Annotated in this window: 50 protein-coding genes and 1 pseudogene (1 of these 51 only partly in view); 23 read left to right on the top strand and 28 right to left on the bottom strand. The window is 71.9% G+C overall.

Annotation, left to right across the window (positions count from 1 at the left end):
- A protein-coding gene (locus LZ604_RS25045) for a WD40/YVTN/BNR-like repeat-containing protein (RefSeq protein ID WP_234517717.1) crosses the window boundary here: on the bottom strand, positions 1 to 798 show its 5' portion. 279 nt of this gene lie to the left of the window's left edge; 798 of the gene's 1,077 nt are visible here — the first part of the coding sequence; the start codon lies at positions 796 to 798; its stop codon lies beyond the left edge, outside the window.
- 266 nt (positions 799 to 1,064) lie between these two features.
- Between LZ604_RS25045 and ssgD the strand changes: the two genes are divergently transcribed.
- Complete coding sequence (ssgD, locus tag LZ604_RS25040) at positions 1,065 to 1,481, top strand: spore wall synthesis regulator SsgD (protein ID WP_234517716.1); 417 nt, start codon at positions 1,065 to 1,067, stop codon at positions 1,479 to 1,481.
- 58 nt (positions 1,482 to 1,539) lie between these two features.
- Here the strand turns inward: ssgD and LZ604_RS36580 are convergent.
- Both LZ604_RS36580 and LZ604_RS25030 read right to left on the bottom strand, forming a co-directional pair.
- Positions 1,540 to 2,377, bottom strand: a pseudogene (locus LZ604_RS36580) (isocitrate lyase/PEP mutase family protein).
- Between the two features lie 76 nt (positions 2,378 to 2,453).
- Positions 2,454 to 3,128, bottom strand: a complete 675-nt coding sequence (locus LZ604_RS25030; RefSeq protein WP_234517715.1) for a GOLPH3/VPS74 family protein — start codon at positions 3,126 to 3,128, stop codon at positions 2,454 to 2,456.
- A 373-nt stretch (positions 3,129 to 3,501) separates the two neighbouring features.
- Between LZ604_RS25030 and LZ604_RS25025 the strand changes: the two genes are divergently transcribed.
- The 4 genes from LZ604_RS25025 (at position 3,502) to LZ604_RS25010 (ending at position 9,382) form a co-directional block, all read left to right on the top strand.
- Positions 3,502 to 5,130 (top strand): ABC-F family ATP-binding cassette domain-containing protein, encoded by a 1,629-nt coding sequence (locus LZ604_RS25025; RefSeq protein WP_234517714.1) that lies wholly within the window; start codon positions 3,502 to 3,504, stop codon positions 5,128 to 5,130.
- Positions 5,131 to 6,745: 1,615 nt separating this feature from the next.
- A complete protein-coding gene (gene ddaH / locus LZ604_RS25020) occupies positions 6,746 to 7,522 on the top strand; it encodes a dimethylargininase (RefSeq protein ID WP_234517752.1) in 777 nt (258 codons plus the stop codon).
- Between the two features lie 228 nt (positions 7,523 to 7,750).
- Positions 7,751 to 8,725, top strand: a complete 975-nt coding sequence (locus LZ604_RS25015) for an acyl-ACP desaturase (protein WP_234517713.1) — start codon at positions 7,751 to 7,753, stop codon at positions 8,723 to 8,725.
- Positions 8,726 to 8,914: 189 nt separating this feature from the next.
- Positions 8,915 to 9,382, top strand: a complete 468-nt coding sequence (locus LZ604_RS25010) for a hypothetical protein (protein WP_234517712.1) — start codon at positions 8,915 to 8,917, stop codon at positions 9,380 to 9,382.
- Positions 9,383 to 9,503: 121 nt separating this feature from the next.
- Here LZ604_RS25010 and LZ604_RS25005 read toward each other — a convergent pair whose 3' ends face one another.
- Complete coding sequence (locus LZ604_RS25005; protein WP_234517711.1) at positions 9,504 to 9,719, bottom strand: hypothetical protein; 216 nt, start codon at positions 9,717 to 9,719, stop codon at positions 9,504 to 9,506.
- A 161-nt stretch (positions 9,720 to 9,880) separates the two neighbouring features.
- On the bottom strand, positions 9,881 to 10,132 hold the full coding sequence (locus LZ604_RS25000; RefSeq protein WP_234517710.1) for a WhiB family transcriptional regulator: 252 nt from the start codon (positions 10,130 to 10,132) through the stop codon (positions 9,881 to 9,883).
- Positions 10,133 to 10,438: 306 nt separating this feature from the next.
- Between LZ604_RS25000 and LZ604_RS24995 the strand changes: the two genes are divergently transcribed.
- Positions 10,439 to 11,224, top strand: a complete 786-nt coding sequence (locus LZ604_RS24995; RefSeq protein ID WP_234517709.1) for a VOC family protein — start codon at positions 10,439 to 10,441, stop codon at positions 11,222 to 11,224.
- Positions 11,225 to 11,270: 46 nt separating this feature from the next.
- Here LZ604_RS24995 and LZ604_RS24990 read toward each other — a convergent pair whose 3' ends face one another.
- From LZ604_RS24990 to ligD, 3 genes are all read right to left on the bottom strand, one after another.
- Positions 11,271 to 12,326, bottom strand: a complete 1,056-nt coding sequence (locus LZ604_RS24990; protein ID WP_234517708.1) for a LacI family DNA-binding transcriptional regulator — start codon at positions 12,324 to 12,326, stop codon at positions 11,271 to 11,273.
- Between the two features lie 154 nt (positions 12,327 to 12,480).
- A complete protein-coding gene (locus LZ604_RS24985; RefSeq protein WP_234517707.1) occupies positions 12,481 to 13,509 on the bottom strand; it encodes a multicopper oxidase domain-containing protein in 1,029 nt (342 codons plus the stop codon).
- Between the two features lie 115 nt (positions 13,510 to 13,624).
- Entirely contained in the window at positions 13,625 to 14,650 is a 1,026-nt protein-coding gene (ligD, locus tag LZ604_RS24980; protein ID WP_234517706.1) for a non-homologous end-joining DNA ligase, read from the bottom strand.
- Between the two features lie 108 nt (positions 14,651 to 14,758).
- On the opposite strand from ligD, the gene LZ604_RS24975 reads away from it, so the two are divergent.
- Positions 14,759 to 15,829, top strand: coding sequence for an ATP-dependent DNA ligase (locus LZ604_RS24975; protein WP_234517705.1), 1,071 nt, complete (start codon positions 14,759 to 14,761; stop codon positions 15,827 to 15,829).
- A gap of 49 nt (positions 15,830 to 15,878) precedes the next feature.
- Here LZ604_RS24975 and LZ604_RS24970 read toward each other — a convergent pair whose 3' ends face one another.
- The 3 genes from LZ604_RS24970 to rox all read right to left on the bottom strand — a co-directional run bounded on the left by LZ604_RS24970 (position 15,879) and on the right by rox (position 18,707).
- Positions 15,879 to 16,211 (bottom strand): hypothetical protein, encoded by a 333-nt coding sequence (locus tag LZ604_RS24970; RefSeq protein ID WP_234517704.1) that lies wholly within the window; start codon positions 16,209 to 16,211, stop codon positions 15,879 to 15,881.
- A gap of 132 nt (positions 16,212 to 16,343) precedes the next feature.
- Complete coding sequence (locus LZ604_RS24965; protein ID WP_234517703.1) at positions 16,344 to 17,075, bottom strand: IclR family transcriptional regulator; 732 nt, start codon at positions 17,073 to 17,075, stop codon at positions 16,344 to 16,346.
- Between the two features lie 204 nt (positions 17,076 to 17,279).
- Entirely contained in the window at positions 17,280 to 18,707 is a 1,428-nt protein-coding gene (gene rox, locus LZ604_RS24960) for a rifampin monooxygenase (protein WP_234517702.1), read from the bottom strand.
- Between the two features lie 360 nt (positions 18,708 to 19,067).
- Here rox and LZ604_RS24955 point away from each other — a divergent pair, with 360 nt between their 5' ends.
- Both LZ604_RS24955 and LZ604_RS24950 read left to right on the top strand, forming a co-directional pair.
- A complete protein-coding gene (locus LZ604_RS24955) occupies positions 19,068 to 19,232 on the top strand; it encodes a hypothetical protein (RefSeq protein WP_344414903.1) in 165 nt (54 codons plus the stop codon).
- On the top strand, positions 19,229 to 21,190 hold the full coding sequence (locus tag LZ604_RS24950) for a zinc ribbon domain-containing protein (protein WP_234517700.1): 1,962 nt from the start codon (positions 19,229 to 19,231) through the stop codon (positions 21,188 to 21,190). The genes LZ604_RS24955 and LZ604_RS24950 overlap by 4 nt, the downstream gene beginning before the upstream one ends.
- A 65-nt stretch (positions 21,191 to 21,255) precedes the next feature.
- Here LZ604_RS24950 and LZ604_RS24945 read toward each other — a convergent pair whose 3' ends face one another.
- Positions 21,256 to 23,943, bottom strand: coding sequence for an ATP-binding protein (locus tag LZ604_RS24945; protein ID WP_234517699.1), 2,688 nt, complete (start codon positions 23,941 to 23,943; stop codon positions 21,256 to 21,258).
- Between the two features lie 344 nt (positions 23,944 to 24,287).
- Between LZ604_RS24945 and LZ604_RS24940 the strand changes: the two genes are divergently transcribed.
- A complete protein-coding gene (locus LZ604_RS24940) occupies positions 24,288 to 25,301 on the top strand; it encodes a DUF2510 domain-containing protein (RefSeq protein WP_234517698.1) in 1,014 nt (337 codons plus the stop codon).
- A 186-nt stretch (positions 25,302 to 25,487) separates the two neighbouring features.
- On the opposite strand, the gene LZ604_RS24935 is transcribed toward LZ604_RS24940, so the two are convergent.
- A complete protein-coding gene (locus LZ604_RS24935) occupies positions 25,488 to 26,102 on the bottom strand; it encodes a TetR/AcrR family transcriptional regulator (RefSeq protein WP_234517697.1) in 615 nt (204 codons plus the stop codon).
- 205 nt (positions 26,103 to 26,307) lie between these two features.
- On the opposite strand from LZ604_RS24935, the gene LZ604_RS24930 reads away from it, so the two are divergent.
- Both LZ604_RS24930 and LZ604_RS24925 read left to right on the top strand, forming a co-directional pair.
- Positions 26,308 to 27,189 (top strand): phosphatase PAP2 family protein, encoded by an 882-nt coding sequence (locus tag LZ604_RS24930; protein WP_234517696.1) that lies wholly within the window; start codon positions 26,308 to 26,310, stop codon positions 27,187 to 27,189.
- The gene (locus LZ604_RS24925) at positions 27,186 to 28,124 is read left to right on the top strand and encodes a DMT family transporter (RefSeq protein WP_234517695.1); all 939 of its coding nucleotides are present in this window, start codon (positions 27,186 to 27,188) and stop codon (positions 28,122 to 28,124) included. The genes LZ604_RS24930 and LZ604_RS24925 overlap by 4 nt, the downstream gene beginning before the upstream one ends.
- A gap of 13 nt (positions 28,125 to 28,137) precedes the next feature.
- On the opposite strand, the gene LZ604_RS24920 is transcribed toward LZ604_RS24925, so the two are convergent.
- From LZ604_RS24920 to LZ604_RS24885, 8 genes are all read right to left on the bottom strand, one after another.
- On the bottom strand, positions 28,138 to 28,929 hold the full coding sequence (locus LZ604_RS24920; RefSeq protein WP_234517694.1) for an LURP-one-related family protein: 792 nt from the start codon (positions 28,927 to 28,929) through the stop codon (positions 28,138 to 28,140).
- 62 nt (positions 28,930 to 28,991) lie between these two features.
- Entirely contained in the window at positions 28,992 to 31,043 is a 2,052-nt protein-coding gene (locus LZ604_RS24915) for a phosphocholine-specific phospholipase C (RefSeq protein ID WP_234517693.1), read from the bottom strand.
- A gap of 221 nt (positions 31,044 to 31,264) precedes the next feature.
- Complete coding sequence (locus LZ604_RS24910) at positions 31,265 to 32,797, bottom strand: CYTH and CHAD domain-containing protein (RefSeq protein ID WP_234517692.1); 1,533 nt, start codon at positions 32,795 to 32,797, stop codon at positions 31,265 to 31,267.
- Positions 32,798 to 32,845: 48 nt separating this feature from the next.
- Positions 32,846 to 33,001 (bottom strand): DUF6131 family protein, encoded by a 156-nt coding sequence (locus LZ604_RS24905; protein ID WP_234517691.1) that lies wholly within the window; start codon positions 32,999 to 33,001, stop codon positions 32,846 to 32,848.
- Between the two features lie 177 nt (positions 33,002 to 33,178).
- Positions 33,179 to 33,994 carry an ABC transporter permease gene (locus tag LZ604_RS24900; RefSeq protein WP_234517690.1) on the bottom strand — a complete coding sequence of 272 codons (816 nt, stop codon included), beginning with the start codon at positions 33,992 to 33,994 and terminating at the stop codon, positions 33,179 to 33,181.
- 32 nt (positions 33,995 to 34,026) lie between these two features.
- Positions 34,027 to 34,917, bottom strand: coding sequence for an ABC transporter permease (locus LZ604_RS24895; RefSeq protein ID WP_234517689.1), 891 nt, complete (start codon positions 34,915 to 34,917; stop codon positions 34,027 to 34,029).
- A gap of 10 nt (positions 34,918 to 34,927) precedes the next feature.
- Complete coding sequence (locus tag LZ604_RS24890) at positions 34,928 to 36,127, bottom strand: ABC transporter substrate-binding protein (protein WP_234517688.1); 1,200 nt, start codon at positions 36,125 to 36,127, stop codon at positions 34,928 to 34,930.
- Positions 36,128 to 36,165: 38 nt separating this feature from the next.
- Positions 36,166 to 37,203: an ABC transporter ATP-binding protein gene (locus tag LZ604_RS24885; RefSeq protein WP_267971797.1), complete on the bottom strand. Its 1,038-nt coding sequence runs from the start codon at positions 37,201 to 37,203 to the stop codon at positions 36,166 to 36,168.
- A gap of 114 nt (positions 37,204 to 37,317) precedes the next feature.
- Between LZ604_RS24885 and LZ604_RS24880 the strand changes: the two genes are divergently transcribed.
- Both LZ604_RS24880 and LZ604_RS24875 read left to right on the top strand, forming a co-directional pair.
- The gene (locus LZ604_RS24880) at positions 37,318 to 38,064 is read left to right on the top strand and encodes a FadR/GntR family transcriptional regulator (protein ID WP_234517687.1); all 747 of its coding nucleotides are present in this window, start codon (positions 37,318 to 37,320) and stop codon (positions 38,062 to 38,064) included.
- 40 nt (positions 38,065 to 38,104) lie between these two features.
- On the top strand, positions 38,105 to 38,860 hold the full coding sequence (locus LZ604_RS24875; protein WP_234517686.1) for a cache domain-containing protein: 756 nt from the start codon (positions 38,105 to 38,107) through the stop codon (positions 38,858 to 38,860).
- A 73-nt stretch (positions 38,861 to 38,933) separates the two neighbouring features.
- Here LZ604_RS24875 and LZ604_RS24870 read toward each other — a convergent pair whose 3' ends face one another.
- The gene (locus LZ604_RS24870; RefSeq protein WP_234517685.1) at positions 38,934 to 39,602 is read right to left on the bottom strand and encodes an MmyB family transcriptional regulator; all 669 of its coding nucleotides are present in this window, start codon (positions 39,600 to 39,602) and stop codon (positions 38,934 to 38,936) included.
- A 222-nt stretch (positions 39,603 to 39,824) separates the two neighbouring features.
- Between LZ604_RS24870 and LZ604_RS24865 the strand changes: the two genes are divergently transcribed.
- The 4 genes from LZ604_RS24865 (at position 39,825) to LZ604_RS24850 (ending at position 43,316) form a co-directional block, all read left to right on the top strand.
- A complete protein-coding gene (locus tag LZ604_RS24865) occupies positions 39,825 to 40,481 on the top strand; it encodes a helix-turn-helix domain-containing protein (RefSeq protein ID WP_234517684.1) in 657 nt (218 codons plus the stop codon).
- Between the two features lie 32 nt (positions 40,482 to 40,513).
- Positions 40,514 to 41,047: a toxin-antitoxin system, toxin component gene (locus LZ604_RS24860; RefSeq protein ID WP_234517750.1), complete on the top strand. Its 534-nt coding sequence runs from the start codon at positions 40,514 to 40,516 to the stop codon at positions 41,045 to 41,047.
- 21 nt (positions 41,048 to 41,068) lie between these two features.
- Complete coding sequence (locus LZ604_RS24855) at positions 41,069 to 42,244, top strand: MAB_1171c family putative transporter (protein ID WP_234517683.1); 1,176 nt, start codon at positions 41,069 to 41,071, stop codon at positions 42,242 to 42,244.
- Between the two features lie 109 nt (positions 42,245 to 42,353).
- A complete protein-coding gene (locus tag LZ604_RS24850; protein WP_234517682.1) occupies positions 42,354 to 43,316 on the top strand; it encodes a polyprenyl synthetase family protein in 963 nt (320 codons plus the stop codon).
- Between the two features lie 7 nt (positions 43,317 to 43,323).
- On the opposite strand, the gene LZ604_RS24845 is transcribed toward LZ604_RS24850, so the two are convergent.
- From LZ604_RS24845 to LZ604_RS24835, 3 genes are read right to left on the bottom strand one after another with little or no spacing between them, the layout of a single operon-like run.
- The gene (locus tag LZ604_RS24845; RefSeq protein ID WP_234517681.1) at positions 43,324 to 44,517 is read right to left on the bottom strand and encodes a DUF6545 domain-containing protein; all 1,194 of its coding nucleotides are present in this window, start codon (positions 44,515 to 44,517) and stop codon (positions 43,324 to 43,326) included.
- 55 nt (positions 44,518 to 44,572) lie between these two features.
- The gene (locus LZ604_RS24840) at positions 44,573 to 45,736 is read right to left on the bottom strand and encodes an MAB_1171c family putative transporter (protein ID WP_234517680.1); all 1,164 of its coding nucleotides are present in this window, start codon (positions 45,734 to 45,736) and stop codon (positions 44,573 to 44,575) included.
- Between the two features lie 3 nt (positions 45,737 to 45,739).
- Positions 45,740 to 46,342, bottom strand: coding sequence for a toxin-antitoxin system, toxin component (locus tag LZ604_RS24835; protein WP_234517679.1), 603 nt, complete (start codon positions 46,340 to 46,342; stop codon positions 45,740 to 45,742).
- Positions 46,343 to 46,765: 423 nt separating this feature from the next.
- On the opposite strand from LZ604_RS24835, the gene LZ604_RS24830 reads away from it, so the two are divergent.
- Positions 46,766 to 46,987, top strand: coding sequence for a hypothetical protein (locus LZ604_RS24830; RefSeq protein ID WP_234517678.1), 222 nt, complete (start codon positions 46,766 to 46,768; stop codon positions 46,985 to 46,987).
- 26 nt (positions 46,988 to 47,013) lie between these two features.
- Here LZ604_RS24830 and LZ604_RS24825 read toward each other — a convergent pair whose 3' ends face one another.
- Positions 47,014 to 48,204, bottom strand: a complete 1,191-nt coding sequence (locus LZ604_RS24825; RefSeq protein WP_234517677.1) for an amidohydrolase — start codon at positions 48,202 to 48,204, stop codon at positions 47,014 to 47,016.
- A 171-nt stretch (positions 48,205 to 48,375) separates the two neighbouring features.
- On the opposite strand from LZ604_RS24825, the gene LZ604_RS24820 reads away from it, so the two are divergent.
- Together LZ604_RS24820 and LZ604_RS24815 are read left to right on the top strand one after the other, a co-directional pair.
- Positions 48,376 to 49,839: an aminotransferase class I/II-fold pyridoxal phosphate-dependent enzyme gene (locus tag LZ604_RS24820; protein ID WP_234517676.1), complete on the top strand. Its 1,464-nt coding sequence runs from the start codon at positions 48,376 to 48,378 to the stop codon at positions 49,837 to 49,839.
- Positions 49,840 to 50,001: 162 nt separating this feature from the next.
- A complete protein-coding gene (locus tag LZ604_RS24815) occupies positions 50,002 to 51,096 on the top strand; it encodes a carboxylate-amine ligase (protein WP_234517675.1) in 1,095 nt (364 codons plus the stop codon).
- A gap of 143 nt (positions 51,097 to 51,239) precedes the next feature.
- On the opposite strand, the gene LZ604_RS24810 is transcribed toward LZ604_RS24815, so the two are convergent.
- Both LZ604_RS24810 and LZ604_RS24805 read right to left on the bottom strand, forming a co-directional pair.
- The gene (locus tag LZ604_RS24810; RefSeq protein ID WP_234517674.1) at positions 51,240 to 51,941 is read right to left on the bottom strand and encodes a 4'-phosphopantetheinyl transferase family protein; all 702 of its coding nucleotides are present in this window, start codon (positions 51,939 to 51,941) and stop codon (positions 51,240 to 51,242) included.
- On the bottom strand, positions 51,886 to 52,794 hold the full coding sequence (locus LZ604_RS24805) for a metallophosphoesterase family protein (RefSeq protein WP_234517673.1): 909 nt from the start codon (positions 52,792 to 52,794) through the stop codon (positions 51,886 to 51,888). The genes LZ604_RS24810 and LZ604_RS24805 overlap by 56 nt, the downstream gene beginning before the upstream one ends.
- 338 nt (positions 52,795 to 53,132) lie before the next feature.
- On the opposite strand from LZ604_RS24805, the gene LZ604_RS24800 reads away from it, so the two are divergent.
- Entirely contained in the window at positions 53,133 to 54,260 is a 1,128-nt protein-coding gene (locus tag LZ604_RS24800) for an ATP-grasp domain-containing protein (protein ID WP_234517672.1), read from the top strand.
- Between the two features lie 145 nt (positions 54,261 to 54,405).
- Complete coding sequence (locus tag LZ604_RS24795; protein WP_234517671.1) at positions 54,406 to 56,091, top strand: carbohydrate binding domain-containing protein; 1,686 nt, start codon at positions 54,406 to 54,408, stop codon at positions 56,089 to 56,091.
- Positions 56,092 to 56,214 lie beyond the last annotated feature (123 nt).

The following is a 56,214-nucleotide window of genomic DNA, read 5'->3' as shown; positions in this document are numbered from 1 at the left end:
GGCGCGGTAGTCGCCGCCCACCGCCAGACCGTGCGTGCGGTCGCGGAAGGCGAGCGCGAAGACGCCGCGGGCCGGATCGCCCGCCGGTACCGGTGTTCCGGCGGTCGACCAGGTCGCTCCCCGGTCCGCGGAGTGCAGCACGCGCGTGTGCGCGCCGCCGCCCGTGGCGAGCCACACGTCGCGCGGCCCCGAGGCCACCAGGCACTGGCCACTGGCCGCGAAGGCGGCCTCGCCGTCCTGGGCGGCGGGCATCCCGGCGCCGGGCAGGACCGTCCAGGAGCGGCCGCCGTCGCGGGTGGACAGCAGGCGGAACCTGCCGTCGACCGGGTCGCTCACGGCGAGGCCGTGGCGCCGGTCGAAGAAGGTGAGGCAGTCGTAGAAGGCCTTGGCATCGGGGTTGCGGAACGCCTCGGTCCAGCTCCGGCCGCCGTCCTCGGTGCGGAGCAGACGGGATGCCTCCCCCTCGCCGATGGCCAGAACCACTGCATGCCGGGCGTCGAACGCCTCGATGTCACGGAACTCCGGATCGGCGCCGCCCGGCGGGGAGACGTCCCGCCAGTGGGCGCCGCCGTCCGTGGTGCGCAGCACGGTGCCCTTGGACCCGGCCAGCCAGGCGGTGTCCCGGCTGACCGCCGACAGCCCCCGGAAGCGGACGTCCGTACCTGTGTCCTTTAACTGCCAATGCGGCACCGGCCGTTGCGCCCCGTGCGCCTGCACGGGTGCCGCCGACAGGGCGGCGAGAACCGCCGCGCACACTCCCACGGCCACCGTCCGGCCCGTACGTCTCCCGTTCCCCATGCCCGTCATGGCGCGCGAAGCTAGCCCACTCCCCCGGTGCCGTCCAGACGGCCCCGCCCGGGAACCGTCCATCCGCGCCCGGTGTCCTCTCCGTTGTCCCCCAAGACCGCGGGACGGAAAACGATCCACACCGTCCGCCTCGGGGCATGGTCCCGGTGACACAGGTCACTCGCCGTTCATGTGCACGGATTGGCCGATTCCATCGTCTCTTCAGGTGCCCGGCCCATCCCCTCAAGTCCGTCCAGCCGTCACAAGGGAGCAAGGCGTTGTCCACCCTCATCGAGCAGCCCGTGGAGGCCCGTCTCGTCGCCGCCGCGCCGCGGATGCCGAGCATTCCGGCCATGCTCCACTACGACCGGCGCGATCCGTTCGCCGTCCGCATGACCTTCCCGGCCCCCGCCACCCTGGAGGGCGTCGAGGTCTGCTGGACCTTCGCCCGCGAACTCCTCACGGCCGGTCTGGAGAGCCCCGAGGGACAGGGCGACGTCCGCGTGCGGCCCTACGGCTACGACCGCACCGTCCTGGAGTTCCACGCGCCCGAGGGCACCGCCGTGGTGCACGTCCACTCGCGCGAGGTCCGGCGCTTCCTGCAGCGGACCACGGAGCTGGTGCCGGTCGGTCTCGAGCACCTCCAGGTGGACCTGGACCACGATCTGGCGGAGCTGATGCGGGACGCGTGCTGAACTCGCCACGTCGGCATGGACGCTGAGGTCCAGGGCGCCCCGGCCACCGTGATGGGCATCAACGGCCCCTGTCCGTGCACCCGTTCAGCTCTCCGCAGCCAAGTCCGCCGGTCCAGGTCTCATAGGTTCCCGCGTCCGGCAGCTCCCTTGCGGCGCGGTGGACCAGTCCGTTGGCGGCCTGCGCGATGCCCGGCCCGGCACTGACCCGGGCGACGCCGAGTGCGGCGAGTTCGGCAACCGGGGGCGCGCCGGGCCCGACCATCACGTTCAGCGGCCCCTCGGCCCCCTCGGCGAGCACCTTCACGGTCACCGGGTCGACGACCCCGGGCACGAAGACGCCGTCCGCTCCCGCGGCGAGGAAGGCCGCGGCCCGCTTCAGGGTCTCCCCCAGTCCGCCCGTGCCCCTCAGACGGGTGTCGACGCGCGCGTTGACGAACAGCGGCACTCCGGCCTCGTCGGCGGCCTCGCGCGCCGCCGCGATGCGCGCCGCCTGTTCCGCGACCGACCGGACGCAGCGGGGCGCCCGCGCCGTGCAGGCCGTCCTCGACGTCCACGCCGACGGCGCCCGCCGCGAGCACGGCCCTGACGGTATCGGCGACGCCCGCCGCGTCGTCCGCGTAACCGGTCTCGAGGTCCGCGCTCACGGGTACGGCCACCGCGCCCGCGATGCGCGCGAGGGCCGCGAGGGCGTCGTCGCGGGAGAGCCGGTCGCCGTCGGCGGTACCCAGTTCCCAGGCGGGACCGGCGCTGGTGGTGGCGACGGCCACCGCGCCCGCCTGTTCGCCGAGTCGTGCGCTGACGACGTCCCAGGCGTTCGGCAGGACCAGGGGCCGGCCGGGAGTGTGCAGGGCGCGGTAGGCGAGGGCCTGCGCGCGCGGGAGGATGTCGTCGGTCATGGATCGAGCCGACCAGCCGCCGGGGGCACTCGGCGGCGGGAATCCGACGGGTATGTGCGCGTACGCCTTCGGGATGTCAGCCGCGGGCACGGGTGGGTGTCGCGGCGGCGCCCGGCCCGGACACGGTCGTGCGCACCCCGCGGACGACCGTCTCCAGCGCCGGAACTGCTCCGCTGCCGCGCTCGGTCAGCGCCTCGATGCGCTCCCGGTGCCGGTCACCGTCGGCGGGACTCACCACGGTATGCAGTCCGGCCGCGGCGGTCAGGGCGGCGAGGGCCGCGTCCTGCTCCGGCACCTCGTCGACGGGCACCGGGCCCGTGAGCGTCCGCCGCACCTGCCGTTGCAGCGTCTCCACCGTCTGCGCCCGCTCCAGCTCGTACTCCACGGACCCGAAGAGCCCGAGCACCCTCCTGCCGCCGGCGCGCAGCACGCCGGCGGCGGCGAGTTGAGCACGGACGGCGTCGAGGGTGACACCGGCGTACCGCGTCACCCAGGACTCCCAGGCGCGGGGCCAGGACTCCCTGACGAGTTCGAGAAGCCCGTCGAGTACGGGATCGCCGCTGTGGGCGTCGAGATCACGCGGGGTGGCCGTGCCGGCGACGTCGATCAGCAGTCCGCGCCCCGCCAGCTCGACCAGCGCGCCCGCCCGCACCAGATGGTCGAGCCGGATGTCGCGGCCTGGCATGCGCCGGGTGGTGTCCCAGGCCAGCAGATACAGCCGGGCGGGCAGCGAGGGGAAGCTGTCGGGCACGGGGCCTCCTCGGGGAGGGCTGTGGGCTGGGGGATGCGCGCGCGGTGTACGAGTCGGGTTCGGTCCGCATACGTGTGCCCGGTCCGGACGGGAATACGGCTGTCCGGGGGCCGGCGTTAATTGCGTTGACTCCCCCCGGGCCCGTTCCTACTGTGGACCACGGTCCTGTTGCCGTCGATAGGAGAGGGACGTTGCTCGTCTGAGGTCCTGAGACACCGCGTCACACAGCGCTGTCCGCGTCTGTGTGCGTCGCGTGCGACCTTGGCGTACGAGCCGTCCTCCGGTGCGGGGCCCTTTCCGTGTCCGCGGGCCGTCGCCCCTGCGGTGTCTCACGCGCGTTGCCTTACCCACTCCGAACGCCAGCGAGGCCCGTATGTCACACATCCCTGCCATCACCTGCACGTCCCTGTCCTTCTCCTGGCCCGACGGCACCGCGGTCTGCGACGACCTTCAGCTCACGTTCGCCTCCGGCAGGACCGGGCTCGTCGGCGTCAACGGCGCGGGAAAGTCCACCCTGTTGAAGCTGATCGCCGGTGAACTCGTCCCGTCGGGCGGCACCGTGCGCGTCGCCGGAGAGGTCGGTTACCTGCCGCAGAACGTCACCCTGGACACCGGGTTGCGGGTGGACGAGGCGCTCGGTATCGCCGCGACGCGCGCCGCGCTGCACGCCATCGAGAGGGGCGAGGTGGCGGAGGAACACTTCACGGCGGTCGGCGACGACTGGGACGTGGAGGAGCGCGCCGAGGCGATGCTCGGCGAGCTCGGCCTCGGCCACATCGGCCTGGACCGCACCATCGGGGAGGTCTCCGGCGGCGAGTCCGTCCTGCTGCGGCTTGCCGCGCTGCTGCTGCGCCGCCCCGAGGTGCTCCTGCTGGACGAGCCCACCAACAACCTCGACCTGTACGCACGGCGACGGCTGTACGCGGCGGTCGAGGCGTGGTCCGGGGTGATGGTCGTGGTCAGCCACGACCGTGAACTCCTCGACCTGGTGGACCAGATCGCAGACCTGCGCTCCGGAGAGGTCTTCTGGTTCGGCGGCACGTTCTCCGCCTACGAGGAGGCACTGGTCGTCGAACAGGAGGCGGCGGAGCGCATGGTGCGCGTCGCCGAGGCGGACTTGCGCAAGCAGAAGCGGGAACTGGCCGACGCCCAGGTCAAGCTGGCCCGCCGCAGGCGGTACGGCCAGAAGATGTGGGACAGCAAACGCGAACCGAAGATCGTCATGGGGGCGCGCAAACGGGCGGCTCAGGAGTCCGCGGGCAAGCACCGCATCATGCACGAGGAGAGACTCGCCGAGGCCAGGGAGCGGCTCGACGAGGCGGCCGGTGCGGTACGGGACGACGACGAGATCCGTATCGACCTGCCGTACACGGCGGTCCCTCCAGGGCGGTCCGTGCTGACCCTCAGGGACCTGGAACCGCCGTACGGCGCACAGGTGGCGGGCAGCCTCGACCTGCACGGTCCCGAGCGGATCGCGCTGATCGGGCGCAACGGCGCGGGGAAGACCACCCTGCTGCGGACGATCGCCGGGGAACTCGAGCCGGTGGCGGGGGAGGTGAGTGCGCATGTGCCACTGCGGTTCCTGCCGCAGCGGCTGGACGTCCTCGACGACGGGCTGACGGTCGCGGAGAACGTGGCCCGGTTCGCGCCGGGCGCCACTGACAACCGGATCCGGGCGCGGCTGGCCCGCTTCCTGTTCCGCGGCGCGCGGGCCGACCAGCCGGCCGGGACTCTGTCGGGCGGCGAGCGCTTCCGTGCCGCCCTGGCCGCGCTGATGCTCGCCGAGCCGGCACCGCAGCTGCTGATGCTGGACGAGCCGACCAACAACCTCGACATGGCGAGCGTAAGGCAACTCACCACGGCCCTGGAGTCGTACGAAGGGGCGCTCATCGTGGCCGGGCACGACCTGCCGTTCCTGGAGTCGATCGGCATCACGCGCTGGCTGCTCCTCGACGGCGAACTCAGGGAGACCACACCGGAGACGGTGGGGCGCCCGGAGTAGCGGCGGGGCACGAGGGGACCGGGCCGACCGGGGGTGCGAGGTCGCCGGCGGCCGAGACCCCGCAGATCCGGGCCCGCCCTGGGATCCGGTGTCACCGGGCCGGAGGCGGTTGGGAGCCCAGGGGACACCGACGGCTCCCACCGGCCCGATCGAGCCCGCCCCGCGACCCGCTGAGGAATCCCCCCGCCGGCGGATAGCGGCGGAGGCGCTAGAGGGCCACGGCCCGACCCGGGGTGCCAGGCCACCGACGGCCAGGGACCCGAGCCCGCCCTGGGATCCCGCCGAGGTCCGGAGACGGCCCCGCGCGCCAAGGACACCCGGAACCGGAGACGGTCGGGAGCCCAGAAGACACCCACGGCTCCCACCGGCCCCATCGAGCCCGCCCCGCCATCCGCTGAGGAATCCCCCCGCCGGATAGCGGCGGAGGCGCGAGGGAGCCACGGCCCGACCCGGAGTGCCAGGCCACCGACAGCCAGGGCCCCCGGATCCAGGCCCGCCCTGAGAGCCCGGGGCGCCCAAGTCCGGAGACGGCCCCGCGCGCCAAGGACACCCGGAACCGGAGACGGTCGGGAGCCCAGAAGACACCCACGGCTCCCACCGGCCCCATCGAGCCCGCCCCGCGACCCGCTGAGGAATCCCCTGGCCGGGGCCGGGGGTCCACCGGGGGTTGAGAGCCTCCCTGGGGTCCAGAGACCACCCGACGTCCAAGCCGCGTGCGATCGGCGTCCGGTGCTGCACCCGAGGTCGCCGGGGTCCCGGCAGCCGCCCGGGTCCGGCGACCCCCGGGCGCCGGACGCCACCGGGGCGCCAGCCGAGCCGCCCGGGCTGTGAGGCGCGGAGCTCAGGGCCGCCCCCGGGGGTTCGGAGGTGCCCGGAGCCGAGGGGCCGCCCCGGGGTTCAGAAGCCCCCTACGCCACCGACGGTCCACAGACCGCGGGAAGCCCGGGGGTGAAGAGGCCGCCCGGGATCGGTCCCACGCAGGGTTCGGATTCCGGCGGGGCCCGGAGGTCCGGGGCCGCCGGGTGGTCCGGGAGCCGTCCAGCGGCCCGTGGCCCCACGCCGGAGACCCGGGAGTCACGCCGGAGGCCCGGGAGTCACGCCGGAGGCCCGGGAGTCACGCCGGAGGCCCGGGAGTCACGCCGGAGGCCCGGGAGTCACGCCGTAGCTCCCGGCGTCACGCCGTAGGGCCGGGCCCTGTTGGTCCGAAGACGCGTCACGCGCTCCGTCCCGGTGGCCCACGCGGCCGGGATCCCCGGTGCCCGGGGAACACGGGCGGCCGACGCCCTGGGCCGTCCGGGCGGACCCCGCGAGATACCGGAGACAGACCGCGGAAGCCCTCTCGCACCACCCTTCGCGACACAGGAAGCCACGGCCATCCCCTCACAACACCCGAAAGCATGAAGGCGGCGCGAAGACCTGGTAAGCCTGAAGGCCCGCCGGGGAATGCACCGGTCCTCGTGGGTATCCCTGGCACTGCGGGGGCCGCAGGCCCTCCCCCTGTGCCGCCGAGAGACGCGCGGGGCGTCGTGTGCCGCGGCGCATGCCCGGGGCTTTGTCCCCCGGGGAACGGCCCTGCATGATGGCGGGCGACATCATCACCGAGACGGAGTTCCACGTGCCCAGCAAGAAGGCCCTCGTCCGCCGACCGAGCCCCCGCCTCGCGGAGGGACTGGTCACGCACATCCAGCGGGAGAAGGTCGACGTCGACCGCGCGCTCGAGCAGTGGGAGGCGTACACGGAGGCGCTCCGCACACACGGCTGGGAGACCGTCGAGGTGGAACCCGCCGACGACTGCCCGGACTCGGTGTTCGTCGAGGACGCGGTGGTGATGTACAAGAACGTCGCACTGATCGCCCGGCCCGGCGCCGAGTCCCGGCGCGGGGAGACGGCGGGCGTCGAGGAGGCCGTGGCCCAGCTCGGCTGCTCGGTGAACTGGATCTGGGAGCCGGGCACCCTCGACGGAGGAGACGTCCTCAAGGTCGACGACACGATCTACGTGGGCCGCAGCGGCCGCACCAACACCGCCGCGGTCAAGCAGGTGCGCGCGGTGTTCGAACCGCTGGGCGCCCGGGTGGTCGCCGTGCCGGTCACCAAGGTGCTGCACCTGAAGTCGTCGGTCACCGCGCTGCCCGACGGAACCGTCATCGGTCATGTGCCGCTCGTGGACAAGCCGGCGCTGTTCCCGCGCTTCCTGCCGGTGCCCGAGGAGTCGGGCTCGCACGTCGTACTGCTCGGCGGCGGGAAGCTGCTCATGGCGGCCAGTGCCCCGAAGACCGCCGAGTTGCTCGCCGACCTCGGGCACGAACCGGTCCTGGTGGACATCAGCGAGTTCGAGAAGCTCGAGGGGTGTGTGACCTGCCTCTCGGTCCGCCTGCGCGAGCTGTACGAGTGACCGGCTCGGCGGCCTCCCCCTTCGACCCCATGATCCCCGCGCCGACGGGGTCTTCGGCCTGCCCGGAGGCATCCGCCGTCCCGGCGCGACCCCTGATGAGACCCCTGCCGGTGAACCGTTCTTACGGCGGGCTTAACCTACGGGTTCGTAACCTACGGCCTCGTAGCCTACGATCCCGTAGGTTCCCGCGCCGCTCGCCGGTTTGTTCAGCGTCCCCCTGGAGTTCCCGTGACGATCACTTCTCCCCACCTCGGCAGCCCCTCCGCCTGGACCGACGCCCGGCTGCTCTACGCCCTGGAGGAAGTGGTCGAAAAGGAGTTGAACCGCCATCTGAAGGTCGCCAAGGACTGGATGCCGCACGAGTACGTGCCCTGGAGCGACGGCCGCAACTTCCCCGGCTTCTTCGAGGACGGCACGGCCTGGGAGAAGGACCAGTCCAAGGTCACCGAGATCGGCCGGATCGCGCTGGTGGTCAACCTCCTGACGGAGGACAACCTGCCCAGCTACCACCACGAGATCGCCAGCCTCTTCGGCCGTGACGGGGCCTGGGGCACCTGGGTGCACCGCTGGACCGCCGAGGAGGGCCGGCACGGCATCGTGATGCGCGACTACCTGCTCGCCTCGCGCGCGGTCGACCCCGACCAGCTGGAGCGGTTCCGCATGGCGCACATGAGCGAGGGCTTCGAGTCGGACAACCGGCACTCGATGCTGCACTCCGTCGCGTACGTCGCCTTCCAGGAGCTGGCCACCCGCATCTCGCACCGCAACACCGGACACCAGTCCGGCGACCCGGTCTGCGACCGGATGCTCGCCCGTATCGCGACCGACGAGAACCTGCACATGGTCTTCTACCGGAACCTGCTGAAGGCCGCGTTCGAGATCGCGCCCGACCCCACCATGGAGGCGGTCCGGGACGTCGTGGTGAACTTCCGCATGCCGGGTCACGGTATCCCCGGCTTCGAGCGCGCCGCCGCGCAGATGGCGATCGGCGAGGTGTACAACCTGCGCATCCACCACGACGACGTCATCCAGCCGGTGCTTCGCCACCTCAAGGTCATGGAGATCGACGGGCTCGGCCCCGAGGGCCGCCGGGCCCAGGAGGAACTCGGCCTGTTCCTCGACGGACTCGACGCCGAAGCCCTGAAGTTCGACGAGAAGCTCGCGGCGCGCAAGGCCCGGATGGCGGCGCGCGCGGGAGCCTAGCGCGGCGTTGTCCGGGCCCGCCCGGACAACGCCGTATCGTTTCGTCAGTAAACGCCAGGCCGCGCCACCCTTTTGCCACGGAGAGCCATCCATCAGCATGCATATGCCGGTTGGTGTTCCCGCGCGGGCATTCCCCGGTCCAGTCCCCGTATGACGCCTGGTCGGGCCGGGTGGCCCCTGGAGCTGCTCATGATGAATGCGATGTGGACACACGACGTGGAGTGGCTCGCCGCCGCCACGCCGGGCCCCGAGGCGGGAAATCGGGCCTGGCACCCGGGCGACGGAACGGTGCTGGTGGAGGCCGGACGCCACTGGGACCTGGTGAGCGTCCCCCGCCAACTCGGCCTGCTCACCCTGGACATCCTGTGGTACGACCCCGTGCGCACGCCCGGACCGACGCTGGTGGACTCGGCGGCACACCGGGTGGGCTTCCTCGTACCACCGGATCCGGACTTCCGCTGGTACGGGGAGGGGCTCCGTCATGCGAGCTCGGGGTCATGGGTCGCGCTTCCCCCGCCGGACCGGTCGGCGAGCCCGCTGGAATGGATCGTTCCCCCCGGCGGAAGCGGGGCGCTGCACTCGCCGCTCATACTGCGGCTCGCACTGCGCGAGGCCGGCGAGACGCTGGCCTTACTGGAACCCGTCAGCGAGGACTAGAGGACTAGAGGACTGGCGGAGTGGAGAACTAGCGGGCTTCGTTGGGATCGGCCCGGGTCCGTGCGATGGCCGGGCCCGTCGGCCAGAGTCCGGCACCGCGGACCCGCAGTGCGGAGGTGTCCTACGCGGCTTCGTAGTGGTGCGCCTCCGCACCTCGCCACTTCACCCATGCGGGATCGTCGAGCAGGTCCTCGCTGTCGGGCAGTCCCGCCCGGCCCAGGAACTCGATCACATCCTCGTCGGAGAACGCCAGCCCCAGGCTCTCCCCACGCGCAGTCACCCGTCGGCCGCCGGTGCCCGACGGCGGATGAACGATGACAGGAGCCCGTCCGGACATGTCTCCAGCATCGTCCCGTGCGCCCGGACGCGCATCCTGACCGGCCGCGGACCACGACCCGGGCTCGTATACGAGGGCGTCGCCGTCGCCCCCTGTTCCCCCAAGGCATCGGCGCGCCGCTCGGCGGGCCGGCCGGATCCCACGACGGGCCGGGGGACCTCTCATCCGTTCTCCCGCCCGCGCCGCAGTTGCAGCCGTTCCTTCTCGGACAGCCCGCCCCAGACGCCGAACCGCTCGTCGTGGGCGAGCGCGTACTCCAGACACGCGGATCGGATCGCACACAGTCCGCAGATACGCTTCGCCTCCCGCACCGAACTGCCCGGCTCCGGGAAGAAGAAATCGGGCCCCGTCTGCGCGCACAGCGCCTGCTCGTGCCAGGCGATGTCGGACGCAGTGCTCGCTTCGATGTGCATGCCGAGAGCGTGCCGCGCGGCGAAAAACGTCCGATCAACGCGAGATCAACGCCCCACCCGTGGTCTGGCCCACGGCTCGGACGGCATCTCGTGCACGGCCCCATGGTGGCCTGGTCTCCCGCGTCGGCGCACGGCGGCGCGCGGCGCCAAGGCCACGGAGGCCCACCACGCAGACCACTCTACCGGTCACCGACCGTCACAGGGACGGAAACCCGTGATTCCGGCGGCGATCGTCAGTGGGCGGTGGAAGACTCGGCAGTGCAGGCAAAACGGGAGCCCTCGAAGGGCCTTCGAAGGAGGGCAGCCATGCTCACCACCCGCTTCGTCGACGGCGCCCCGAACTGGCTGGATGTGGGCACCCCGGACATCGACGGCGCCGTCTCCTTCTACGGCGGTCTCTTCGGCTGGCAGTTCGAGTCGGCGGGCCCCGAAGCCGGGGAGTACGGCTTCTTCCAGCTCTCCGGCCAGACGGCGGCCGGCGGTATGGGGATCACCGAGGAGCAGGGGTCGCCCTCCTGGACCATCTACTTCCAGAGCTCCGACGCCGAGGCCACGGCGAAGGCGGCCGAGCAGGCCGGGGGCAGCGTGCGCGTGCAGCCCATGGACGTCATGGGCGAGGGCCACATGGCCATCCTCGCCGACCCCGCGGGTGTGCCCTTCGGTATCTGGCAGCCGGGCCGGACGAAGGGCATCGAGGTGGCCGGTTCCCCCGGGGCGTTGTGCTGGGTCGAGCTGTACACCCCGGACATCGCCCGCGCCGCGGCGTTCTATCGCCGGGTGCTCGGCTGGGAGACCGAGGGCGTGCCCTTCACCGGCGGCACCTACACCTGCATCAATCCCGAGGGCGCCGGCCAGGACGCCATGTTCGGCGGTCTCGTACCGCTGGCCGACGATCCTGTGGAGGCGGGGTCCGACGCGCACTGGCTGCCGTACTTCGCCGTCACGGACACGGACGCGACGGTGAGCAGGACTCAGGATCTCGGCGGCACCGTCCGGATGCCGGCGACGGACCTCGAAGGGGTGGGCCGCGTCGCCAGGCTCGCCGACCCGTACGCGGCGCGCTTCGCGGTGCTCAAGAGCGCCCAGGGCTGACCCCACCCGAGCGGACGCGCACGCGCACGCGCCGAGCACGCACACCTCATGCCGACGCGCGCCGCACCAGGGTCGTCGGCAGAACCACGCTGGACGGACCGTCCTCCGCGACGGACGAGCCGCCCGGGTCCGGCGCGCCGGTGCCCTGGTCCAGGCCGCGCAGCAGCAGCCGCGCCATCAGCCGCCCCATTCCCTCTATGTCCTGACGGACCGTCGTCAGGGGCGGGTCGGTGTGCTCGGCGACCGGCAGCATGTCGTCGAAGCCGATGACGGCGACGTCGTCGGGCACCCGGCGCCCCAGCGCGCGCAGCACACGGAGGGCACCGGCCGCGGTCAGGTCGTTCGCGGCGAACACGGCGTCCAGGTCCGGGCACCCCTCCAGCAGCCGGCGCATCGCACGTTCACCGCCGGCCGGGGTGAAGTCCCCCTCGGCGATCAGCCGCGGGTCGGCGTCCCCCATGACGTCCCGGAACCCGTCGAGCCGGTCCACCGCGGACGTCTGGTCGAGTGCGCCGGTGATGTGGGCGATGCGGCGGCGGCCGAGACCCACCAGATGCCGTACGGCCTCGCGGGCGCCGCCACGGTTGTCGCTGTCCACGTACACGGCGCCGCCGGTGCCGTCGTCCCAGCCGGGCCGCCCGCCGAACACCGTGGGCACCCCGGCCCGCTGCACCAGCTGAGGCAGCGGGTCCTGTAGGTGCAGCGAGAAGACGAGGGCGCCGTCGACATGGCCGCCCGCGAGGTAGCGGCCGACCCGGGCGTGGTCGGCGCGCCCTTCCGTCAGCAGCAGTACGAGCTGGGAGTCATGCGCCGTCAGCTCCTTGCTGATGCCGCGCAGTTGAAGGGCGAAGAAGGGGTCGGCGAAGACCCGGGTCTCCGGTTCCGCGATGACGACGGCGACCGCGTCGTTCCGCTTGGTGACGAGGCTGCGGGCGGCCTGGTTCGGCACATAGCCGAGTTCCTCGACGGCCCGGCGTACACGCTCGACGAGGGGCTTGCGCACGCCGTCCCCGCCGTTGACGACCCGGGACACGGTGGCCCGCGAGACCCCGGCCCGGGCGGCCACGGCCTCCAGGGTGGGACGCGGCGCGGTCTCGGTCACGTGGGGACCCCTCCCTCGGCGGTTGCCGATCAGGATAGCCCGCCTCCATCATCTCGCCGGGAGGGCTGCGGCGGCCGGGACAGCCCATGCCGCTCAGCGTGCCTCCGGCCAGGAACAGCCGGTTCCCCCGGGCCGTCCGGGCGTCCGGCGTCCGCTACTCCTGGTCCTGGTTCTGTCCCTGATCCTGGTCCTGGCCCTGACCCTGGTCTTGGTCCTGGTCATCGTCCTGGTCCTGGTCCTGGGTCTGCTGCTGGTGCATCTCGTAAGCCGGAATCGTCCCGTTCGGGTTCTTCACCAGGAACAGCCCGGTCATGCCCTTGTCGGAGTGGTGCTGCACATGGCAGTGGTACATCCACGCGCCCGCCCCGACGCCCTCGCCCGCGATGACCTGGAAGCCGAAGGAGTCCCCCGGGCCCACGATCCTGTTGTCGATGATCTGGCTCCGATCGTCCGGTCCGGCCAGAATGCCCGTGCGGTTGTTCGCCCAACGGTGGCCGTGCATATGGAAGGTGTGGTAGAGGTCGCCGTGCGTGATCATCACGAACTCGACGCGGTCCCCGAGCGCCGCCTGGAAGTTGGGGCCGGAGTGCGGGGGACGGTTGTTGACCGACGTGTCGTTGAACACGATCGTGTGCGTCGCGAGGGGGAGGATGTCGCCCGCGCGGCGCACGATCACCGGCCCGTACAGACCCTTGTGGACACCACCCGTGCCGTGGTCCGAGCCGACGATGTGGTCGTGGTAGTGCCAGTAACCCGCGCTGCCCTCCCGCCAGGTGCCGTCCGCGCGGCGGCCGGGGGCGTGGGTGCGCCAGACGTAGGTGCGGGTGCCGCCCGGCTGCACCGCGCTCCAGCTCCAGCGGGTGCCGTCCTGGTGGATCGTGTAGTCGAGACCGTGCACATGCAGACTCGCCGGGACATCCATCGTGTTCACCAACTGGACGTACGCCGTGTCGCCCTCGGTCAGCTCGATCAGCGGGCCGGGAACGGTCGCCTTCCCCCGCTGCAGGCCGTAGCCCATGCGCCCGCCGCTGAGCTTCTCGGCGTACAGCCTGATGCGCCGGATCCGGCCGCCGGCAGGCGCCGTGCGCAGAGTGGTGCCGACGGCCTCCGGGGCCGCGGACAACGACGTCGCGACGGCCGCGCCACCCAGCAGCATCCGGCGGTTGAAGCTGCGTCTGTCCATGCCGGACTCCCCATCCTGTACGGAGTTCACGGAGAAGGGCCGCTGGGACGAACCGAGGACGATAGCGGCACTGCGTGAGCTTAGCCTCGGGGAGGACAAATATGTTGTATTGCCTTCATACCGGCGGGGTGCTGTCCCGCCGGGCCCGGCTCGGCTGAACCCGTTTCGGTTCGCCCGGCATCTTCGGGTACTCCGGCGGATAGGGCAGATCACCGAGACCGTGGTCGTGTTCGTCCCGGCGGGCCAGGTCGAGAAGCGCCTCCAGGGAGAAGGCGTGGTCGTCCATGTCCGCGTGGACGTCACCGAGCCTGGCGAAGCGGGGTGGCATCGACGCCAGATCGAAGTCGTCGGGCACCGCATCGTCGACCTCGTCCCAGCGCAGCGGCGCGGACACCGGGGCATGCGGCTTGGGACGTACGGAATAGGCGGAGGCGACGGTGCGGTCGCGCGCCGTCTGGTTGTAGTCGACGAAGATCTTCTCGCCCCGCTCCTCCTTCCACCACGCGATGGTCACGTGCCGCGGCATACGGCGCTCCAGCTCACGCCCGACGGCGATGGCGGCACGACGCACCTGCGTGAAGGTCCAGCGCGGTTCGATGGGCACGAAGACGTGCAGGCCCCGGCCGCCGGAGGTCTTGGGCCAGCCGCGCAGTCCGCCGAACTCGCCGAGGACGGCGCACAGTTCATGGGCGGCGCGCACGGCGTCTGCGTAGTCGGTACCGGGCTGCGGGTCGAGGTCGATGCGGAGTTCGTCGGGATGGTCGACGTCGTCGCGGCGCACCGGCCACGGATGGAAGGTGAGCGTGCCGTACTGCGCGGCCCACACCACGGCGGCGGCTTCGGTGGGGCACATCTCGTCGGCGCTGCGGCCGCTGGGGAAGGTGATGTGCGCGGTGGGAATCCAGTCGGGCATGTTCTTGGGGGCCCTCTTCTGGAAGAAGAAGTCACCGGTCACCCCGTCCGGGTAGCGCTCCAGGGTGGTGGGCCGGTTGCGCAGGGCGCGCAGGATGCCGGGGCCGACGGCACTGTAGTACTGGGCGAGGTCCAGTTTGGTGAAGCCGCGCTCCGGAAAGAAGATCTTGCCCGGGCTGGACAGCCGTACCGTCCGGCCGGCCACCTCCAGCTCCACCGCATCACCCATGCGAGCCACGGTAGGCGTGCGGGACAGACCCCGCACACCGGGCGCGACACGCCGTGCTGCCGGGAACTCGACAAGCGGGTGCCCGGATCCGCTCCTAGAGTCGAAGCCATGGATCTGCCGGTGATGCCACCCGTCAAGCCGATGCTCGCCAAGCCCGTGGCGAAGATCCCGCCGGGCATGCAGTACGAGGCGAAGTGGGACGGGTTCCGGGCGATCGTCTTCCGCGACGGCACCGAGGTGGAACTGGGCAGCCGTACCGGAAAGCCGCTGACGAGGTACTTCCCGGAGCTGGTGGAGGCGCTGCGGGAGCGGTTGCCCGAGCGGTGCGTGGTGGACGGGGAGATCGTGATCGCCCTGGAGGGGCATCTCGACTTCGACGCGCTGACGGAGCGGATCCATCCGGCGGACTCCCGGGTACGCATGCTCGCGGACAAGACCCCGGCCTCGTTCGTGGCGTTCGACGTGCTGGCGCTGGACGACCGGTCGCTCCTCGACATTCCGTTGAGCGACCGCCGCCGCCTGCTGGAGAAGGCGCTGTCGTCGGTGACGCCGCCGGTGCATCTCGCGCCCGCGACGACGGACCGCGCGGTGGCCGAGGAGTGGTTCCGGCAGTACGAGGGCGCGGGGCTGGACGGAGTGATCGCCAAGCCGCTGTCCCTGCCCTACCGTCCGGACGAGCGCGTGATGTACAAGGTCAAGCACGAGCGCACGGCGGACGCGGTGGTCGCGGGCTACCGCTACCACAAGAGCGGCCCGGTCGTGGGCTCGCTGCTGCTCGGGCTGTACGACGACCAGGGCGTCCTCCAGCACGTGGGGGTGGCCGCCGCCTTCGCCATGAAACGGCGCGCGGAACTCGTGGAGGAGCTGGAACCGCTGCGGATGGAGGACGTCGGGAGCCATCCGTGGGCGGCCTGGTCGGAGGAGGCGGCGCACGAGACGGCCCGGCTGCCCGGTGCGCCCAGCCGCTGGTCGGGGAAGAAGGATCTGGCCTGGGTGCCGCTGCGGCCCGAGCGGGTGGCGGAGGTGGCGTACGACCACATGGAGAAGGGCGTGCGCTTCCGGCACACCGCACGCTTCCGCCGCTGGCGCCCGGACCGCACCCCCGAGAGCTGTACGTACTCCCAGCTGGAGGAACCGGTGCGGTACGACCTCGCGGAAATCCTGGGCACTCCCGGCTGACCCTCCGGCAGGCGTCGGCCGCGGGCGGAAGGCTTGGGCGGAAGGCTTGTTACGCCCGCCGGCCCCGTCGGCGTTCGATCGCCGCTGCGGCGTCCCGGCGGGCGGAGGCGAGTGCCGCCCGGGCGTCGTCGGCCGAGCCGAGTCCCAGGGCCGCCGCGATCGCCTCCCAGGCGACACCGCCCTCCAGCAGCGCCTCCACCGCGGCGCCGACGGCGACCACCGTCTCCCGGCGGGCCCCGTCCAGTTCGGCGAGCGTACGCAGCAGGTCGGGTGCCGTCGCGGCGTCCGACAGTCCGCTGCGCGCCGCGTGCCGCGCCTGATCGGCGGTGACCCACCAGTCGGCAGCGGAGTGCGGGGAAGAGGTGACGAGGGTCCGGTCCACGGTGATGCCGCCTTCCTTGCCGGGTACGCGGTGGGGCTGCCGTGGCTGCCAGTCTAGGTCGGGGATCCGGTCAGCGGTGTGTTCGGTCCGCTGAACGGACCACAGGACCTCGCGTTCCCGAGGCCCGGGCGGTCACACCTCGAACGGCAGCCCCGCCCGGGCCAGCTCCCCCGCCGCCCCCTGAAGGCCGTCCGCGAAGCACCGTACGCGCTCGTCGCCGAACCGGGCGCTGGGCCCGCCGAAGGACAGGGCCGCCACCACGGCTCCTTGGCGGCCCCGCACCGGCACAGCCACCGCGGACAGCCCCTCCTCGCGCTCGCCGTGGCTGATGGCGTAGCCGCAGGCGCGTGCCTCGTCGAGCCACGCGCGCAGCGTCTCCAGGTGGGCGATCCCGTGCGGGGAGGTCTCCGCGACCCGGCGCAGCAGGGACTCCGGGGCATCCAGCAGCAACGCCTTGGCGGCGCCGCCCGCCCACAGCGGGAGTTCGTCCCCGACCCGGACGACCTCTCGCAGGCTCTGGGGCCCCTCCTGCTGGGCGATGCAGACGCGGTGGACGTCACGGCGCACATACAGATGCACCGTCTCCCGGTGCTCGACCGCGAGGTCGCGCAGGACCACCCGGGCCGCGGGCGGCAGCCGCCAGACCTGTTCGGCGAGCCGGGACCAGCGCAGCAGGGCGGGGCCCACGAGATAGCGGCCGTGCTCGTCGACCCAGAGCAGTCCGTTGGCCCTGAGGGTCCCCAGCAGGCGCAGCACCGTCGTCTTCGGCAGACCGGACGCCGAAACGATGTCGCGGACGGACAGGGCAGGGCGGCTCTCGTCGAAGAGGCCGAGGAGGTCGATCGCGCGCTGCACGGTTCTCATTCCCGCGGGTTCGGCCTCGGCCGGCATGGCTGACCCTCTCGACTCCGGACCGCCCACGACCCCGTGGACGCCTCTGCCCCAGCACGGTACTCCGGCGGTGTCCGTGGGGCAGACCTCCGCGCCGCGCGGGTGACCTGGGCGCGACCGTGACCGGGGCCAGGTCACAGCCGCCCCGCTCGGGCTCCGGTCGCCCCAACGGGGCGCTCAGCCGACGGCGGCGCCGAACCACTCGGGCAGCCGGCCGAGCAGATCCTGCTGATCCTCACCGACCCACGCCACATGGCCGTCCGGCCGCAGCAGTACCGCGGGCGCGTCCAGCTCCTCGCCGGTGTCGACGACATGGTCGACCCGGTCCGCCCATCCCGCCACCGAGAGCCGGCCGGTCTGGTCGAGCAGCAGCCCGCGGCCGCCGTGCATCAGCGCGTAAAGGCGGCCCTGCTTCAGCTCCACGTCCCGCAGCCGCCGGCCGAGCAGCTCATGGCCCTCGCCGAAGTCGTAGCGCACACCCACCGCGGTGATCATCTCGGTCACGTACCGGTTCACCTCCTCGAAGTCCATCAGCTTCGAGAACAGCTCCCGCAGCGCGGTCGCACCCGGATCGGTCCCCAGCAGCGTGATCTGCGCGCGGGTGTTGTCCAGCACACGGGCGGCCACCGGGTGCCGTTCGGCGTGATAGCTGTCCAGCAGCCCCTCCGGAGCCCAGCCCTCGACCGCGGCGGCCAGTTTCCAGCCGAGGTTGAACGCGTCCTGGATGCCGAGGTTGAGGCCTTGTCCGCCGGTCGGCGGGTGGATGTGCGCCGCGTCGCCGGCCAGCAGCACCCGGCCGACCCGGTAGCGCTCGGCCTGCCGGGTGGCGTCGCCGAACCGGGACAGCCAGCGCGGCGAGTGCGCCCCGAAGTCGGTGCCCGCGAAGGCACGCAGCTGCTTCTTGAACTCCTCCAGGGTCGGCGCGGTCGCACGGTCCTCGGCCACGCCGTCGGCGGGCACGACGAGGCGGTACACCCCGTCCCCGAGGGGGATGGCGCCGAACCGGAGTTGGGTCTTGCGGACCTCCGCGACGACGGCGGCGACCGTCGCCGGATCCTCGGTCACCTCCATATGGCCCAGCAGTGTCTCGACCTTGGCGGGCTCGCCGGGGAAGCCGACGCCGAGCCGCTTGCGCACCGTGCTGCGGCCGCCGTCGCAGCCGACGAGGTAGCGCGAGCGCAGGTGCGTGCCGTCGGCCAGTTCGACGGTCACCCCGTCTGCGTCCTGGCTCAGACCGATCACTTCGCAGCCGCGCCGGATCTCGGCACCGAGTTCGAGGGCACGCTCGTTGAGCAACCGCTCGGTGACCGGCTGAGGGGTGGCCAGGCCGTAGGGGTGGGCCGTGTCCAGCCGGTCCGGCCATGGCTTGTGGATACCGCCGAAGAGGCCGCCGGCCTGGAACTTCTCACTCACCGCCAGGAACCGGTCCAGCAGGCCGCGCTGGTCCATCATCTCCACGCTGCGCGCGTGCAGGCCTTGCCCGCGGGACTGCTCGGTCGGCTCGGTCAACTTCTCCAGCACGACCACGTGCACGCCGTGCAGCCGCAACTCTGCGGTCAGCATCAGGCCGGTCGGTCCGCCGCCGGCCACGATCACGTCAATCATCGGCACACCCGTTCAACGAGATTGGATTCCGACCCGCCGCTCCGCGCAATCCGGCGGCACGCACACCCGCACCTCCGAGCCCAGTCCCCGCGAGCGCACCCCGAGTCCCACCGGTGGTACGACGGCCCGCGAGAACCGGACGTCGGCAGAGCGCACGTACTTCGCGCATCCCTGGTTCCACAGGTTCCGGCTTCGGCCGGAGAGTCTGCAGCAGGACCCGGGCCTTGCCGCAAGCCCCCCACTGCGCTATACGTTGAGAGTGGCAAGGAGCGGGTGACCTCCTTGCCTTTGCCTTTTTCGCCGTCCGTTGTGGACGGATGGAGTTGCTGCGCATGTCCAAGGCGGCGATAGCGTCTAGGGATACATCCGATGACGCTTCGTCAGTGGGCGTTGGACGGCAAGATCCCGTTTACGTGGGTCGGCCGTGAGCGTCGGTTCTCCTCCGTGGATGTGCGCAGTGCGGACGACCGCCGCCGTCTGCTGGCCGAGTCCGGTCAGTGCAGCGAGAGGGGGCAGGTGTCGTGAGCCGAAAGCTGCCCCTCGCCGACGGCGAGAGGGCCCGTACCGCCTGCGCCCGCGCCCTCATTCGTGCGGGCGTGGACGAGAAGAGCGGCGAAGTCCTCACCCCTGCCGGCTTGGTCGAGCGGGTCGGCTGGTGCGTCGACCTGGTGGCCGGCATGACGAGCGCGCTGCTGGCCGGGCACTGGAACACCGCCGACGTGAACGCTTTGGCCTCGGGGCAGGATGCCGCAGGCCGCAGGCTGCCGTCGAACGCGTGGATGGCGCTGCGCCGCCTGGGCTGGACCGTCGCCCCCGATGGGGTGAAGGTGAACGACCGGATCGTGCGCATGGCCCAGGAGATGGCCGGGCGTGCGCTGCGATCGGTGAAGTGGCGTGCTGACCTGGCCGCCGGAGTTCTGGCCGCCTGGCCTGCCGATCCCGCCAAGCGCACTGCCAAAGAGTGGGATCAGGTACGCGGGGTGATCCCCGGCGGGCAGTACCTGCCGTCCAGCGTCATTCGCTCCCGGACCCGCCAGGCTGTCTCCTTCCAGCGCAAGCACGGGCGTCTGCCGGCCGATGTGTTCGAACTGGAGGGCGCGCCGCGTGTGGCCCGCATGCTGCTGCTCGCCGCGTGCGACGCGCAGCAGGCCACCATCCAACGCTGCGATGACGGGCAGCGGGCCCTGCTGCGGCTTAAGCTCCCGACCCGCCCCGACCCACACACGTACGCCGACTGGACGTGGGTGGCCTGCCCCATCGCCCTGCCACCGACTGTTCCGGCGAACGCGGTGATCCACCTGCCGACTGTGTACATCACGGGTGGCAAGGTGCGGGCCGACCTCGCCTACACCCACTGCGTACCCAAGACGAGGCGGGCGGGCCATACGGTGGCCTTGGGCGTGGACTGGGGCCTGGGCACGCTCCTGTCCGCCGGCGCTGCCCGCCTCCACGACGACGGCCGCATCAGCACACTCGCCCACGGTGCCCAGTTCCGGGCCGCAGGTGTGCAGGCCAAGCAGTACCGGCTCCGCCGTGTCTCCGAACGCCTGCACGCCAAGACCGACCACTACGTCCGGCTCGCCGACCCCGCCCTTCAGGGCAAGGCCGCAGTGCTGGCCCAGGAGATCCGGCGCGTGAGCGAGCGCCGCTCGAACCTCAACGACGCCCTGGCATGGTCGGCCGCCCGCTGGGCTGTGGATCAGGCCATCGCGGCCGGGGCCACGGTCATCTACCTGGAAGACCTGCGGTCGATGGAAGCAGGCGGCATGGGCCGCACCCACAACATCCGCCTCTCGCAGACCGTGCGCGGCCAGATCACCGACCGCATGCGGCACCTGACTGCCGAAGTCGGCATCGCCGTGGTCACCGTGCCTGCGCGCAACACCTCAAAGCACTGCCCGCACTGCCTCACACCGCTCAGGCACCGCAAGGCCCCCGACCGGCCTGCCGTGTCCGGCTGGAAGTGGGCCATCTGCCCCAACCCCGAGTGCGGATGGCAGGGCGACCGTGACCAGGGCGCCTGGCAGCGGATCGCCGCACGCGGCCTCGCCCACCAGACCAAGACCATCGTGGACCACTTAACCGGGCAGATGGTGATCCGTGCCGTGGTGGACACCATGGAGGCCAAGGCCGTCCTCACCACCGTCCCGAAGACCAGCCGGACGGACCGGTCGAAGACCGGCCCCACCCGGCCGCGAACCAACCGCCTCACGCCCAGGCGACGTGAGGTTCCCTCCCCGGCCAAGCCCACCCGCCCGGCCGGCCAGCGTCCGGAGGGACACGCACCACCGGGCCGGACCCAGCTGCCCCGCGCAGCCGACCGGCACCAGGGCGTGACCACGATCAGCACACCCACCACCCGCCGACACCGGCCACGCGGAGCAACACTGGGCGCAGGATTCCATCTCCACGCTCACGCATCCCCGCCCAGGTGGGCAGAACCCGTGCCAGACCATACGGTCCACATGGGACCGCATAGCTGATCAGAGACGCTCCTCCCGAAGCGGTCATGCCGCGGCTGGCGCCCCGTGCGCGCCAGCCCCGGGGGTCACACAAGCCCCCGGTCGCCCTCCAGTGCCTCCTGTGCCCGGGCCGCCAGCCCGTCCGCCCCGCAGGCACGGGCCAGCGTCAGCCCTCTCCTCAACTCCGGCGCCGAACGGGTGGCGAGGCCGTACTCGACGCGAGCCGCCGCGTGTTCGTAGGCGCAGGGTGACGCCTCCAGATACGTCACCGCCCGGGCGTACAGTGCGGTGGCGCGCTGGCCCGTCTCCAGGGCGGCGGCCACGCGAAGGGCCTCGCCGATGGCCGTGTCGGTGCCGGACAGCTCCGCCTGCCGGCGGGCGGTCACGGCGAGTTCGGCGGCCCGGCGCGGATCGTCGGTGGCCAGCGCGCGGGCGAGGTCGCCGGCCCAGGGAGCCAGCACGGTGTTGTGCCCGCGCCCGGCGGCCGCCTTCTCGGCGGCCTCCAGCTCGCCCACCCCCTCCTCGGTGCGGCCGACGGCGAGCAGCAGCCGGCCGCGGACACAGCGGGTGTCGGGCAGCACGATGGTGGAGGGGTACGGCGGCGCGAAGCCGTACCGCTCGGCAATCGACCAGGCCTCCTCCACATGCCCGCGGGCGAGCAGGGTGTCGACGAGTCCGCACGTCGCGGACCAGTACAGGGGCAGTCCGCGGCCGACGCGCTCGGCGAGGCGCAGGGAAGCGCGCAGGGAGGACTCCGCCTCCCTCAGGCGGCCCCTCCTGCGGTGCGCCAGTCCGACATAGGCGTGGGCCAGGGCGAGGTGGCCGCCGCTCCACCCGGCGGACTCGTATGCGCGCAGGGCCTCCGTGAACAGGCTCTCGGCCCGGTCGAGGCGGTCGGTGTAGGCGTAGGCGCTGCCCAGCATCAGCAGCAGTTCGATGCCCCACTCGGTGTCGGTCCAGCCGAGTCCGGGGGCGAGCCGGCCGTTGACGAGGGCGCGGTCGCACAGTTCCACGACCTCCTCGGCGTTCTCGCCGTGGGTCATCGCGTCGAAGCCGCGCAGGATGAGCAGGGCCCGCTCGGAGTTGTCCTTCCCGGTGCAGGTGCGGGCGAGTTCGGCCAGCTCCTGTGAGCGGTCCGGGGAGTCCTCCTCGGCCGCGTGGACGCCTTCCCACATGTAGTGCACGGCCTGAAGCCGCATCCGGGAGGGCCCGGGTTCCAGGCGGGCGGCCTCCTCGTCGACGGTGCGGACCGCCTCGTCCAGCTGGTCGTTGTGCAGCAGGGCCTGGGAGAGGCGGTAGACGGCGCTGACGCGCACGTCGCCCTCCAGTCCCGGCATGGCGAGGGCCGCCTGGAGGTAGTCGATGGTGGTGGCGGGCGAGGTCAGCAGGGTCGCGCAGCCCAGTTCGTAGAGCACATGCGGGTGCACCTCGGGCGGCGGTGGCTCCAGCAGGGCCCGCTCCAGACAGCGGCGGGCCGCCTCGGGGGCGCCGACGGCGAGGTGTTCGCGCGCCGCCTCCCGCATCTGCTCGACGAGTTCCTCGTCGTCGTCGGGATGGACCTCGAGGAGATGGCGGGAGGCGGCCGCGGCGCCGAGTCCGGAGTCGGTGACGACCTGTGCGGCGATGCCGTGCATCGCGGTGCGCAGCCCGTCGGGGATGGAGCGGTAGACGGCGCTGGCGATCAGCGGGTGCACGAACTCGAGCTCTCCGTCGGCCGCCTGACGGCCGGCCGGATCCGGTTCCGCCAGGATGCGGGCGGCGGCGAGGAGTTCGGCGCAGCGCAGGGCGTCCTCGCGGCGCATGGTGGCGAGCCGGGCCACCAGGTCGACGGTGATGCCGGTCCCGAGGATGGCCGCGGCCCAGGCGAACCGGGTGGCTTCGATGCCGAGGCTCTCCAGACGGGCGACGAGGCCGTTGCCGCGGGCCGAGCGGTTCAGGGCGCGCAGCTCCGCGGCGGACGCCTCGACCGGTTCCAGCTGGCTGTCCTGCACCTTGGCAAGGAGTTCGACGGTCTCGTAAGGATTGCCGCCGGTCACGGCCCACACCTCGCGGCAGAACGGCGCGTCGGCGTGTGGGCCGAGGGTGGCGCGGGTGAGTCCGGCGGTCGCTGCGGGCGTGAGTTCGCTCAGGGTGCTGACCGGATGGCGGGCGGCCGCGGCGATCGTATCGAGGTGACGGGCGCTGTCCCCGGCGACCTCGCCGGGGCGGAGGGCGACCACGACCAGCACGCGCAGGTCGTCCAAGCGCTCGCAGAAGGCGGCGAGCCAGTGCAGGGTCTCCTGGTCGGCCCAGTGCGCGTCGTCGATGAGCAGGACCAGGGGCCACTCCCGTTTGGCGAGCCGGGAGACGGCGACGATCAGGCCGTCGCAGACGCCTTGCGGGTCGGCCCGCCGTTCGCCCGGTTCCGTTATCCCGAGGGCGGGGCCCGCGACGTCGTACCAGTCGCCCAGGTACTCCCGCGCCTCCTCCGGCATCAGGGACAGGAGCGCGGGCTGGAGCAGTTGCCGTACGACATTGAAGGGGACGGACGTGACGGTCTCGCCGCCACGCGCCGACCACACCGTGCAGCCGCGCCGCTCGGCGATGCGGCGTGTCTCGGTGAGGAGCGCCGTCTCGCCGATGCCGGCCTCCCCGCCGAACACCAGTAGGTTCCCCGACGCGGAGGGCGATGTGTCGTCGCACAAGGCGTCCATAGCCTCGTTGACGACGGCAAGTTCCGCGTCGCGTTCCCACAGGGAAGCCGAGGCGGCCGCGCCGGGCCGTGCCTCCGTCATCCCGGTACCTCCCCAGGTCGCCCAAACGACGTACAGGCATCGAGCCTAGCCCTCCCCGGGCTTCGGCGGAGGCGGGTCGGGGCACCTGTTGCCGTGATGGGTGACGCGCGGTGTCCTGGGACGACGCGAAGGGCCGCTGACCAGCCGGGGAAGGGCCACGCGGGTCAATTTCTCGCAAAGCCGGTCCCTGAGCGGATCCTGACGGTCCGCCGGAAGGGGAAGAGCGGTGTGGACCGGGTGCGGGCGGTGCGATCCGTCACGTCCCGGCCGGGTTCCGCCCCGTGGGCCACCTGCCGGCCGGGGGCTCTCATCCCTCTTTCACGCTTGCCTCCTACGGTGGTTCCATGACGCAGGTGACTCCTCCCGGGTGGTACCCCGACCCGGGGCAGACAAGTGACGGGCCCGCCACCGAACGCTGGTGGGACGGCAGGGCGTGGACGGACCGGACCCGCCCTGCGGATCAGGCCGCCGCATGGGGTCCGCCGGCGCAGCCGCCGGGCGTCGGCGCGTATCCGGGCGGGCCGTTCGGGGCCGTGCCGTATCCGCCCGTTCCGCCCGCCCCGCCTCGGCGCGGGCTGCGGACCGGGATAGCCGTGGCGGCGGCGGTCGCGGTCCTGGCGGGTATAGGCGGCGGCGTCTACGCGCTCGCCGCGCACGACGGCGGCGGTGACTCCGCGCGTGCCCAGGGGCCGGGAGGGCCGGGTGGTTTCGGCGGCCGGGAGGGCCAGGGCGGACCCTTCGGCGGACCGGGCGGGCGGGGCGGCTCCGGGGGCCCGGACGGTCCGAGCCCCGCGCCCGGCCGGCCCGGGCAGCCGGGGACCGGGGGCGGGTACGCCGTCGATCCGTTCAACGGCATCAGCATCCCCGTGCCGGACGGCTGGCGCGGCGGAATCATCGAGGGAGGCGCGGCGATCCAGGCGAACGACCAGTACAAGTGCCCCGGTGACACCTCGAAGACCTGCAACACCGGCGGGGCGTACTCGGCGTCCGCGAAGTCGAAGGGGCTGACGGCCACCACGGCGGAGGCCGCGGCCGAGCAGGACATCGCCAAGAACGCCGAGGAGTCCTACGGCGGCACGTCCTACGGCGGCATCACCTCGCACCAGGTGCTCGCCTCGAAGTCGGTGACGGTGGCCGGGCAGAAGGGCTACATGGTCCGCTGGAAGGCGGTCACCGGCAAGGGTGCGGACGGCTATGTCGAGTCGCTCGTGTTCCCCTCGCCCGCCGGGTCCGGGCAGCTCGTCGTCGTCCGCTTCGGTGTCGACGTCGGCTCGAACGCGCCGAAGCCGTCCGTCCTCGACCAGGTCGCCGCGGGCATCGAGGCGGCGTCCGCGGGCGGCGACGGACAGAACGTCTGAACGAGCGCCGGGGCCCAGGCTGGTGAACAAGCGCCGGGGCCCAGGCCGGGCTCGAGCCGGGGCCGGGCGGGGCTCGCCTCCGCTCAAGAGGAGCCCCACCCGGCCGGGGTGCGCGCCGCCCCCGTCCCCACGGTGCGGCGCGATCGGGGCCGCCGTCCGGTCATCCCACGGACGGCGGCCCGGTCTCTAGGTCAATCCGAGCGACGGAAGCACCGCCGCCTCGACGAAACGCTCGAGGTATTCCTCGTCCGCGTACTGGCCGTCCAGCATCGGGCGGGCGCGGAGCACACCCAGCAGCTGGGCGGGGATGTACTCGAGGGCAGGGTGGTCGGCGCGCACCTCGCCGCGTTCCACCCCGCGCCGCAGGATCTCCTGGAGCGCCTTGATCTCGGGCTCGACGAGCGCGCCGCGCAGCGCCTGGGCCAGTTCGTGGTCCTGCATGACCGCGGGACCGAGGGCCTGGAGGAGCTTGGTGTCGGGGCGGGACCACGCGGCCGCGGCCCGTGCGGCGGCGCGCAGATCCCCGGCGAGGGAGCCGGTGTCGACGCCGGCGATCCGCACACAGCGGTTGGATCTGAGGGCGGCGGCGACGAACTGGGGTTTGGTCTTCCACTGCCGGTACAGCGTCGACTTGCTGCACCGCGTGCTGGCGGCGATGCCCTCCATGGTGACCGACTCGTAGCCGCATTCACGGATCTGTTCGAGCACGGCGTCGAAGAACTCCTGCTCACGCTCGGGCGTGAGCTTGGAGCGGCGCGAGGCGGCAACCGTCTCCGGTGCGTCCGCTGCCTGCGACGTCATGGCGTGGTTCCTCCTCCGTCTTGGTCCCGGCCCGTGGGCCGCTTCACACCAGTGTATCGATACGCCAGTGTACCGGTACGGAGGCGTATCGGTACACTGGCGTATCGATGAGCCTTGGACAGGACCCACTCGTCTGTCGAGTGGACCCTTTCCTGGGCTCACCACGCACCACCGCACGCAAGACAGTCAGCAAAGGGGCCGGGGGATGGATTCCCGCACCGAGCCTGAAACACAAGGGGCAGCCGCGATACCCAGGCCGCCCCTCGTCCGTGAGCTCCTGCTGGTAGCCGGGCTCTTCCTCGTCTACAAGTTCGGTCGGCGGCTGGCGAACGGCCACACCGCCGAGGCCCACGCCAACGCGCACCGCGTGTGGCACTGGGAGCGCTCCCTGCATCTGCCGGGCGAGGGAGCGGTGCAGTCCGCACTGCTGCACGGCGACACCCTCGTCCGCGCCGCGAACCTCTACTACGTGGCCGTCCACTTCACGGCCACCGCCGCCTTCCTGGTCTGGCTGTATGTACGGCGCCCCGCCCACTATGTGTGGGCCCGGCAGGTCCTCGCCCTGGTCACCGGCGCCGCACTGGCACTCCACCTGACGTTTCCGCTGGCGCCGCCGCGGATGCTGGACGTGGCTCACCTGATGGACACCGGGCAGGTCTACGGCCCCACGGTGTACGGGGCCGAGCCGGAGACCGACTCGATGGCGAACCAGTTCGCCGCCATGCCGTCGCTGCACTTCGGCTGGGCCCTGATGGTCGCGATCGGCCTGATCGCGGCCACCCGGTCCCGCCTGCGGTGGCTGTGGCTGCTGCATCCGCTGCTGACGCTCGTCGTGATCGTCGGCACGGCGAACCACTACTGGCTCGACGGCATCGTGGCGAGCGCACTGCTCGGACTCGCGCTGGCAGTGGTCCGCACACCGTCGCCGGCCTCGGACGAGGCGTCCACGGCCGCACCGCTCACCCTGCCCGCACCGCGGCCGACCGAACCCGCGACGGCCGCCGAGCGATCGGCGTCCGGGAACGACACGCCGGCCGGCGGGCCCTCGGCGGCCGAGGGCCCCGGTCTGGTGGGGGCGGGCCGATGAGCGCCGTGGTTCTCGCCGTCGTCCTCTCCCTGTTCTCCGCGGTCGCCTACGCGGCCGCCGCCGTGGCCCAGGAGCGGCTTGCCACCCGTACCTCGGGCACGAGCACACTGCGGCTGTTCACCCACGGCGCCTGGTGGTGGTCGGTGGTGCTCAACGCCTCCGCCGCCCTGCTGCACGTCGCGGCCCTCAAGTTCGGCCCGCTGACGCTGGTCCAGCCGCTCGGCGCGCTCACCCTGGTCGCCGCGGTGCCGCTGGGAGCACGGGCCGCGGGACGCCGGGTCGGCGCACAGGAGTGGCGGGGCACGGCCCTGACCCTGATCGGCCTGGCCGCACTGCTGGTGACGGCCTCCGGGCCCGAGCCCGACGACATGCTGAGCCTTCCGGAGGCACTGGCCGTGGCGGGTGCGACCGCCGCTGTGATCGGTGCGCTGACCCTCCCGCACTCCCGGCCGCACTCGACCGGGGGAGCCCGCCCCGGCCTGCGGTATGCGACCGCCTCCGGCTTCGCGTCGGGTGTCGCCTCGGCGCTGACCCAGACCGTGACGGTGGCGGCGACGGACCGGTCGCAGCCGGTACTCGGTGCGCAGGTCGTGGTGGTGGCCCTGTTGGTGGCGGCGTTCGCGACGGGCGGTCTGCTGCTGTCCCAGACGGCCTATCGGGACGGCCTCGGCGCGCCGCTCGCGGTGGTGACCCTCGCCAATCCGGTGGCGGCCGCGGTGATCGGCCTCTGTCTCCTCGGCGAGCACCTCCAGGGCGGCGCGGGGGGCCTGCTGCTGACGGTGGCGGGCGCGGCCACGGCGTCCTGGGGGGTGGTGACGCTGTCGCGGTCGTCCCCCGCCCCGGCGGCGGGGGATGCCGGCCCGTTCACACCCGGCGGGGACCCGGACCAGCCGGCACCGGTCTCCTACGAGCCTTCCCTGGGCTCGGTGTCCTGATGGTTCCCGGGGCTCAGCCCCAGCCCCGGGCGTCCTGCTTGAGCGCGGTGTCCACGGTCAGCGCCGTCGCGACGACCAGGCTCAGCAGCGGCTCGGGCAGCTGGTAGTGGATCTGCAGGACGTAGTTGTCGGCCGTGGTGAACATCGTCTTCGCCAGGCCCTCCCACGTCTTGGTGATCCGGGCGACCTCGTTCCCCGCGTGGTCGACGATCGAGAAGTTCCAGGCGCGCCAGTTCTCCGCCTTGATCGCGCCGACCTGCCGGCCGTCCGCGTTCATCGCGAAGTTGATCTTCCCGAACATGTTCTGCTGGACGATCTCGCCCACGCGCTGCCCGTCCGGACGCTCGATCACCACCCGCGACTTGAAGATCTTCGCGGGGCGGACCAGTACGAGCTGCGGCCGCCCGTGGGCGTCGCGGATCTCCAGCTTGTGCGTCATGAACTGGTCCAGGCTGGAGACGAAGCGCAGGACCTTCTTCAGGGCGCTCTGCCCGACCTCGGTGACCGAACCGAGCTGGTTGCCGTTCTGGTCGTAGACGCTGTACTCGTTCGTCAGCTCGATCAGCTTGGCCTTCTGGTTCACGACCAGGACCGGTTCGCTGAACAGCGTGCCGCCGCCGGCACCGCTCGGGGCGACCCCGGCCTGCTGCCGCACCTGACGCAGGACGCGGGGGTCGGGGGGCGCGGTCTGCTGGTCCGCGTGGGTGTGCTCGGTCCACTGGGCACCGTCCCAGTACCGCAGGGTTCCCGCCGCGCCGTGCGGATCCGGGTACCAGCCTGAAGGTGTGTTCGATTGCGTGGTCACCGGGGCACATTACCCCGGGACCGCCGGCCGCGGCGCGCGCGGCGGCGGTCCCGGATCCCGGGTCACCCGGTGACGATCGCCGGGTCGCTCACGCCCGGCCGCCCGTTCTCGACGTGTCCGCAGAAGCGGCGCAGGAAGGCGGGGTCGGCCTCGGAGGTGACGGTGAGGTCGTACCAGCGCCTGCCGGCCCAGAGGGCGAAGGTGCGCCGGACAGTGGCTCCCGCCCGTACCGTGACCGCCTGCGCATGACCGCCGTACCCGCAGACGACCTTGAGCCGGACCGTGCCGGAGCCCTTGTTGGTGAAGGTCAGCTCGACGTCGTCACCGGTGTGCCGTGCGGTGACCTCGGGACCGGCCGTACCGTTCGGCCCCTGGAAGACGCGCAGAAAGCCGTTCGGGCCGTGCACGGTCAGGTCGTAGGAGCCGCCCGAGGAGGCCGAGTTCCAGGTGTCCGAGACGGTGGTGCCGGCCTCGGTGGTGTAGCTCCAGGGGCCGTCGGTGCGGTTGCCGGACGTGACGAGGAAGGCGGCGCCGGCGTGCGGGCCGGAGGCGAAGGCCAGGGTGAACCTCCCGGCAGCGGTGTCCGCGGAACCGTCCACGAAGGGCGCGTACTTGAGCGGGCGGGTGGGCCGCAGGCCGCGCTCCTGCTTCGGCAGTACGGGGCTCGTGGGCGGGGTCGGCACGTAGTCGGGGTGCCGGTCGTGGTCCGGCGGCCGGTAGCCGTCCGTGGCCGGCAGGGACACCGGTTTGGTGTCCCTGCGGGAGAAGTCGAACGCGGAGGTCAGATCACCGCAGATCGCCCGTCGCCAGGGGGAGATGTTCGGCTCGTGGACGCCGAAGCGGCGCTCGATGAACCGGACGATCGAGGTGTGGTCGAGGGTCTCCGAGCACACGTACCCGCCCTTGCTCCAGGGGGAGACGACGAGCATCGGCACGCGCTGCCCGAGTCCGTAGGGGCCGGCCGGGCGGCTGCCGTCGCCCTTGAAGAGGTCCGGGCCGGCGTCGGCCGTGGACTTGCCCTGGGCGGCGGAGGCCGGCGGGAACGGCGGTATCAGGTGGTCGAAGAAGCCGTCGTTCTCGTCGTACGTGATGAACAGGGCCGTCTTCGCCCACACCCGCGGGTCGGAGGTGAGCGCGTCGAGGACCTGGGAGACGTACCAGGCGCCGTAGTTGGCGGGCCAGTTGGGGTGCTCGGTGAACGCCTCGGGGGCGACGATCCAGGAGACCTGCGGCAGCTTGCCGGACGTCACATCGGCCTTGAGCTGGTCGAAGAAGCCCTCGCCCTTGCGGGCGTCGGTGCCGGTGCGGGCCTTGTCGTAGAGGGTGTCGCCGGGCTTCGCGTTCTGGTACTGCTTGAAGTAGAGCAGCGAGTTGTCGCCGTAGTTGCCGCGGTAGGCGTCCTGGATCCAGCCCCAGGAGCCGTTCGCGTCGAGGCCGTCGCCGACGTCCTGGTAGACCTTCCAGGAGACCCCGGCGGACTCCAGGCGCTCGGGATAGGTCGTCCAGCCGTAGCCGGCCTCGTCGTTGCCGAGGACCGGGCCGCCGCCCTTGCCGTCGTTGCCGGTGTAGCCCGTCCACATGTAGTAGCGGTTCGGGTCGGTCGAGCCGATGAACGAGCAGTGGTACGCGTCGCAGATGGTGAAGGTGTCGGCGAGCGCGTAGTGGAACGGGATGTCCTCGCGGGTCAGATAGGCCATCGTGGTGGCGGACTTGGCGGGCACCCACCTGTCGTACTTACCGCCGTTGAAGGCGGCGTGCCCGTCGTTCCAGCCGTGCGGAAGGTCCTGGATGAACGCGAGGCCCAGATCGTCGGCGTCGGGATGGAAGGGCAGGATGTCCTTGGTGCCGTCCGACTGGTGCCAGACCGACTTGCCGTTCTGAAGGGTGACCGGGCGCGGGTCGCCGAAGCCGCGGACGCCTCTGAGCGTGCCGAAGTAGTGGTCGAAGGAACGATTCTCCTGCATCAGGACGACGATGTGCTCGACGTCCTCGATCGTGCCGGAGCGGTGGTGCGCGGGAAGGGCCGCGGCACGCTCGATGCTGCTGGAGAGCGCGGTGAACGCGGCGGTGCCGCCCGCGAGCTGGAGGAAGCGGCGCCGATTCACTTGAGGCATGACGGGGTGACCTCTTGTCCTGAGCGGGGCATGTGACGCCCGTTGGTGAGGGAACCTGCGCGAAGCGAGTGTTCCAGGAACACCAAACGTCAGGAAAGGGTGCGATGGCGCCCACGTGAAAGTCGCCGGTACGAGAGATGTGACCCGCGCGAGGCCTCCCCGGCTCCCGCCCTCCAGTGGCGGACGCGATCACCTCGGGCGCTGTGCCTCCGGTGCCGCGGTCATGGGCGGGCGTTGCCCGGCCGGGCCTGCGCGGCCCGCCGCCAGGCACCCTGCAGCCGCTCCTCCCGCGCGCTCGCCGCGGCCCGCTCCTGCCCGTGCAGCAGGCCCCAGGTGAAGGCGGACTCGCCCGCTGTGTGCGCCGCCACGGCCAGTCGACGCAGCGCGTCACGGGCGACGACGCCGTCATGGTGGTCGCCGCTCATCTTCTGCACCGCCTTGACCCGCTTGCCGAGACGGCGGGCGGGCTTGCCCAGAGCCGGGCGGGCCGCCTGGGCGCCGTACCGCAGCCGCTTGGCCGCCTTGCGGGCGTCGTGGATCGCCGCGTCGCGTTCCGGACCCGACGGCAGCTCCAGCGCGGGGGCCATGCGCCGCCGGAGCCGGTCGTACTCCTTCACCAGCGCCTTGACCATCACCTTCTCCGCCGGACGGGCGGCCTTGGCGCGCAGCGGCGGACGGATGGTCAGCTCGTGCAGCCGCTCCAGAAGCGCCGTGTAGCGGGGCGAGGCCAGGGCGTCGAGCGTGCGTCGGCGAGCCGCGGCCCGCTGGGCCGCGTCCCAGGCCGTCAGACGTGCGGTGACGGGGCCGAGGACCAGCTCGCGGGGCAGTTCCCGCAGGGCCGCGGCCAGGCGGTCGGCGAGCACCTCGTGGTCGCGCTCCGCTCCCAGCTCCGAGGCCAGCCACTTCAGTTCGCCACGGACGGGGTCGGTGGCCTCGCGGTCCAGCACGGAGCGGTAGGACCGCAGGACGCCACGCAGACGGCGGCAGGTGACGCGCATCCGGTGCACGGCGTCGGGTGTGCCGCGGCGCACGGCCGGGTCCAGCTCCACCAGTGCCCGCGCCTGTGCGCGGAGGTAGGCGTACACGTGCTCGCCGGCGGAACCGGGGACGACCTGCGCGGGCGGCTCCTGGGCACCGGCCGCGACCGGTGCCGTCTCGGCCAGGGCGCGGGCCGCCTTGGACGGGGCCTCCGCGCGGTCGACACCCTTCTCGGCCAGCACCTTCTCGATCCCGTCGAGGAGTGCGGGGTCGCCCTGCTCGCCGAGTTCGACCTCCATCTCGGTCCACACGGCGTGACCGCCCCCGTCGAGCAGCGAGTCGGCACGGACCGTGTCCAGGCTCAGCTCGGCGAGGGTGCCGCCCCGGCGGTCGACGAGGTCGCGCACGGAACGGGCCGTGCGCAGGCGCACCACCGGCCGCAGCGGTGCGCCGCGGGTCCGGGACAGGACGAGGTCGCGCAGCGTGTCCGGGATCTCCTCGGACAGCGGGGCATGGATCTCCTCGCGGTCGTCGCCGGTCAGGGGCAACTTGAGGTGCCAGCCGGCGTCCGTGCCGCCCGTCCTGCGCCGCAGGGTCGCCGAGCTGCGGGTCAGCCGCAGGTCCGCGGTGTCGTAGTAGACGGCGTCCAGGTCCTGGCTCCCCCGGTCGACCAGCGACGCGACCGTCTCCACGTCGCTCAGGTCGGGCAGCCAGGAGATGTCGCAGACCGCAGGAGCCGTGTACTTGCGTTCTGTCTCTCGTTTCGACTGGGCCATACAGTGCCCGTTGACGGAATCGGGCGGGTCAAACCCCTGCGCGGCCCCTTACCAGTAGTGGCGTCGCCCGAAGACGGCGTGTCCCAGGGAGCCGAGGAGGAAGAGGACGGCTCCGATGACGACCAGGATGATGCCGATCGTCCAGAGGATGGCGATCTTCGCCACCAGGCCGATGACAAGCAGAATGATCCCCAGGATGACCATGGCGTTGTCCTCCCTGCGGGGGTGTTGTCACTGATGGCCACATCCCCTTGAGATATGCCCGATATGTTCCATTTCCGGTACCCCTCGGGCCTGCGTCCAAACCATGGGCGATCACCCCTTGCGATCCCCTGCCGGGTGACCCCGCGCTGCGGGTCCAAGGGAGGGCGGCCCTGCTCCCTAGATCCTGCTCTCCGTCGCCGTGTCGGCGGACAGCCGCTGGGCGACGTAGATCGGGACGACCGACAGCACCACGAGCACCGCCGCCACCACGTTGACCACCGGGGCCTGCTGAGGCCGGGTCATGTTGTCGAAGATCCAGATCGGGAGGGTCTCGATGCCGGGACCGGCGGTGAACGTCGTCACCACGATCTCGTCGAAGGAGAGCGCGAACGCGAGCAGCGCGCCGGCGAACAGCGCCGAGCGCACCAGCGGGAAGGTGACATCGACGAAGGCGCGGAAGGTGTCGGCGCCCAGATCCATGGCCGCCTCCTCGTAGGTGCCGGAGGTGCGGCGCAGTCGCGCGACGACGTTGTTGAAGACGACGACGATGCAGAAGGTGGCATGTCCGACGATCACGGTGAACAGCCCGAGACCGACCCCGAGCGGTTCCAGGACCGTGCTGAACGCCGAGTTGAGCGCGATACCGGTGACGATGCCGGGCAGCGCGATGGGCAGGACGACCACGAAGGAGATGGCGTCACGGCCGAAGAAGCGGTGCCTGGCCACCGCGAACGCGATCAGCGTGCCGAGCACCAGCGCGATGGCCGTGGCGCCGAGACCCGCCTTCACCGAGACCCACAGAGCGCTGCGGGCCCCCGCGTTCTCCCAGGCCACCGACCACCAGTGGGCGGTCCACCCGGGCGGCGGCCAGCTCGCGCTGCGGTCCGGGTTGAAGGAGTTGACCAGGACGAGGGCGAGCGGGACGTAGACGACCGCGAAGCCGAGCCCGGCGGCGATGCGCAGCGCGATGCGCGTGGAGCGGGACAGTTGCATGACGAGGTACCCCTGCTGGAGGCTGCGGACTTCTAGAGGCTGCTGAGCGCGCCCGTGCGGCGCATCGCCAGCAGGTACAGCACGATGACCAGCACCGGAACCGTGCCCAGCGCGGCGGCCATGGGCAGGTTGAGCTCGATGTTGGAGTAGACGAGGTTGCCGATCAGCTGGGTCTTGCCGCCGACGATCTGCACGGTGATGTAGTCGCCCAGGCTGAGCGAGAAGGTGAAGACCGAGCCGGCGGCCACGGACGGCAGCACCATCGGCAGCACCACCGAGCGGAAGGTGCGGCCGGGGCGCGCCCCCAGGTCCGCGGAGGCGTCCAGGAGACCGGTGGGCATTTGCTGGAGCGCCGTGTGGATCGGCAGGATCATGTACGGCAGCCACAGGTAGGTGAGCGTGATGACGGCCGCCGGGAGTCCGAACCCGGGTCCGTCCAGCCCGAACGGCCTCAGCATCCAGTCGGCGAGGCCGCCCTGGGACAGGATCAGCCGCCATGCGTACACCTTGACCAGGTAACTCGCCCACAGCGGCGTCAGGATCGCGACCACCAGCAGGGGACGCCACCGGGGCCGGGCGACGCGTGCGGTGTAGAAGGCCAGCGGGAAGGCGATCACCGCGCACAGGACGGTGACCGCGAGGGCCACGCCGATGCTGCGCAGGATCACCTGGCGGAAGACGGGGGTGGTCAGCAGCGCGTGGAAGTTGTCGGTGGACCAGACCTTCACCACCTCGGAGGTGAAGGAGTTCGTCGTCCAGAAGGCGGAGACGAACAGGACACCGAGCGAGCCGAGATAGAGCACGGCCAGCCACAGCAGGGGCGCGGTCAGCAGCAGGGACAGCCGCAGCCGCCGGCGGCGGTGCAGCAGCCCGGCGAGCCGCCGGACGGGCGACCGTCCGGCGGCAGGCAGGGTGGCGGTCATCGTCGTGTCCTCAGCCCTTGATCTCGGTCCAGGCCTGCACCCACTTCGCGTACGGCACGCACTTGACGTCGGTGCGGCCGTCCAGGCACTGCTCGATGGGGGTGTTCCAGAAGGCGACGTTCTTCCAGTAGGCCTTGTCGGACGCGTGGTAGGTGGCGCAGAAGTTCTTGTCGCTCGTCTCGGCGCACGCCTTGGCGTTGGACGGGGCCTCACCGAAGTACTCGGCGACCTGGGCGTTGACCTTCGGCGAGATGATCCAGTTCATCCACCGGTAGGCGCAGTCGGGGTGCTTGGCCTTGGACGAGAGCATCCAGGTGTCGGACCAGCCGGTCGAGCCCTCCTTGGGCACGAACGCCTTGACCTTGGCGCCCTCGGACTGTGCGAGGTTGGCGATGACCTGCCAGGTGGTGCCGACCACGGAGTCGCCGCTCTTGAAGGCGGACACCTCCTTGAGGTAGTCGCCCCAGTACTCGCCGACGGATCCGTTCTGCTGCTTCAGCAGGGCGACGGCCGTCTCGAACTGCTTCTGGTCCAGCGCGTAGGGGTCCTTGATCTTCAGTTCCGGCTTGGTGGCCTTCAGGTAGAGCGCCGCGTCGGCGATGTAGATCGGGGAGTCGTAGGCGGTGACGTGGCCCTTGTACTTCGGCGCGTCGTCGAAGACGGCGGACCAGGACGTCGGGGCGGGCTTGACCTTCTCCGTGTTGTACATCAGCAGGTTGGCGCCGCGGCCGTGCGGGATGCCGTAAGCCCTGCCCTTGACGGAGTTCCACGGCCGGAGCTTCAGGTCGCCGAAGACGTCCTTGTAGTTGGGCACGAGGGCGGTGTTGACCGGTGCGGCGTCGCCGGAGGCGATCAGGCGCAGGGAGGCGTCACCGGAGGCGGAGACCGCGTCGTATTCGCCGGTCTTCATCAGCTTGACCATCTCGTCGGAGCTGGCCGCGACCTTGGAGTGCACCTGACAGCCGGTCTGCTTCTCGAAGTCGCCGACCCAGTTGACCTTGGAGTCGTTGGAGCCGTCCTCGACATAGCCGGCCCAGGCGATGAGGTTGACCTGCCCCTCGGACTTGCCGAGTTTCGACTGCTCCTTCAGGTCCGGCGGGTTGAGGCCGGTGGACGAGGAGGAGCCGCCCGAGCCGGACGAGCCGCAGGCGGTGGCCGCGAGCAGTACCGCGACGGCGGCCGCTGCCCGGAGGGTACGAGTGAGACGCACGACGTTCTCCATGGGTGACGTGGGGCTGGTGTGGGGGGTCAGCGGGTGTCGGGGACCTGCACGGCGTGGCGGCGGTGCCACTGGAGGCGTACCCGGGTGCCGCGGTAGGCGGCGACGTCCTCGGAGGAGGTCTCGAGGTTCTGCTGGAGCGCGGTGAGGCGCCCACCGGCGTCGAGGTCGACGAGGAAACGGGTGGCGTCTCCCAGGTAGACCACCTCGGCCACGGTGCCGGTGGCGGTGGAGTGCTCCGGCTCGTCCGAGGTGGCGGACTCCTTCAGGACCCGGATCTTCTCGGGCCTGATGCTGTACGTGCCCGCGGTGCCGACGACCCGTTCGGCCGCCGGGCCCTGGAGCAGGTTCGAGGTGCCGACGAAGGAGGCGACGAACGCGGTGGCGGGACGCTCGTAGATCTCCGCGGGGGTGCCCACCTGTTCGATGCCGCCCTGGTTGAAGACGGCGATACGGTCGCTCATCGTCAGGGCCTCCTCCTGGTCGTGGGTGACGAACACGAAGGTGATCCCCACCTCGCGCTGCAGCGCCTTGAGTTCGACCTGCATCTGCTCGCGCAGCTTCAGGTCGAGGGCTCCCAGCGGCTCGTCCAGGAGAAGCAGACGGGGGCGGCCGACGAGGGCGCGGGCGAGTGCGACCCGCTGCCGCTGGCCGCCGGAGAGCTGTGCGGGCCGCCGGTTGCCGAAGGCTTCGAGGCGCACGCCGGCGAGCGCCTCGCGGGCCCGGGCGATCCGCTCGGCCTTGGGCACCTTGCGGACCTTGAGGCCGTAGGCGACGTTCTGCTCGACGGTCATGTGCGGGAAGAGCGCGTAGTCCTGGAAGACGGTGTGCACGTCGCGCTCGAAGGGCGCGAGGCCGGTGACATCCTGGCCCCCGAGCTCGATGGTGCCGGAGGTGGGGCTCTCGAAGCCCGCGATCATGCGCAGGACGGTGGTCTTGCCGGAGCCGGACGGGCCGAGCATCGAGAAGAACTCCCCGTCGGATATCTCCAGATCGACCCCGGCCACTGCGGTGGTGCCGGCGAACTCCTTCCGCAGCCCCTGCAGCCGGATCGCGCTTCCCTCCATGGACGGGAACCTTTCTGGTGCACTCTTCCGTTCTTGCCTGTGGATCGAAAAGATATGAACTCATAGTTCAAACCTCAAGACCCCCTTAAGGTAAAGGTTGAGTCAACGCACAAGGTGGTGGCCGTGAAACACAACAGGGGCGGCGGGGCACGGAGAGCCGTCTTCTCCCCGGTGGACACCCGGGCGCGCGTGGAGACGGTCGTCCGGCGCCTCGGCGACGCCATCGAACTCGGGCTGCTCGCCGACGGGGAGCAGCTGCCCGGCGAGAGCGAGCTGGCCGCGCAGCTCGGCGTGTCCACCGTGACCCTGCGGGAGGCGCTCATGGCGCTGCGGCAGCAGGGTCTGGTCACCACCCGGCGGGGACGCGGCGGGGGCAGCTTCGTCTCCCTGCCCGAGGAACCGGCCGAGGAGCGGGTCCGGCAGCGGCTGGCCGGCTGGAGCACGGAGGAGCTGCGCGATCTCGGCGACCACTGGGCCGCCGTCTCCGGCGCCGCGGCGCGGCTCGCCGCCCAGCGCACCGAGCCGGACGACCTCCAGCCACTGCGACGCACCCTGGAGGAGTTCACCGCGGCCCAGGACGCGGCGGCACGCAGCCGGGTCTACGGCCGGTTCCATGTGGAGCTGGCGGCGGCCGCGCAGTCCGCCCGGCTCACCCGGGAGCAGGTCGCGCTCCAGACGGAGGTCGGGGCACTGCTGTGCCTGGTCCTCGGGGACGACGCCTATCGCGAAGAGGTGGCGGACCGTCATCGCTCCGTGATCTCCGCCGTGCAGGATGGGGCGCACGACTCGGCCGGGGAGCTGGCCGAGGGGTGCGTCCGGGAATCGACGGCACGGCTCATCGCGCTGCGCCTCGCCCTGTAGGACGCGCCGGCTTTCGGTCCGTGTGCGCGGGAGGGCGCCGATGAGCACGAGCCCCGGTCTGATCGCCCCGCCCGAAGGGGACGTGGCGGCACGGGTACGGTCCGCGCTGGAGGCGGTGTTCGACGCCGTCGCGCAGACCCGCGCCGACACGGCGGCGCTGCTGGCACGGGTGGCCGGCCAGGGCCGAGGACCCGCGACCGTGGACCTGGCCGCCCTGCGTCCGGGACTCCATGCCCGGCTGGTCCGGCACGAGTTGGTCTCCGGGGTCGGGTTCGTGGCGGCCCCCGGGCTGCTGAGCGACGTACCGGCCTGGCTGGAGTGGTGGCAGACCGGTTCGAGCGGCGACATACGGCCGCTGCTGCTCGACCTGGATCCGGAGCACTCGGCGTACTCCGACTACACGCACTGGGACTGGTTCGCGCTGCCCCGTGACACCGGGCGGCGGGCGGTGGCCGGCCCCTACGTGGACTACCTCTGCTCCGACGAGTACAGCCTCACCCTGTCGGCGCCCGTGCATCTGGAGGGACACTTCGCCGGCGTGGCCGCGGCCGACGTCTACCTGCGGCACTTCGAGGCGTCGGTGCTGCCCCTGTTGCGCGCACTGCCCACGCCCGCGCACCTGGTCAATGCCCGGGGCCGGGTGGCCGCCTCGGCCGATCCCGCGCATCTGGCCGGATCGCTCACCAAGGGACCCGACTTCGCCGCCGTGCTGGAGCGGGCGCGAGTGGAGGTCTGGCACGGGCTGCGGCTGGTCCCGTGCGACGGGATTCCGCTCGTTCTCGTCCTGGGCCGCTGATCCGGACGGTGGCCGCTGGCCCCGGCGCCGTCGGTGACCTGAACACCGACGGAGCCGGGGCGGTGAGGGAAGCTCAGTCCGGCTGCGCGGGCACCACGCTGAGGTGACCCGTCGTGCGCCGGATACGGCGCGGACGCCGCCCGGCGGGTGCCGGGCGGCGCGCCTCGCGCAGCACCAGCGTCAGCTTCGAGTACCCCATGGCCTGAAGGGTCTTGGGGGTCTCCCCCACCACCCGGCAGTCGCCGCTCCAGCGCGGGTCGGGATGCAGCAGCGGCCGCACGACCCCGTCGTGTTCCATGGCGTGCGGGCCGGTCGCGCGGATCCAGTGCGGCAGGCCCTGCCGGTAGGCGGCCTCCATGATCGGGTCCTGGGCGATCTCCCTGCGGATGGCCTGGAGCCCGTGATCGTGGCCGTACCGCTCCACCGCCGCCGCGAAGTGCGCCAGCATCGGCAGGCACCAGCTCGACTCGTGCTCACCGAGGACCGTGCCCGCGTCCGGGTGGAACAGCACGAACCGCAGGAAGTTGTCATCGGGCATGGCCGTCGGATGCGGTCCGATGCCGCGGAAGAGGGCCGCGAACGCGGTGTTGGCGAGCACGACGTCCCAGCGGTGGTCGAAGACGACGGACGGGAAGGGGACGGCTTCCAGGAGCGTGGCGTAGTCCTGTAGGTACGCCCTTGCTTCCGGACTCTCGGGGACGGGCCGCGGCTGCGACCGCTGCCCTCCTGCCTGAAACGCCATCGGGAGGTCACCCCTCTTGCCCTTGCGGCCTTCACGCGGCGCCCCGATCCTGCTGCCCCGGATCGAGCCGTGTCAACTATCGTGGCATTTGGCGTCGGTTGACGGCCGAATCTCGCCACAGTTGTGGCGAGACCTGGATGTGAGTTCGAGAGAACGGCTAATCTCCGGATGGTTCCGGACGACCATGAGAACGATGTGAGAAGAGACGTAGGAGATCTGTCGGTGACGGATGGCTTCGAGGTTCCGGGCGCCACGGCGACGGGTCTGCTGCCGACCGTCGTAGCCCGTGTCACCGCCCTCGCCGACCGGCTGGGCGTGCCGCACGAGGAGATCTTCGACGTCGCGCGCCTGTCGGTCGCCTCCGGCGTCCCGGAGCCGGTGGTGAAGGCCCTGCTGAGCGGAGTGCCCGCCGGGGAGCCGGATCTTCAGGCGCGCTTCCTGCAGCGGCTCGACCTGCTGCGCCGCACCCGGCTCAAGCCCAACGGCCGCAAGTACACCCAGCAGGAGATCGCCGACGGCGCGGGCATGTCGCGCCAGCAGGCGGGTGCCCTCATCAACGGCGACCGGCGCCCCACCATGGAGCACTGCGACGCCATTCAGCGCTTCTTCAGGGTGCATGCCGGGTTCCTCACGGCCGAGGACCCCGAGGCGCTCGCGAACGCCCTCCAGCGCTCGGAGCAGGAGCTCCTCCAGCGGCTCGCCGACCGCGAGCACGCGGCGGCCGACACCGCCGACGACCCGCTGGAGCGGCTGCTGCAGGACCACGGTGTCCGCGGCATCGCCTGGCGGGCGGCCCAGCTGCCCACCGACCAGCACCGCGACAAGGTCGCCGAGTGGCTGGACATGCTCCTGGAGAGCGTCAAGCGGCCCGAATCCTGATCCGGGGGAGAACCGTGGGCATCGGAAGGGAAATGCGCCGACTGTGCGGCGAGTTGGTCGCGGAGCTCTCGCTCCCGGCACCGGCGGCACCCGACGACCTCTACGCCGCGCTGTGCGCGGGGATGAGCCGGCGCCGCGGCCGTCCCGTCCGGTTCCGTACGGCCGCCTTCCCGCCCGGCACCGCGAGCGGCCTCTGGCTGGACATGGCCGACCAGGACCTCGTGGTCGTCGAGGAACGCACCGCCCCCGATCACCGGTTGGTGATCCTCGGCCACGAACTGTGGCATATGAACGCCGGCCACCAGGGCCACCACGTCGAGGGGGCGACGGTCGCGGCGCGCCTGCTGAGCGACGGCGCCGACCTGGAGGCGGCCGTCCACAAGGTCGCCGCCCGTACGCACTTCGACCTCGCCGACGAGAGGGAGGCCGAGAGCTTCGGCCTGCTGCTGGCCAGCAGGTGCCGTACCTGGCTGGCCGGCTCGCCGCTGCGCGGGCCTGCGACGCGGGACGGCCTCGCGGGCCGTATCGAGGCCTCGCTCGGCTACCGCCGGCCGCAGGACCGCTGAGCGGCCCGGGGCCCCGGCAGGATGGACGGTTCCAGCTACTACATTCCCGCCACCGCGCTGGCGGTCGCCTTCGTCGTCAAGACGCCCGCGCTGATGCGGTCCTGGCGCGATCCCCTGCTGCGCTCCGTGTGCGCGCTGCTCGCCCTGGCGGGGGCGGTGTTCTTCTTCGCCGCGCCGCCGACGATCACGAAGGTCAACGCCCTCACCGGGATCGCCAATGTCTCGGCCCCGCTGGTCTACGCCCTGCTGAGCGCGTTCAGTGCGTCCTGTCTGGTCCTCGCCGTCAACTGGCGGGGCGGGCCGCCCGCCGTCACCCGCGCCCTCACCCGGCGGATCACCCTGGGTTACGGCATGGTGATCGTCGTGCTGGTCGTTCTGTTCGCCCTGGGCGACACGCCGGTGGAGCGGCTGCGGGACTTCGACACCTACTACGCCCACACCCCGTTCGCCCGCGAGATGATCATGCTCTACCTGGCGGCGATGACCGTGGCCGGCCTCGCGATGACCGTGCTGTGCTGGCGGTGGGCGCTGCAGGTCCACGACTGGCTCCGGGCCGGACTGCTGATCATCGTGACCGGCTATCTGTTCAACCTGGCCTATCTGGTGGCCAAGTTCGCGGCCGTGATCGCCCGCTGGAGCGGCGGGAACCTGGACGACCTCAGCACGTACGCGGCGCCCGTGCTCGCCTCCATCGGCGGGCAGATCAGCGCCGTGGGCTTCTGTCTTCCGCTGGCCGGCCGACGCGTCGGGGACAACTGGACCACCTGGTCGACCTACCGCCGGCTGGGACCGCTGTGGCGGGAACTGAGGCCGGTGTCCGCCCATACCGGCCGCGAGGGGCGCATCTCCTGGTGGTCGTCGGCGGAACTCCAGGTCACCCAGCGGGAGTCCGACATCCATGACGGCATGCTGAGCCTGTACCCCTACTTCGATGCCCAGGTCCGCGCCCGCGCCTACGACGCCGCCGTCGCGGCGGGCTCGGACCCGGTGGGGGCCCGGGCGGAGGCCGACGCGGCGATGGTCGCGGCGGCCCTGCGGGCCAGGGCCGGTGATCCGGAGGGCCGGGTCATCGGCGCGGCGGAGGCGGCTGCCGGACCCCAGGACGGCCCGCGTGACCTCGTAGGCATGTCCCTGGCGCTGCGCAGGTCGCCCGTCGTCGCCGCCGTCCGCGGCACGGCCGGAGTACGGCTTCCATGACGAACGTGCCCGGGGGCGCAGAAGGCATCGGTCATGCCCGGACAGTGCTCGGGCCCGCTCTCCGGGGTGCGTGCGCATCGCGACGACCACAGGCGCATGGGGGTGCCACGTGAAGACGTATCTGGATCTGCACCGCGAGTTCTCCGCCGGTATCGAGGCGGAGCTGGAGGCCGTTCTCGCCCGGACGGGCGGGTCCGCACCGGCCGTCCGCGACGCGGTCGCCCGGCTGCTGCGGCACCAGCCGATGAAGTACCCGCTGTCCGTGCTGCCACTGCTGGTGCACGGCGTGGAGACCGGATCCCCCGCACCGGCGCTGCCTCTGTCGGCCGTGCACGTGCTGTGGTGGACCTCGGCCTGCTACCTCGACGACCTGGCCGACGGCCGGCGCGCGACCCTGCCCGCCGGGCTCGGCCTGCACGAGGCGCTGCTGGCGGCCATCGTCGCGGGGCAGCTGCTCCCGCTCCGGGTTCTGGACTCGCCCCGGATCCCGGCCGCCGTCCGGCCCGCGTTGACGGCCGAACTGCTGAACTGCGGGATGACGGCCGCCGAGGGACAGATGGACGACATACGCAAGAACTCGGGGGAGGCGAGCCGCAAGGCGGTCCTCGGGGCCTACCGGGGAAAGTCCGGTGCCCCCTTCGCCATGATCACGGCCATGGCCTCGGCGCTGTCCGGGGCGGCAAACGAACGCACGCACCTCTGGCGGGAGTTCGGGCATGTCTTCGGCCTTCTGTGGCAGATCTTCAACGACTACGAGGATCTGGCCTCGGGCCGCCACGAGGACCTGCTGAACGGCACCGTGACCTATGCGCTGGCGTGCGCCCTGGAGGAGGCGTCACCCGAGGGGCGGCAGCGGATCCTGGACCTGCACGCCGAGGCACCCGCGTCCACGCAGGCCCGGTCGGCTCTCGGCGCCATCCTTCTCGGCCCGTCCGTCCTGGCCCACTGCGACAAGGACGTCGGGCGGTTCCGGGACGAGGCGTACCGCATCCTGGACGAGCTGGGCGGTGACGAGGCGTACGTGTCCGTTCTGCGCCGGCTCGTGGAGCGGACCTCCCGGCTGCGCCTGTGACACAAGGTCAGGTCGAAGCCTGTTCGAGGCGGGCCCGGCTACGCCGCCGCACGTCCTTGACGACGCGGGTCCGCAGGGCCCGGGAGAGCCGGGCCAGATCCCCCGTCGTCAGGGGCGGGCCGGGCGGTCCGAGCGTCGCCGGCCCCGGCGGGGGCTCCTCGCCGACGATGCTGTAGGTGTCGACGGCGGCGGCGATCATCGCCGCCTCGGCGATGACGTCGGCGTCCTGCGCGCCGGCTCCACGGGCGACGGCCGCGGCGTGTGCCTCGTCCCATATCCGGGGGTCGAAACGGCCCCGGCACGCCACGATACGGTCCGAGATATAGGTCTGACGTTGCGTCAGCCGCAGTCGGAACTCGGGTGTCCACCAGGGCAGGGACAGCAGGACGAGGCCGGGCGCGCCGGGAACCGCCCCGACGGTCCTGGCGAGCGGGCCGAGTTGCCAGTACCGCACGGCGTCCTCGCTGCGGCGGCCGACGAGCGGAAGGATGAAGCCGACGGCGACGAGGAGCGCGCTGGGCTGGCCCATGCTGGGTGCCACACCGGTGGCCAGGATGCCCCAGTCGTGCCCTGTCCAGCGGGCGCCGATCGCCACGAGTTTGGCCCCGTCGTAGCCCGCGTAGTGCATCAGATAGCCGAGGGCGAGGGCACGCAGGCCGATCCGCATGCTGCCGTACACATCGCGTGACCAGCGCCAGCACAGCCGGCTGCAGGTGAAGGAGGCCACGCCGTGGGCGAGGAGATACAGCAGGATCATCTCGCGGATGTAGGGCGTGCCCGCGTAGTACAGGTCGAAGTCGGTGCGTCGTTCCACCGGCGCGTCGCCGAGCGCGTACAGGCAGACGATCAGCACCCACACCAGCAGATAGAGCGCGATGATCCACTGTGACAGACGTCGGGTGTGACCCTTGTCCGGGCCGCCGCGCCAGTTCAGGACGAGCACGACCGAGGCCGCGGAGAAGCCCGTGAGCGCGCAGTAGACCAGGGGGGCGGAGAAGTTGGACACCCCGGTGGTCCGGTTGACCACGATGATCGTCTGCGGCGCGGAGGTGAACAGGACGCCCGATCCCACCAGCAGCAGGGCGCAGATCGAGGACAGCAGCCAGTCCCGGCCGCGGGCGCGGACCAGGGCGGGTAACTTCAGCAGGCAGGCCAGGAGCAGTAAGCCGCCGGCGACATAGAAGCCGAGGTTCGCCTTCATGGTGTGACGACCTCGGGCGGTGTGGTCGGACAGGGTTCCGCCTGGGCGCATAAGATCATGTCCGTCGGCTCTCCGGCCTGCCGCCCGCTCGAAGCGTGTCGGCGACGATGGGGGTGTGGACGGCCCGGGAGACCCGGACCAGGTCGCGCAGGTTGCCGTCGAGCGCGGTGGGGACGCAGGTGCCGGGCACCGGTTCGCCGGGGGTGCCGGCCCGGGTGGCGGCGACCACCATGGCGGCGGCGCCGATGGCCTCGGCTTCCGGGGCGCTCGCACCGCAGGAGATCGCCCGGTTGTAGGCCCGCTCGCGCACCCGGTCGTCGAAGCGGGGTCCCAGACGGGAGATGCCGTCGCGGATCCCGGTCTCCCGCTGGGTGAGACGGAGGTCGATGTCGCCCAGCGACCGCCAGGACAGCGGCACCCAGTACCGCCGGTCGGCGGGGTCGACCAGCAGTTTGAACAGCGGCCGGAGCCGGGCGTAGGCGGTGACGCTCTCGATGCGCGGGCCGACCAGCGGCAGGGCGTAGCCGACGGTGACGAGGGCGGCGGCGACGGCGGCCACCGCGGGCGCGAGGTCGGTGCTCAGGGTGTCCCAGTGCCGTCCCGTCCAACGGGCCACCACCGCGGCCAGTTTGACCACCCCGAAGACACCGTTGAGCAGCCAGCCCGACACCAGGAAGGCGAGGCCCCTGCCGCTCCAGCCGGTCACCTTCCGGGACCAGCGCCAGCACAGCGTCGTCGTGGTGAACGCCGCCACCAGGTGGGCCACCAGATACAGGATGATCATCTCGGCGAGGCCCGGGGTGGTGGCGTAGTAGGTGTCCAGGTCGGTCCGGCGTTCCACGGGTGCGTCGCCCATCGCGAACAGCACCCACAGGGCGACGATGACGGCGGCGTAGGCGCTCAGCCACGCGAGGGCCACGCGGCGCACGTGCACCGGATCACCGCCGCGCCAGTGGACGATCAGGACGAGGCAGGCGGCGCTGAAGGCGGTCACCACGGTGTACACCAGCGGTGCGGCGAGGTTCGGGATCCCCGTCAGGTGGTTGACGGCGGCGACGCTGGCGGGAGCGGACAGGGTGAAGGAGATCCCGGCCGCGAGCACGACCGCGCACAGCGACACCAGCGCCGGGTCAAGCCTGCTGTGCCGCAGCCTGGGAATCCTGATCGCGAGGCCGCTCCACAGGAGCAGGGCCGTCAGATAGTAGAAGCGACCGTCCACGACTCAGACCCAGAGGCCTCTGCCCAGCGAGTCCTCGATGCGTCCGGCCACCTGGCCCAGGTCGGCGCGCCAGTGGGTCCTGCGGAAGGTGCGCAGGTCGGTGCCGAGCCGCAGGCCGAACATCTCGGCCTCCGCCTCGTGCCGGTCGTCGAAGCGGGTGCGGGCTGCCACGCCCAGCTGGGGCGCGCCGAGACCGCCGAGTCTCGCATCCCGGGAGGCGAGGAGCCGGCGTACAACGTCGTCGACGGCGCCGGCCTGGAAGCTGTGCGCCCGCGCGGCGGCCCGGCCCACCGGGGTGTGGGCTCCGCAGTGCCCCTCGAACATGTGCCAGATCTCATGGCCCAGAATGACGTGCTCGTGCTCGCTGTTGGTCGTGTCGATCCGCACGGCGACGATGTCCATGTCCTCGAGATCGAGCCACAGTCCGCTCGCCGTGCCGGGCGGGAAGGCGGTCCGCTTCAGCACCACCGGACGGCCTCGCAGGCCGGTGAGGATGGTGCCGAGGGCCGCGAAGATCTCGTCGTCGTCACCCGGCGCGGCCTGGTCCAGGCGGGCGAGCAGTTCGGCGCTGAGCTCCTTCATCCTTTTCTCGCGCCTGGTCTTCACGTCGTCACTCCCCGTTCTTCGACGTCGGTGCCAGGTCGCCACAGTAGTCACTTCTCGGGGGTCCTCAACCGACCTCCGAGACAAGGGCGCGGGGTGACGGCGCGCAAGCCGGACAAACCCGTCCTGCCGACCCGTCAGAGGGCGGCAACTCGGTCACCTCCTGGCCGAGATCGGTTTCCAGGGGCGTCAGCCGGCGTGTGCACAGGCCCACTTGCGGGCGTGTGCCCGGCGGCCGGGGAGCGGTTGCGGCTCCGCTGAGCGGGCGAACCCGCCGCTTCGGCCACGGGATTGTCAGTGGCGGACGGCAAGCTGGGAGTGCGCCACCGATACGCGCGGCGACCGGCCGCGTACGGGGGCGTGCAGCGTGCACGTACCGCCGCGCGCCCTCCCGGGCCGCGCGGCCGACCCGGGGAGAGCCGACCGATGCCGACCGCCGTACTGACCGACCGCCAACGCGCCGCCGTACAGGCCTATCTGCGCCTCCTCCACACCGTACGAGCGGCCTTCGACGAACCCCCGAATCCGCTGCGACCACCCGTGGTCCCGACCGCCGCCCTGGCCGAGGCGGACCGGGCCCTGACGGAGGCGGGGCTCGCGGGCACCGAGGAGGAGTTCTTCCGCCTGTGCGGACAGTGGTGTCCCTGAGCGGCGACCCGTGGGCCGCGGCGGTCTCAGAGGTCCGCCGCGGCGCGGGACCGGTGCTGCCGCCAGGCCTCCTCGCGCAGTTCCGGGTGGAGCAGGACGTCGGCGGCGGTGCACGCGAGCGCCTCCGTGGCGGCGAGAAGCACGGTGCGGGCCCGCTCGGAGGCGGCCGCCTCGGCGAACTCGGCGGTGTGGTCGGACCCCTCCTCGCCCATGATCGCCACGAAGGGGTGGATGGCGGGAAGCCGGGCGCTGACGTTGCCGATGTCCGAGGACCCCAGGTACACACCGGCGGCAGGGGGCGTCAGCACGATCCCCTTCCCGGACAGGTGCTCGGCGAACCGCGCGGAGAGCACGTCGCTGTCGCGGAAGTGCTCGTACCGGACGGTGGCGCGCTCCACCTCCACCGTGGTGCCCGTGGCCCGGGCGACGCCCTCGGCGCACTCCCGCAGCTGCCCGGCCAGGTCCTCCAGGGCCCGGGTGGTCAGCGCCCGCAGCCCGAACCGGCCCTCCGCGTACTCGGGGACGATGTTCGTGGCCCGGCCGCCGTCGGTGACGATGCCCTGCACATGGGAGGCCTCCGGCAGACGCCGGCCGACCACGGCCAGGACGTTGAACAGTTCGACGAGCGCCGCCAGGGCGTCGATGCCCTCGGTCGGGTTGCCCGTGGGATGGGCGGCCCGTCCATGGAAGGCGACCCGGTACTGCACCTGTGCCGTCAGCGGCGCGTACCGCCAGTCGTGCACCCCCGGGTGGAACATCAGCGCCGCGTCGACGCCGTCGAACACCCCGGCCTCCACCTCGACGGCCTTGCCGCCACCGCCTTCCTCGGCCGGTGTGCCCACGGCCATCACGCATCCGTGCGCACCGCCGAGCACCGTGTGCAGAGCCAGCGCCGCTCCCAGGCCCGCGGCCGCGATGAGGTTGTGCCCGCAGGCGTGGCCGAGGCCGGGCAGGGCGTCGTACTCCAGAAGCAGCGCGACCGAGGGGCGGCCGTCGCCCGAACGCGCGGCGAACGCGGTCGGCATCCCCGCCACCCCGCGCTCGACCGTGAAGCCCTCACGCGCCAGCGCGCCCGTCAGCAGCCCGGCCGCCCGGTGTTCGGCGAAGGCGTACTCGGGATCGGCGTGCAGTGCGAGGGCGGCCTCCCACACCAGGCGGGCCCGCTCGGCCACCGCCCCGCGCAGCTCCTCGTGAACGTCCTCGGGTGTGCGGGTCACATGGCCTCCTCAGCCTCCGGGTGCGGTGCCCCGTGAGCGCGGGTTCCACCGTCCGGGACCGCGACACCCCGGAGTTTCGAATGTCCCGCCGGTGGAACCCGACGGCCGCCGGGACGGGCCGCCGGAGCGGACCCGGGACGACGGCTCGAACGCCGACCTGAAGGGAAGCAGATGGATCACTCACGGGTTCCCGTACTGGAGGCGCTGCAGGAGTTCCGGCGCCGAGGGGACGTGGCCTACGGTCCTCCGGGCCACAAGCAGGGCCGTGGGGCCGATCCGCGGGTCGCGGACATCGTGGGGCTCGACGTCTTCCGTTCGGACGTGCTGTCCCTCAACGGACTGGACGACCGCCGCCAGTCGCAGGGCGTGCTCGCCCAGGCGCAGGAACTGATGGCGGACGCGGTCGGCGCCGATCGGGCGTTCTTCTCCACCTGCGGCAGTTCCCTCTCGGTGAAGACCGCCATGATCTCCGTGGCCGGCCCCGGCGAGAAGCTGCTGGTGTCGCGCAACGCCCACAAGTCCGTGGTCGCGGCCCTCGTGGTCAACGGGGTGGTGCCGATCTGGGTGCATCCGAAGTTCGACACGGAGCGGCACCTCGCCCACCCGCCGGAGCCGGACGACGTACGCCGTCGTCTCGAGGAGCACCCGGATGCCAAGGGCATGCTGCTGATCACGCCGACCGACTGGGGCACCTGCGCGGACATCCGGGGCGTGGCCCGGGTGTGTCACGCCTTCGACGTCCCGCTGATCGTGGACGAGGCCTGGGGCGCCCACCTTCCGTTCCACCCCGCTCTTCCCTCCTGGGGCATGGACGCCGAAGCCGACCTGGTGGTGACCAGCGTCCACAAGATGGGCGCGGCCGTCGAGCAGAGTTCCGTCTTCCATCTCCAGTACGACCGGGTGTCGCCGGACGTCCTCAAGCAGCGGGAGGACCTCCTCGGCACCACCAGTGCCTCGTCCCTGGTGTACGCCACCCTCGACGGCTGGCGACGCCAGATGGTCGAGCAGGGACACGGACTTCTGGAGTCCGCGCTGCACCGCGCGGAGCGGATCCGGGCCGTGGCCGGTGAGCTGCCGGGTCTGCGGCCCATGGGCTCCGAGGTCGTCGAGGCGGGGCTCGCCGCCGAGTTCGACCCTCTGAAGATCGTGATCGATGTGCGGGAGCTCGGCGTGAGCGGAATGCAGGCCGCCGAGTGGCTGCGTGCCCACCGTCACGTCGATGTCGGCGGCTCGGACAGCTGCCGCATCAGCGCCTCGATCACACACGCCGACGACGACGAGACCGAGAAGATCCTGCTGGACGCCCTGCGCGCGCTGGCCGAGAACGCCGACGGTATCGAGCGGCAGACGCCGGTGCACCTGCCGGAGCCCTCGGTGCTGGAACTGGAGCAGGCCATCACGCCGCGCAAGGCGTTCTTCGGACCGGCCGAGAACGTGCCCGCCGAGCGGGCGGCAGGACGGATCGCCGCCGAGACGATCAGCCCGTACCCGCCGGGCGTCCCCGTGGTGGCCCCCGGGGAAGTGATCACCATGGAGGTCCTCGACTATCTGCGCAGCGGTGTCGCCCACGGCGTGCTGATCCCCGACGCGGCGGATCCCACGCTGGAGACGCTGCGTGTGGTGGCGACGCGCTGACGGCGTCGTGGGGCCCCGTTTGGGCGGGCCTGCTCGCGGAACCTGTTCTCCGCATCCCCTGGGTCGAACGGGGCGGCGGCGGGCGTGGCGCGCGTCCTGACAGCGGCGGGCCCGCCCTCCGCGGGGGCGGGTCGCGGCGGCGCGGGGAGGGAAGGGTCGGCCATGACAACGGTCGGTGTGGAAGAGGAGTACCTGCTGATCGATCCGGGCACCTGTCGGCTGGCGGCGCGCGGAGAGAAGGTGCGGGCCGCGGCCGGTCTCGCGCCGTTCGTCGCCGACGACGAGGTTCAGCCGGAGCTTCTGCAGGCGCAGGTCGAGGTGGCCACCCCGGTGTGCGCCACGCTGGAGGAGGTCGGCGGGCATCTGCTGCGTCTGCGGCATGCCGTGGCGGGGGCGGCGGAGGCATGCGGCTGCCGGCTCGTGGCCAGCGGTACGCCGCCGCTGGCGGAGGGCCTGCCGGCACCTGTCACCGACAAGGCCCGCTACCGGGAGATTCAGCGGCAGGCCCCCCAGCTGGTGGCCGAGCAGATGGTCAACGGCATGCATGTGCATGTCGCCGTGCCCGGCCGGCAGGCGGGCGTCGAGGTGCTCAACCGCATCCGTATGTGGCTGCCGACGCTGACGGCGATGTCGGCGAACTCCCCGCTGTGGGAGGGGCACGACACGGGATTCGCGAGCTGGCGCACTCTCATCTTCGACCGCTGGCCGGTCAGTGGCGTCCCCCCGTACTTCGCCGACGAGGCGGACTACGAGCGGCGGGTGCGACGGCTGCTGTCGGCGGGGGTGATCGGCGACACCGGGCAGCTGTACTGGCAGGCCCGGCTGTCCGACCACTACCCCACGGTGGAGGTCCGCTGCCTGGACGTCCAGCTGCGCGCGGACGACGCCGTGATGTTCGCGGGGCTGATCCGCGCCCTCGCCGACACCGCCATGCGCGATGCCGCGGCGTGCGGCTCGGCGCCCGAGGGCGACATGGAGTTCCTGCAGGCGGCGATGTGGCAGGCCGCCCGCTACGGGCTGAGCGGGGATCTGATCGACATCGGCGGCGGGCGCCACCGTGCCGGCGAAGTGGTGTACGGACTCCTGGAGCACATCGAGCCCGCCCTGGAGGCGTACGGGGATACCCGGGAGGTGACGTCGCTGGTCCGGCGCCTGCTGGAGCGGGGCACGGGCGCGGAGCTCCAGCGCACGGCGCTGGCCGCCGGGGGCCTGGAAGCCGTCACCGCCATGATCGTGGACGCCCTGGTCGCGCCCTAGGTCCGGACGTCGAACTCCCGTCGTCCGCCCGGAGGGTGGGGCCCCGCGGCGGCGTGGGGCCCTCCCGCTCGAGTGGAGCCGAGAGTGGGGGAGCGTGCATGGCGTCGCGGGGCAGGCGGGAGTCTGACGACAGGGCCCGGCGCTCAGACGTGCCCGGCGCCCTGGGGGCGGGGTACGGCGATGGCCGTTGCGGCCAGCCCCCGCTCCGCCGTCCACCGGCCGTCGAACGTCTCCACCGGGTGGCCGTCGATCACCGGTCCCGGGACCAGCAGCCGCGCCCGGAAGCGCCCCGGCACACCGGGGGCGGCCCCGGGGTCGATCTCTATGTCGGCCTGCTGGAAGTCGAGCCACTTGCCGGTCAGGGGGAACCACGCCTTGTAGACGGACTCCTTGGCGCTGAACAGCAGCCGGTCCCAGTGGACGGACGGGTGACTGTGGGCGAGGGCCCGCAGCCGCGTCTGCTCGGTGGGCAGCGCGACCGCGTCCAGGACCCCCTCCGGCAGCCGGTCGTGCGGTTCCGCGTCGATGCCGAGCGAGACCAGGTCGCCGATGTGCACCAGCGCGGCGGCACAGTAGCCCTCGCAGTGCGTGATGCTGCCGATCAGCCCGTCCGGCCAGCGCGGTGCGCCGCGCTCGCCGGGCAGGACGGGACCCGGTGGCACTCCGAGCTTCTCCATGGCCTGCCGCGCGCAGGCCCGTGCGGCCCGGAACTCCCGGCGCCGCTTCTCGACCGCCCGCGCCACGACCGCCTCCTCCTCCGGGTAGAGGGGGACGCCGTCGCCGAGCGCGTCACGGCCGTGTGCCTCCACGACCGCGACCGACCCCGGGAGCAGCTCCTCGATCACCTGCTGGGACCTCCATCGGCAGTATGCGGCGCAGCCTTCCGGGCGGTGCCGCGCGGGGGCGCCATTCGCGGGGGTAGCCCACCGACACCTCTTCGAAGCGAACGCCGTCGTGGTGGGTGGTGCGCGGAATGTGCAGATGCCCGTAGACCATGCAGGCGACCCGGAAACGGCGGTGCCATTCGGCGGTGAGCCGGGTGCCGCACCACATGGCGAACTCGGGATGACGCAGGATGTCGGTGGGGTGCCGATCCAGGGGGTAGTGGTTCACCAGCACGGTGGGAAGATCGTCGGGGATCTCCCCGAGCCTGCGTTCGGTCTCGGCCACCCGGGCGTGGCACCAGGCCTCGCGGCTCGGATAGGGGTCGGGGTGCAGCAGATACTCGTCGGTGCACACGATCCCGGTGCCGTGCGCGTACTGAAGCCCCTGCTCCTTGGTCGTGCAGCCCTGCGGCAGGAACGAGTAGTCGTAGAGCAGGAAGAGCGGCGCCACGGCAACCGGGCCGCCCGGCCCCTCCCAGACGGGGTAGGGGTCCTCGGGCGTGGTCACCCCCAGTTCCCGGCACATGGCGACCAGGTGCGCGTAGCGCTCGACGCCCCGCAGGGTCACGGTGTCCCTGTGGTGGGTCCACAACTCATGGTTGCCCGGTGCCCAGATCACCTTGCGGAAGCGGCCGGCCAGCAGTTCCAGGGCCCATCGGATGTCGGCGACGGTCTCGGCCACGTCACCGGCCACGAGGAGCCAGTCCTCGTCCGTGGTGGGCCGCATGCGCTCGACGAGAGCGCGGTTCTCCGGATATCCGATGTGCAGATCGCTGATGGCGAGCAGCTGTCCACGGCCGTCCGTCGACTCCACCCTCGCCCCTTTCGAGAACCGAACACGACCACAAGAACACATGGGGCCGCCGACGGACAAGAGCGACCCGCGAGGGGTGCCCGGGCGCCCCGGAAAACGGCCGGTTTCCTTCTGTCCACTGCCCGATCGTCCGGGAAACGGCCGGTCTCCGCCGGCCCCGGTAAGCGGGGGAATCCGTAATACGCACGTAGCCCGGGGAGGGTCCGGGAGGCCCTATGATCGGCCCAACACATCCGCCACGGACGCCTTTGCGCGTACGGCGGTTCGGTGTACCTCCCCCTCCCCTGGCCGGGCACGGCCTGCTCCGCCCTGCCCGCGAACCCTGAAAGGCGGCTTGCATGGTCTCTCGCGTACGCGTCTGGCTCAACCGCACGTACGCGGAGAACGTGTTCTTCATGGATCAGCTGCGGAGGAATCCCAGCGACCGGGCCGTCGAGATCCACGCCACGCACGGCGACCCCGACTCGCCCGTCCTGGCCGCGGCGGACACCGCCGACCTCGAGCCGGAGGGCCTGTCTCCGGCGGCGTACGTGGAGTACGCCCTCGATCAGTGCGTGCGCCGCGGCATCGATGTGTTCGTGCCCCGGCTGCACCAGCAGGCGATCGTCGAGCACCGCGCCGAGTTCGAGGCGGCCGGTACGGCGCTGCTGGCGCCGCCCGCGCAGGCCGTCGCGGTGTTCCGGGACAAGGTGACGGCATATCAGGCCGTGCAGGCGATCGGCATCCCGGTGCCGCCGTGGTGGCGGGTCACGAACGAGGACGAACTGATCGCCGCCGTCGAGGAGTTGGAGGCCGGGGGCCACAAGGCATGTTTCAAGCCGGCGTCGGGTGCGGGCGGGGTGGGCTTCCGTGTGATCACGCGTGCCCCCTTCTCGATGGTGCATCTGAGCGGTTTCCCGGGGCCTCATGTGCCTCTGGACCTGGTCGTCCGGGCGGTGCGGGAGGCCGGGGAGCCCGTCGACTGGCTGGTGATGCCACGCCTGGAGCAGCCGGAGGTGTCGGTCGACTGTCTGACCGGACCCGACCATCGGATCCGTATGGCGGTGGGCCGCACCAAGAACGGCCGCCGCCGGGGCTTCACGCTGCACGAGCAGTGGCTGCAGCCGGCCAGACGCCTGGCGGAGGGCTTCGGGCTGCTCCACCTCTCCAACATCCAGTTCCGGATGTACGGCGGCGAGCCGGTGCTCCTCGATGTCAACACGCGCCCGGCGGGCGGGCTGCACCAGCTGTCGCTGTGTGGCGTCAATGCCCCCTGGGCGGCGGTGCAGTTGGCGCTCGGGGAAGATCCGGGCGAGGTGGTGCCACCGTTCCTGGGCACCGACTACACGGTGGTGTCGGGGCCGCGGCCGGTTCGCTCCGTTTCGCTGCCGCAGCAGTGTGCCGGCGAGCCGGGGCAGGCGCCGGTCGCGCCGGCGGCGCCGGTCGGCTCGGTCGAGGTCGGCACGGCGCAGGCCCTGCCCCTGTAGGGGGCGTCCCTTCTCCCACGGACACCGGTCTGGACCAATTCCCGCCCAGCCCTTGACACCGGGATTGGTCCATACCAACTTGGTTGCGCACCCTTCCGCACCTCCCCTGCACTCCCGAACCCCCCTTCGCCTTCAGGGAGATCACGTGCGCACACTCCTCAGACGTTCCAGACGTGCCTTCTTCGCCCTCGTCGGCTCCGCCGCCCTGGCGCTGGGCGGGGCGGTCGCCCTCCCCGGCACCGCCCAGGCGGCCAACACCCTGTCCAACCCCGGTTTCGAATCGGGCAGCCTCTCCCCCTGGTCCTGCACCGGCAACCTCGGCTCGGTCGTCTCCAGCCCCGTCCACGGCGGCTCCAAGGCCCTCGCGGGCGCGGCCAGTTCGAGCGACAACGCACAGTGCACCCAGACCGTCTCGGTCCAGCCGAACACGACGTACACCCTCGGCGGCTGGGTCCGCGGCAGCTACGTCTACCTCGGCGTGAACGGCGGCGCCTCGACCTGGACGACGTCCCCGTCGGCGTACAGCCAACTCACCGTCTCCTTCACGACGGGCGCCTCGCAGACCAGCGCCACGATCTACGTCCACGGCTGGTACGCGCAGGGCACGTACTACGCCGACGACCTCAGCCTGGACGGGCCCGGCGGCGGTGGCGGCTCCGACACCCAGGCGCCGACCACGCCCACCGGGCTGACCTCCACCGGCAAGACCTCCTCGAGCGTGTCGCTGAAGTGGAACGCCTCGACGGACAACGTCGGCGTGACCGCGTACGACATCTACAGCGGCGCCGGCCAGGTGCTGAGCGTCTCCGGCACGTCCGCGACGGTCGGCGGTCTCTCACCCAGCACCGGCTACACCTTCACGGTGAAGGCGCGGGACGCGGCCGGGAACACCTCCGGGGCCTCCAACTCCGTGACGGTGACGACGGACGCGGGCAGCGGCGGCGGCTCCGGCTTCAAGCAGGCGGCGCCGTATCTGTACGAAGGCTGGGGCGACCCGCCGAGCCCGACCACGGTGATGAGCGCGACCGGCATCAAGTGGTTCACGATGGCGTTCGTACTCGACTCGGGCGGCTGCACCCCCGCCTGGGACGGCAACCGCGCACTGACCGGCGGAGTCGACCAGACCGCCATCAACCAGATCCGCTCCGCGGGCGGTGACATCGTCCCGTCCTTCGGCGGCTGGCAGGGCAGCAAGCTCGGCGCCAACTGCTCCTCCGCGAGCGCGCTCGCCGGGGCTCTGCAGAAGGTGATCGACGCCTACTCCCTGAAGGCGATCGACATGGACATCGAGAACACGGACGAGTTCGAGAACGAGGCCGTGCAGGCGAGGATCCTGACCGCCCTGAAGACGGTCAAGGCCAACAACCCCGGACTGAAGACCATCGTCACCTTCGGCACCTCGACGACCGGCCCGACCTACTACGGAAACCGGCTCATCGAGCAGGCCCAGTCGCTCGGCGCCGGCATCGACGTGTTCACCATCATGCCGTTCGACTTCGGCGGCGGCTCGGACATGTACGGCAACACGGTGAACGCGGCCGAAGGGCTGAAGGCCAAGCTGAAGTCGACCTTCGGCTGGGACGACGCCACGGCCTACTCGCACATCGGCATCTCCGGCATGAACGGCCTGTCCGACCAGCAGGAGAACACCACCCCGGCGATCTGGACCCAGATCCGCGACTGGGCGAACTCGCACCACATCGCCCGGCTCGCGTTCTGGGCCGTCAACCGGGACCGGCCCTGCCCGGGAGGCGGCGTGGTGAGCAACTGCTCCGGCATCAGCCAGAGCACCTGGCAGTTCACGTCCACCACCGCCGGCTTCACCGGCTGAGCGCCGGCGTGGGGGGGGCCCGGGGGGCCCCCCCCCCCCCGGGGGGGGACCGCGGGGGGGGGGGTTTTAAAAAAAGGCGCGGCGGCCCCGTTGGTGTTGTTTTTTTTGGGGGGGGGGGCGGGA

The organism is Streptomyces glomeratus, from assembly GCF_021462825.1.
Lineage (GTDB): Bacteria > Actinomycetota > Actinomycetes > Streptomycetales > Streptomycetaceae > Streptomyces > Streptomyces glomeratus.
The sequence above is the reverse complement of the archived record's forward strand: the minus strand, read 5'-3'. Positions and strand labels throughout refer to the sequence as shown.

What these genes read in the sequence shown, in the direction of transcription:
- LZ604_RS25025 (WP_234517714.1), top strand. Translation starts at nt 3,502, where the DNA reads ATGTCACACATCCCTGCCATCACCTGCACGTCCCTGTCCTTCTCCTGG.
- LZ604_RS25010 (WP_234517712.1), top strand. Translation starts at nt 8,915, where the DNA reads ATGATGAATGCGATGTGGACACACGACGTGGAGTGGCTCGCCGCCGCC.
- LZ604_RS25005 (WP_234517711.1), bottom strand. Translation starts at nt 9,719, where the DNA reads ATGTCCGGACGGGCTCCTGTCATCGTTCATCCGCCGTCGGGCACCGGC.
- LZ604_RS25000 (WP_234517710.1), bottom strand. Translation starts at nt 10,132, where the DNA reads ATGCACATCGAAGCGAGCACTGCGTCCGACATCGCCTGGCACGAGCAG.
- LZ604_RS24995 (WP_234517709.1), top strand. Translation starts at nt 10,439, where the DNA reads ATGCTCACCACCCGCTTCGTCGACGGCGCCCCGAACTGGCTGGATGTG.
- LZ604_RS24985 (WP_234517707.1), bottom strand. Translation starts at nt 13,509, where the DNA reads ATGGACAGACGCAGCTTCAACCGCCGGATGCTGCTGGGTGGCGCGGCC.
- ligD (WP_234517706.1), bottom strand. Translation starts at nt 14,650, where the DNA reads ATGGGTGATGCGGTGGAGCTGGAGGTGGCCGGCCGGACGGTACGGCTG.
- LZ604_RS24975 (WP_234517705.1), top strand. Translation starts at nt 14,759, where the DNA reads ATGGATCTGCCGGTGATGCCACCCGTCAAGCCGATGCTCGCCAAGCCC.
- LZ604_RS24965 (WP_234517703.1), bottom strand. Translation starts at nt 17,075, where the DNA reads ATGAGAACCGTGCAGCGCGCGATCGACCTCCTCGGCCTCTTCGACGAG.
- rox (WP_234517702.1), bottom strand. Translation starts at nt 18,707, where the DNA reads ATGATTGACGTGATCGTGGCCGGCGGCGGACCGACCGGCCTGATGCTG.
- LZ604_RS24945 (WP_234517699.1), bottom strand. Translation starts at nt 23,943, where the DNA reads ATGACGGAGGCACGGCCCGGCGCGGCCGCCTCGGCTTCCCTGTGGGAA.
- LZ604_RS24940 (WP_234517698.1), top strand. Translation starts at nt 24,288, where the DNA reads ATGACGCAGGTGACTCCTCCCGGGTGGTACCCCGACCCGGGGCAGACA.
- LZ604_RS24935 (WP_234517697.1), bottom strand. Translation starts at nt 26,102, where the DNA reads ATGACGTCGCAGGCAGCGGACGCACCGGAGACGGTTGCCGCCTCGCGC.
- LZ604_RS24930 (WP_234517696.1), top strand. Translation starts at nt 26,308, where the DNA reads ATGGATTCCCGCACCGAGCCTGAAACACAAGGGGCAGCCGCGATACCC.
- LZ604_RS24925 (WP_234517695.1), top strand. Translation starts at nt 27,186, where the DNA reads ATGAGCGCCGTGGTTCTCGCCGTCGTCCTCTCCCTGTTCTCCGCGGTC.
- LZ604_RS24915 (WP_234517693.1), bottom strand. Translation starts at nt 31,043, where the DNA reads ATGCCTCAAGTGAATCGGCGCCGCTTCCTCCAGCTCGCGGGCGGCACC.
- LZ604_RS24910 (WP_234517692.1), bottom strand. Translation starts at nt 32,797, where the DNA reads ATGGCCCAGTCGAAACGAGAGACAGAACGCAAGTACACGGCTCCTGCG.
- LZ604_RS24905 (WP_234517691.1), bottom strand. Translation starts at nt 33,001, where the DNA reads ATGGTCATCCTGGGGATCATTCTGCTTGTCATCGGCCTGGTGGCGAAG.
- LZ604_RS24900 (WP_234517690.1), bottom strand. Translation starts at nt 33,994, where the DNA reads ATGCAACTGTCCCGCTCCACGCGCATCGCGCTGCGCATCGCCGCCGGG.
- LZ604_RS24895 (WP_234517689.1), bottom strand. Translation starts at nt 34,917, where the DNA reads ATGACCGCCACCCTGCCTGCCGCCGGACGGTCGCCCGTCCGGCGGCTC.
- LZ604_RS24885 (WP_267971797.1), bottom strand. Translation starts at nt 37,203, where the DNA reads ATGGAGGGAAGCGCGATCCGGCTGCAGGGGCTGCGGAAGGAGTTCGCC.
- LZ604_RS24875 (WP_234517686.1), top strand. Translation starts at nt 38,105, where the DNA reads ATGAGCACGAGCCCCGGTCTGATCGCCCCGCCCGAAGGGGACGTGGCG.
- LZ604_RS24870 (WP_234517685.1), bottom strand. Translation starts at nt 39,602, where the DNA reads ATGGCGTTTCAGGCAGGAGGGCAGCGGTCGCAGCCGCGGCCCGTCCCC.
- LZ604_RS24860 (WP_234517750.1), top strand. Translation starts at nt 40,514, where the DNA reads ATGCGCCGACTGTGCGGCGAGTTGGTCGCGGAGCTCTCGCTCCCGGCA.
- LZ604_RS24855 (WP_234517683.1), top strand. Translation starts at nt 41,069, where the DNA reads ATGGACGGTTCCAGCTACTACATTCCCGCCACCGCGCTGGCGGTCGCC.
- LZ604_RS24845 (WP_234517681.1), bottom strand. Translation starts at nt 44,517, where the DNA reads ATGAAGGCGAACCTCGGCTTCTATGTCGCCGGCGGCTTACTGCTCCTG.
- LZ604_RS24830 (WP_234517678.1), top strand. Translation starts at nt 46,766, where the DNA reads ATGCCGACCGCCGTACTGACCGACCGCCAACGCGCCGCCGTACAGGCC.
- LZ604_RS24820 (WP_234517676.1), top strand. Translation starts at nt 48,376, where the DNA reads ATGGATCACTCACGGGTTCCCGTACTGGAGGCGCTGCAGGAGTTCCGG.
- LZ604_RS24815 (WP_234517675.1), top strand. Translation starts at nt 50,002, where the DNA reads ATGACAACGGTCGGTGTGGAAGAGGAGTACCTGCTGATCGATCCGGGC.
- LZ604_RS24800 (WP_234517672.1), top strand. Translation starts at nt 53,133, where the DNA reads ATGGTCTCTCGCGTACGCGTCTGGCTCAACCGCACGTACGCGGAGAAC.